Annotated in this window: 53 protein-coding genes, 4 tRNA genes and 1 pseudogene (2 of these 58 cut by a window edge); 14 read left to right on the top strand and 44 right to left on the bottom strand. The window is 71.5% G+C overall.

The genetic code is table 11. The features are described 5' to 3' along the window. The 8 genes from ACWEF6_RS00835 to ruvC all read right to left on the bottom strand — a co-directional run. On the bottom strand, positions 1-1529 hold the 5' portion of the coding sequence (locus ACWEF6_RS00835) for a RelA/SpoT family protein (protein WP_176177440.1). It extends 826 nt beyond the left edge of the window; only the first 1529 of its 2355 coding nucleotides appear in the window; its start codon is at positions 1527-1529; its stop codon lies beyond the left edge, outside the window. 233 nt (positions 1530-1762) lie between these two features. Continuing rightward, positions 1763-2281 carry an adenine phosphoribosyltransferase gene (locus ACWEF6_RS00830; RefSeq protein WP_449680949.1) on the bottom strand — a complete coding sequence of 173 codons (519 nt, stop codon included), beginning with the start codon at positions 2279-2281 and terminating at the stop codon, positions 1763-1765. A 1-nt stretch (position 2282) separates the two neighbouring features. Continuing rightward, on the bottom strand, positions 2283-3497 hold the full coding sequence (secF, locus tag ACWEF6_RS00825; protein WP_449680948.1) for a protein translocase subunit SecF: 1215 nt from the start codon (positions 3495-3497) through the stop codon (positions 2283-2285). Between the two features lies 1 nt (position 3498). Further along, the gene (gene secD / locus ACWEF6_RS00820; protein ID WP_449680947.1) at positions 3499-5301 is read right to left on the bottom strand and encodes a protein translocase subunit SecD; all 1803 of its coding nucleotides are present in this window, start codon (positions 5299-5301) and stop codon (positions 3499-3501) included. A 217-nt stretch (positions 5302-5518) separates the two neighbouring features. Then, a complete protein-coding gene (gene yajC / locus ACWEF6_RS00815) occupies positions 5519-5929 on the bottom strand; it encodes a preprotein translocase subunit YajC (RefSeq protein ID WP_449680946.1) in 411 nt (136 codons plus the stop codon). 120 nt (positions 5930-6049) lie between these two features. Further along, on the bottom strand, positions 6050-7117 hold the full coding sequence (gene ruvB / locus ACWEF6_RS00810) for a Holliday junction branch migration DNA helicase RuvB (protein ID WP_310970428.1): 1068 nt from the start codon (positions 7115-7117) through the stop codon (positions 6050-6052). Between the two features lie 8 nt (positions 7118-7125). Next, positions 7126-7722, bottom strand: coding sequence for a Holliday junction branch migration protein RuvA (ruvA, locus tag ACWEF6_RS00805; RefSeq protein ID WP_449680945.1), 597 nt, complete (start codon positions 7720-7722; stop codon positions 7126-7128). Beyond that, the gene (gene ruvC, locus ACWEF6_RS00800; protein ID WP_449681032.1) at positions 7719-8312 is read right to left on the bottom strand and encodes a crossover junction endodeoxyribonuclease RuvC; all 594 of its coding nucleotides are present in this window, start codon (positions 8310-8312) and stop codon (positions 7719-7721) included. Before ruvC ends, ruvA begins: the two co-directional genes overlap by 4 nt. Before the next feature lie 73 nt (positions 8313-8385). Between ruvC and ACWEF6_RS00795 the strand changes: the two genes are divergently transcribed. Then, positions 8386-8826, top strand: coding sequence for a cupin domain-containing protein (locus ACWEF6_RS00795; protein WP_449680944.1), 441 nt, complete (start codon positions 8386-8388; stop codon positions 8824-8826). Here the strand turns inward: ACWEF6_RS00795 and ACWEF6_RS00790 are convergent. The 5 genes from ACWEF6_RS00790 to ACWEF6_RS00770 all read right to left on the bottom strand — a co-directional run bounded on the left by ACWEF6_RS00790 (position 8823) and on the right by ACWEF6_RS00770 (position 12296). After that, positions 8823-9374, bottom strand: coding sequence for a DUF4262 domain-containing protein (locus ACWEF6_RS00790; protein WP_449680943.1), 552 nt, complete (start codon positions 9372-9374; stop codon positions 8823-8825). The two genes, ACWEF6_RS00795 and ACWEF6_RS00790, sit on opposite strands and share 4 nt — an antisense overlap. Positions 9375-9460: 86 nt before the next feature. Further along, the gene (locus ACWEF6_RS00785) at positions 9461-10216 is read right to left on the bottom strand and encodes a YebC/PmpR family DNA-binding transcriptional regulator (RefSeq protein ID WP_003077329.1); all 756 of its coding nucleotides are present in this window, start codon (positions 10214-10216) and stop codon (positions 9461-9463) included. A gap of 41 nt (positions 10217-10257) precedes the next feature. Then, a complete protein-coding gene (pdxT, locus tag ACWEF6_RS00780) occupies positions 10258-10875 on the bottom strand; it encodes a pyridoxal 5'-phosphate synthase glutaminase subunit PdxT (RefSeq protein WP_449680942.1) in 618 nt (205 codons plus the stop codon). Positions 10876-11286: 411 nt separating this feature from the next. Then, positions 11287-11607, bottom strand: a complete 321-nt coding sequence (locus tag ACWEF6_RS00775) for an AzlD domain-containing protein (RefSeq protein ID WP_449680941.1) — start codon at positions 11605-11607, stop codon at positions 11287-11289. After that, positions 11607-12296, bottom strand: a complete 690-nt coding sequence (locus ACWEF6_RS00770; protein WP_449680940.1) for an AzlC family ABC transporter permease — start codon at positions 12294-12296, stop codon at positions 11607-11609. Before ACWEF6_RS00770 ends, ACWEF6_RS00775 begins: the two co-directional genes overlap by 1 nt. A 69-nt stretch (positions 12297-12365) precedes the next feature. Between ACWEF6_RS00770 and ACWEF6_RS00765 the strand changes: the two genes are divergently transcribed. Next, entirely contained in the window at positions 12366-12929 is a 564-nt protein-coding gene (locus tag ACWEF6_RS00765) for a helix-turn-helix domain-containing protein (RefSeq protein ID WP_449681031.1), read from the top strand. Here the strand turns inward: ACWEF6_RS00765 and ACWEF6_RS00760 are convergent, their stop codons facing one another. Genes ACWEF6_RS00760 through ACWEF6_RS00745 form a run of 4 tightly spaced genes read right to left on the bottom strand, consistent with a single transcriptional unit; the run spans position 12930 to position 19790 of the window. After that, entirely contained in the window at positions 12930-14753 is a 1824-nt protein-coding gene (locus ACWEF6_RS00760; RefSeq protein ID WP_449680939.1) for a hypothetical protein, read from the bottom strand. Continuing rightward, positions 14750-15028, bottom strand: a complete 279-nt coding sequence (locus tag ACWEF6_RS00755; RefSeq protein WP_449680938.1) for a hypothetical protein — start codon at positions 15026-15028, stop codon at positions 14750-14752. Before ACWEF6_RS00755 ends, ACWEF6_RS00760 begins: the two co-directional genes overlap by 4 nt. Continuing rightward, on the bottom strand, positions 15025-17868 hold the full coding sequence (locus tag ACWEF6_RS00750) for an ATP-binding protein (protein WP_449680937.1): 2844 nt from the start codon (positions 17866-17868) through the stop codon (positions 15025-15027). The genes ACWEF6_RS00755 and ACWEF6_RS00750 overlap by 4 nt, the downstream gene beginning before the upstream one ends. An 8-nt stretch (positions 17869-17876) precedes the next feature. After that, positions 17877-19790, bottom strand: coding sequence for a hypothetical protein (locus ACWEF6_RS00745; protein ID WP_449680936.1), 1914 nt, complete (start codon positions 19788-19790; stop codon positions 17877-17879). Between the two features lie 127 nt (positions 19791-19917). Here ACWEF6_RS00745 and ACWEF6_RS00740 point away from each other — a divergent pair, with 127 nt between their 5' ends. Continuing rightward, positions 19918-20577, top strand: coding sequence for a DUF4190 domain-containing protein (locus ACWEF6_RS00740; RefSeq protein WP_449680935.1), 660 nt, complete (start codon positions 19918-19920; stop codon positions 20575-20577). Between the two features lie 110 nt (positions 20578-20687). Here ACWEF6_RS00740 and pdxS read toward each other — a convergent pair whose 3' ends face one another. The 3 genes from pdxS to ACWEF6_RS00725 form a co-directional block, all read right to left on the bottom strand. Then, on the bottom strand, positions 20688-21611 hold the full coding sequence (pdxS, locus tag ACWEF6_RS00735) for a pyridoxal 5'-phosphate synthase lyase subunit PdxS (protein ID WP_449680934.1): 924 nt from the start codon (positions 21609-21611) through the stop codon (positions 20688-20690). 90 nt (positions 21612-21701) lie between these two features. Next, positions 21702-22685 (bottom strand): DUF5937 family protein, encoded by a 984-nt coding sequence (locus ACWEF6_RS00730; protein WP_449680933.1) that lies wholly within the window; start codon positions 22683-22685, stop codon positions 21702-21704. 31 nt (positions 22686-22716) lie between these two features. Next, on the bottom strand, positions 22717-24159 hold the full coding sequence (locus tag ACWEF6_RS00725) for an FAD-binding oxidoreductase (RefSeq protein WP_449680932.1): 1443 nt from the start codon (positions 24157-24159) through the stop codon (positions 22717-22719). Positions 24160-24293: 134 nt separating this feature from the next. Between ACWEF6_RS00725 and ACWEF6_RS00720 the strand changes: the two genes are divergently transcribed. Next, positions 24294-26402 carry an elongation factor G-like protein EF-G2 gene (locus ACWEF6_RS00720; protein ID WP_310970402.1) on the top strand — a complete coding sequence of 703 codons (2109 nt, stop codon included), beginning with the start codon at positions 24294-24296 and terminating at the stop codon, positions 26400-26402. A gap of 129 nt (positions 26403-26531) precedes the next feature. Here ACWEF6_RS00720 and ACWEF6_RS00715 read toward each other — a convergent pair whose 3' ends face one another. The 14 genes from ACWEF6_RS00715 to ACWEF6_RS00650 all read right to left on the bottom strand — a co-directional run bounded on the left by ACWEF6_RS00715 (position 26532) and on the right by ACWEF6_RS00650 (position 38363). Then, entirely contained in the window at positions 26532-27041 is a 510-nt protein-coding gene (locus tag ACWEF6_RS00715; RefSeq protein WP_449680931.1) for an XdhC family protein, read from the bottom strand. Between the two features lie 13 nt (positions 27042-27054). Next, positions 27055-27321 (bottom strand): hypothetical protein, encoded by a 267-nt coding sequence (locus ACWEF6_RS00710; RefSeq protein WP_449680930.1) that lies wholly within the window; start codon positions 27319-27321, stop codon positions 27055-27057. A 32-nt stretch (positions 27322-27353) separates the two neighbouring features. Further along, positions 27354-27605: a hypothetical protein gene (locus tag ACWEF6_RS00705; protein WP_449680929.1), complete on the bottom strand. Its 252-nt coding sequence runs from the start codon at positions 27603-27605 to the stop codon at positions 27354-27356. Then, entirely contained in the window at positions 27602-27871 is a 270-nt protein-coding gene (locus ACWEF6_RS00700) for a hypothetical protein (RefSeq protein ID WP_449680928.1), read from the bottom strand. Before ACWEF6_RS00700 ends, ACWEF6_RS00705 begins: the two co-directional genes overlap by 4 nt. A 1-nt stretch (position 27872) precedes the next feature. Further along, positions 27873-28355 (bottom strand): NUDIX hydrolase, encoded by a 483-nt coding sequence (locus ACWEF6_RS00695; protein WP_449680927.1) that lies wholly within the window; start codon positions 28353-28355, stop codon positions 27873-27875. Next, a complete protein-coding gene (locus tag ACWEF6_RS00690; protein WP_449681030.1) occupies positions 28352-29500 on the bottom strand; it encodes a glycosyltransferase family 4 protein in 1149 nt (382 codons plus the stop codon). The genes ACWEF6_RS00695 and ACWEF6_RS00690 overlap by 4 nt, the downstream gene beginning before the upstream one ends. Before the next feature lie 18 nt (positions 29501-29518). Continuing rightward, the gene (locus tag ACWEF6_RS00685) at positions 29519-30436 is read right to left on the bottom strand and encodes a phosphatidylinositol mannoside acyltransferase (RefSeq protein WP_449680926.1); all 918 of its coding nucleotides are present in this window, start codon (positions 30434-30436) and stop codon (positions 29519-29521) included. Next, positions 30433-31056 carry a phosphatidylinositol phosphate synthase gene (gene pgsA, locus ACWEF6_RS00680; RefSeq protein WP_449680925.1) on the bottom strand — a complete coding sequence of 208 codons (624 nt, stop codon included), beginning with the start codon at positions 31054-31056 and terminating at the stop codon, positions 30433-30435. The genes ACWEF6_RS00685 and pgsA overlap by 4 nt, the downstream gene beginning before the upstream one ends. An 88-nt stretch (positions 31057-31144) precedes the next feature. Then, positions 31145-31666: a MarR family winged helix-turn-helix transcriptional regulator gene (locus ACWEF6_RS00675; RefSeq protein WP_449680924.1), complete on the bottom strand. Its 522-nt coding sequence runs from the start codon at positions 31664-31666 to the stop codon at positions 31145-31147. A 60-nt stretch (positions 31667-31726) separates the two neighbouring features. Continuing rightward, positions 31727-32269: an HIT family protein gene (locus ACWEF6_RS00670; RefSeq protein WP_449680923.1), complete on the bottom strand. Its 543-nt coding sequence runs from the start codon at positions 32267-32269 to the stop codon at positions 31727-31729. Continuing rightward, entirely contained in the window at positions 32266-34293 is a 2028-nt protein-coding gene (gene thrS / locus ACWEF6_RS00665) for a threonine--tRNA ligase (RefSeq protein WP_449680922.1), read from the bottom strand. The genes ACWEF6_RS00670 and thrS overlap by 4 nt, the downstream gene beginning before the upstream one ends. Before the next feature lie 133 nt (positions 34294-34426). Continuing rightward, entirely contained in the window at positions 34427-35041 is a 615-nt protein-coding gene (locus tag ACWEF6_RS00660) for a malonic semialdehyde reductase (RefSeq protein WP_449680921.1), read from the bottom strand. A 950-nt stretch (positions 35042-35991) separates the two neighbouring features. Next, positions 35992-37515 carry a sugar transferase gene (locus tag ACWEF6_RS00655; protein ID WP_449680920.1) on the bottom strand — a complete coding sequence of 508 codons (1524 nt, stop codon included), beginning with the start codon at positions 37513-37515 and terminating at the stop codon, positions 35992-35994. Positions 37516-38291: 776 nt separating this feature from the next. After that, positions 38292-38363, bottom strand: a tRNA-Val gene (locus ACWEF6_RS00650). Positions 38364-38753: 390 nt separating this feature from the next. Here ACWEF6_RS00650 and ACWEF6_RS00645 point away from each other — a divergent pair. The 4 genes from ACWEF6_RS00645 (at position 38754) to ACWEF6_RS00630 (ending at position 39535) form a co-directional block, all read left to right on the top strand. Continuing rightward, positions 38754-39179, top strand: a complete 426-nt coding sequence (locus ACWEF6_RS00645) for an SsgA family sporulation/cell division regulator (RefSeq protein WP_013227152.1) — start codon at positions 38754-38756, stop codon at positions 39177-39179. Positions 39180-39291: 112 nt separating this feature from the next. Beyond that, positions 39292-39364, top strand: a tRNA-Gly gene (locus ACWEF6_RS00640). 24 nt (positions 39365-39388) lie between these two features. Beyond that, a tRNA-Cys gene (locus tag ACWEF6_RS00635) sits at positions 39389-39459 on the top strand. Between the two features lies 1 nt (position 39460). Continuing rightward, a tRNA-Val gene (locus ACWEF6_RS00630) sits at positions 39461-39535 on the top strand. A gap of 468 nt (positions 39536-40003) precedes the next feature. Here ACWEF6_RS00630 and ACWEF6_RS00625 read toward each other — a convergent pair. Continuing rightward, positions 40004-40153, bottom strand: coding sequence for a hypothetical protein (locus ACWEF6_RS00625; RefSeq protein ID WP_449680919.1), 150 nt, complete (start codon positions 40151-40153; stop codon positions 40004-40006). A 520-nt stretch (positions 40154-40673) separates the two neighbouring features. Here ACWEF6_RS00625 and ACWEF6_RS00620 point away from each other — a divergent pair. From ACWEF6_RS00620 to ACWEF6_RS00605, 4 genes are all read left to right on the top strand, one after another. Further along, on the top strand, positions 40674-40787 hold the full coding sequence (locus ACWEF6_RS00620; RefSeq protein ID WP_449681029.1) for an Lsr2 family DNA-binding protein: 114 nt from the start codon (positions 40674-40676) through the stop codon (positions 40785-40787). A gap of 211 nt (positions 40788-40998) precedes the next feature. Further along, entirely contained in the window at positions 40999-41400 is a 402-nt protein-coding gene (locus ACWEF6_RS00615) for a MarR family winged helix-turn-helix transcriptional regulator (protein ID WP_449680918.1), read from the top strand. Positions 41401-41507: 107 nt separating this feature from the next. Then, positions 41508-42173: a nitroreductase gene (locus ACWEF6_RS00610; RefSeq protein WP_449680917.1), complete on the top strand. Its 666-nt coding sequence runs from the start codon at positions 41508-41510 to the stop codon at positions 42171-42173. Positions 42174-42212: 39 nt separating this feature from the next. Then, on the top strand, positions 42213-42863 hold the full coding sequence (locus ACWEF6_RS00605) for an FMN-dependent NADH-azoreductase (RefSeq protein WP_449680916.1): 651 nt from the start codon (positions 42213-42215) through the stop codon (positions 42861-42863). Between the two features lie 21 nt (positions 42864-42884). Here the strand turns inward: ACWEF6_RS00605 and ACWEF6_RS00600 are convergent. Beyond that, a pseudogene (locus ACWEF6_RS00600) lies at positions 42885-42971 on the bottom strand (cobalt transporter); the annotation flags it as partial. A gap of 218 nt (positions 42972-43189) precedes the next feature. On the opposite strand from ACWEF6_RS00600, the gene ACWEF6_RS00595 reads away from it, so the two are divergent. Next, positions 43190-44560, top strand: coding sequence for an NAD-dependent succinate-semialdehyde dehydrogenase (locus ACWEF6_RS00595; RefSeq protein WP_449680915.1), 1371 nt, complete (start codon positions 43190-43192; stop codon positions 44558-44560). Between the two features lie 54 nt (positions 44561-44614). Here ACWEF6_RS00595 and ACWEF6_RS00590 read toward each other — a convergent pair whose 3' ends face one another. The 7 genes from ACWEF6_RS00590 to ACWEF6_RS00560 form a co-directional block, all read right to left on the bottom strand. Beyond that, complete coding sequence (locus tag ACWEF6_RS00590) at positions 44615-44809, bottom strand: hypothetical protein (protein ID WP_449680914.1); 195 nt, start codon at positions 44807-44809, stop codon at positions 44615-44617. A 340-nt stretch (positions 44810-45149) separates the two neighbouring features. Continuing rightward, on the bottom strand, positions 45150-49031 hold the full coding sequence (locus tag ACWEF6_RS00585) for a glycoside hydrolase family 2 TIM barrel-domain containing protein (protein WP_449680913.1): 3882 nt from the start codon (positions 49029-49031) through the stop codon (positions 45150-45152). A 149-nt stretch (positions 49032-49180) separates the two neighbouring features. Continuing rightward, complete coding sequence (locus ACWEF6_RS00580) at positions 49181-50173, bottom strand: sigma-70 family RNA polymerase sigma factor (protein WP_449680912.1); 993 nt, start codon at positions 50171-50173, stop codon at positions 49181-49183. A gap of 96 nt (positions 50174-50269) precedes the next feature. Next, positions 50270-51256: a zinc-binding dehydrogenase gene (locus ACWEF6_RS00575; RefSeq protein ID WP_449680911.1), complete on the bottom strand. Its 987-nt coding sequence runs from the start codon at positions 51254-51256 to the stop codon at positions 50270-50272. A gap of 183 nt (positions 51257-51439) precedes the next feature. Further along, the gene (locus tag ACWEF6_RS00570) at positions 51440-51886 is read right to left on the bottom strand and encodes a nitroreductase family deazaflavin-dependent oxidoreductase (RefSeq protein WP_449680910.1); all 447 of its coding nucleotides are present in this window, start codon (positions 51884-51886) and stop codon (positions 51440-51442) included. 136 nt (positions 51887-52022) lie between these two features. Continuing rightward, positions 52023-53315: an SLC13 family permease gene (locus ACWEF6_RS00565; protein ID WP_449680909.1), complete on the bottom strand. Its 1293-nt coding sequence runs from the start codon at positions 53313-53315 to the stop codon at positions 52023-52025. A gap of 16 nt (positions 53316-53331) precedes the next feature. Further along, positions 53332-53778, bottom strand: a complete 447-nt coding sequence (locus ACWEF6_RS00560) for a CBS domain-containing protein (protein ID WP_449680908.1) — start codon at positions 53776-53778, stop codon at positions 53332-53334. Between the two features lie 271 nt (positions 53779-54049). Here ACWEF6_RS00560 and ACWEF6_RS00555 point away from each other — a divergent pair, with 271 nt between their 5' ends. Next, positions 54050-54346 (top strand): hypothetical protein, encoded by a 297-nt coding sequence (locus tag ACWEF6_RS00555; RefSeq protein ID WP_449680907.1) that lies wholly within the window; start codon positions 54050-54052, stop codon positions 54344-54346. Here ACWEF6_RS00555 and ACWEF6_RS00550 read toward each other — a convergent pair. Then, a protein-coding gene (locus ACWEF6_RS00550; RefSeq protein WP_449680906.1) for a helix-turn-helix transcriptional regulator crosses the window boundary here: on the bottom strand, positions 54312-56248 show its 3' portion. The gene runs 772 nt beyond the window's last position; 1937 of the gene's 2709 nt are visible here — the last part of the coding sequence; its start codon lies beyond the right edge, outside the window; its stop codon occupies positions 54312-54314. The genes ACWEF6_RS00555 and ACWEF6_RS00550 overlap by 35 nt on opposite strands.

Genomic DNA, 56248 nt, shown 5'->3' with positions numbered 1-56248 from the left:
TCCGCCTTCGACGTGAAGATCTCGACGACTTCGCCGTTTTCCAGCTTGCGTTCCAGCGCGACCAGGCGGCCGTTGACGCGGGCGCCGATGCAGCGGTGGCCGACCTCGGTGTGCACGGCGTAGGCGAAGTCGACCGGCGTCGAGTCGACCGGCAGCGTGATGACGTCGCCCTTCGGCGTGAACACGAAGATTTCGCGCGCGGCCAGCTCGTAGCGCAGGGATTCGAGGAAGTCGCCCGGGTCCGCGGCCTCGCGCTGCCAGTCGAGGAGCTGGCGCATCCACGCCATCTCGTCGACGTCCATCGCGTTGCCGGTGTGCGTGCCTTTGGTTTCCTTGTAGCGCCAGTGCGCGGCGATGCCGTACTCCGCCGTGCGGTGCATCTCGTAGGTGCGGATCTGCACCTCGAGGGGCTTGCCGTCCGGGCCGATGACCGTCGTGTGCAGCGACTGGTAGACGCCGAAGCGGGGCTGCGCGATGTAGTCCTTGAACCGGCCGGGCACCGGCTGCCACAGCGCGTGCACGACACCCATGGCCGCGTAGCAGTCACGGACGTCCTCGACCAGGATCCGGACGCCGACCAGGTCGTGGATGTCGTCCAGGTCGCGGCCGCGGACGATCATCTTCTGGTGGATCGAGTAGTAGTGCTTCGGCCGGCCCTCGACCTTCGCGGTGATGCGTGACGAGACGAGGTTGCTGGTCAGGTCCGTGATGACCGAGCGCAGGTAGATGTCGCGCGAGGGGGCGCGGTCGGCGACCAGGCGGACGATCTCGTCGTACTTCTTCGGCTGCAGGATGGCGAACGCGAGGTCCTCCAGCTCCCACTTGACCGTGGCCATGCCGAGGCGGTGAGCCAGCGGCGCGAGGACTTCGAGGGTCTCGCGGGCCTTGCGGGCCTGCTTCTCCGGCGGCAGGAAGCGCATGGTGCGCATGTTGTGCAGCCGGTCGGCGAGCTTGATGACCAGCACGCGGGGGTCCTTGGCCATCGCGATGACCATCTTGCGGATGGTCTCGGCCTCGGCGGACGAGCCGAGCTGCACCTTGTCCAGCTTCGTGACGCCGTCGACGAGCTCGGCGACCTTCTCGCCGAAGTCGGCCTTGAGGCTTTCGACGGCGTAGCCGGTGTCCTCGACCGTGTCGTGCAGGAGGGCCGCGACGAGCGTGGTGGTGTCCATGCCCAGCTCGGCGAGGATGGTGGCGACGGCGAGGGGGTGGGTGATGTACGGGTCGCCGGACTTGCGCCGCTGGTTGCGGTGGAGCTCCTCGGCGACGTCGTAGGCACGCTGGAGCAGGCCGAGGTCGGCGTTGGGGTGCAGCTCGCGGTGGATGACGGCCAGGGGTTCGAGGACCTGCTTGACCGGGGCGGCGCGCTGGGCGGTGATCCGCCGGGCGAGGCGCGCCCGGACCCGCCGGGTGGCGGACGGGTTCGGCGCCGCGCCGTTCGGCTTCGGCGGCGCGGGCTGTGCCGCCGCCTGCCCGTTCTGCTGGGCGCCCTGCTTCGCGGGCACCGCGGCGTCGAGCTCCTGGCTCACCCGCACCTCCTGCTGCTCGTGCGGCCTTCGGACCACCAGGGTAGCCGCTGCGCCTCGCAGCCCTGTCGGGTGCGCCCGTTCAGGGGGATGTGGGGCCCGTCACCAGCCGGAACTCACGTGATTCAGACCGTGACTCACGTGATCCGGGCCGTCACTGACGTGATTGAAGCCGGAACTCGCGAGTTCCGGCTTCAATCACACGAGATCCGGGTCCGATCACGCGGGTGACGAGTTCAGCAGGTCTGGAGGGCGTGGACCTTGCGGTCTCCGAGGACCTGGCGGCCGCCCAGGGCGGCCAGTTCGAGGACCACGGAGACGCTGTCGACCACCGCGCCCGCGTCCTCCAGGAGCTTGCCGGTGGCCGCGACCGTGCCGCCCGTGGCCAGGACGTCGTCGAGGATCGCGATGCGCTGGCCCGGGCGGACCACGCCGACCGGGAGCTCGACCGTCGCCGTGCCGTACTCCAGGGCGTAGTCCACGCGGCCGGCCACCGCCGGCAGCTTGCCCGGCTTGCGGATCAGCACCACGCCGAGGCCGCGGGCGTACCCGACGGCCGCGGCGAGGAGGAACCCGCGGGCTTCCACACCCGCGAGCGCCTCGACACCGGGCGCCAGCGTTTCCGCCAGCGCGTCGGTGACCGCCTTGAACGCACCCGCGTCCGCGAAGAGCGGACTCAGGTCGCGGAACAGGACGCCGGGCTCGGGGAAGTCCGGCACCTCGGCGATCAGGCCGAGGGCGTCGTCGAGCTGCACGTCAGCGCTTCCGCTTCCCGGCCGGGCGCTGCTTCTGGATCCGGGCGGGGACGCTGGCCGCGGCCGCGTACGCCTTCTCCTTGCGCAGTTCCTTGGCCAGCGCGTCGTCGTCCGAGGCGTCGAAGTCCTCGCCCGCCGCCTTGCGCTCCTGGCTGGCCCGGCGCTGGCGGACCCGCTCGGCCTGCTGCGCGTACTTCGGGTCGCGCATCTTGAAGTCGACCAGCAGCGGCGTCGCCAGCGCGACCGACGACAGGACGCCGACGAGGGTACCGGTGAGCTGCACCAGCGCCAGGTCCTGCAGCGTGCCCGAGCCGAGCAGCACGTACCCGACGATCAGCAGGCCGAGGATCGGCAGCAGTGCGATGAACGCCGTGTTGAACGAGCGCATCAGGGTCTGGTTCAGCGCGAGGTTCGCCGCTTCGCCGTACGTGCGGCGGGTCAGCCCGAGCAGGCCGCGCGTGTTCTCCCGGACCTTGTCGAACACCACCACCGTGTCGTACAGCGAGAACCCGAGGATGGTCAGCAGGCCGATCACGGTCGCCGGGGTGACCTCGAAGCCGACCAGCGAGTACACACCCGCGGTGACCAGGATGTCGTGCAGCAGCGAGATCAGCGCCGCCAGGGCCATCCGCCCGTCGAAGTAGACGGCCAGGAAGATGACCACCGCGACGAGGAACACGCCGAGCGCGATCAGCGCCTTCTGCGAGATCTCACCACCCCAGGACGCGCTCACCGCGCTGTCGCTGATCGCCTGGACGCTGGGCTGGCCGTTGCTGCCCTTCGGGCCCAGGTCGGTGAACAGGCCCTGCTTCAGCTTGGCGACGTCGGCCGCGTTCAGCGTGTCGGTGCGGATCTGGATGGTCGCCGCGTTGCCGGTGCCGACCTTCTGCGCCTCCGCGGCCGGGCGGCCGAGAGCCTTCTGGAACGACTCCTTCGCCTGCTCCTCGGTGATCACGCCGTGGATGCCGTTCGCGGGCATCTGGAGCTGCGTGCCGCCCTCGAACTCGATGCCGAGGTTGAAGCCGCGGAAGATCATCGAGGCGAGGCACACCAGCACCAGCCCCGCGAAGAAGATGTACCAGCGCTTGCGCTTGCCGACGACGTCGAACGCACCCGTGCCGACGTACAGCCGGTGGAAGACGCTTTCCTTCTGGCCGGGTTTCACCGTCGCCTTGGCGTTGCCCTCGGCGTCCGTACCCAGTTCTTCGACCCCCACGTCAGGCCTCCTTCACGTTCGCGCGGCCGACCGAGGTCGACTTCTTACGCTGCGAACCCACTTGCTGCACGGCGCCGAGGCCCAGGTGCCTCGGATTGGACAGGAAACTGTTCTTGGACGTGGACACCATGGCCACCAGCGGGTGCGTCACCAGGTACACGACCACCAGGTCGAGCACCGTCGACATGCCGAGGGTGAACGCGAAGCCCTGGACGTCGCCGACCGCGATGACGTACAGGATCGCCGCGGCCAGGAAGCTCACCGCGTCCGAGGCCAGGATGGTGCGCCGGGCGCGGACCCAGCCGCGCGGCACCGCGGACCGGAACGTCCGGCCCTCCCGGATTTCGTCCTTGAGCCGTTCGAAGTAGATGACGAACGAGTCCGCCGTGATCCCGATGGCGATGATCAGGCCGGCGATGCCCGCGAGGTCGAGCGTGTAGCCGATCCAGCGGCCGAGCAGGATCAGCACCGCGAACACCAGCGCGCCGGACAGGGCCAGCGACAGGATGGTGAGCACGCCGAGCAGCCGGTAGTAGAACAGGCAGTAGATGAAGACCACCAGCAGGCCGATGCCGCCGGCGATCAGGCCCGCCTCCAGCGAGGCCAGGCCGAGGGTCGCCGACACCGTGGTCGCGTCCGAGGACGCGAACGACAGCGGCAGCGAGCCGTACTTGAGGATGTCCGAGAGGTCTTTCGCCTCGGTCTGGGTGAACTTGCCGGTGATCTGGGTGTTGCCGTCGAGGATGGCCACCTGGATGTTCGGCGCGGACACGACCTGCGTGTCGAGCACGAACGCCGCCTGCTGGCCGGTGTTCTTCGAGGTGAAGTCCGCCCAGATCTTGGTGCCCTCGCTCTTGAAGCTGAGGTTCACCACCCACTGGCCGCGCTGCTGGTCGTAGCCCGAGGTCGAGTCGGCGATCTCGGTGCCGGGCAGGAACTCCGGCTCCAGCAGGTACTTGTAGGTGTTGTGGTCACCGCAGGCGACCAGCGGCAGCTTCGGGTCGTCGTTGCCTTCGAGGGCGTCCTTGGCGTTCGGCGCGCAGGTCAGCGACGCCATCGCCTGCGAGACGAGCTCCTGGTTCGGCTGGCCGTCGGCGCCGATCAGCTGCGGGTTCTGCCGGAGGGCCTTGGCGGCCTGGATCTCCTTGGCCGTCTCCGCGTCGACCGAGCCGTCCGAAGGCGCCGGGGCCGGAGCCGACGACGTGGGCGGCGGGGTGCTGCTGCTCGGTGCGGCCGGCGTCGTGCTCTGCTGCTGGGCGAGGGCACCCGCGGCACCGCCACCGCCGGTCGCGGTGGTGGGCGGCGCGCTCGCCGTGGTGGTCGGGGGCTTGGTGCCCGTCGCGCCCGCGGTCGGCGTCGGCGCGCCCGAGGTCGGGGTGCCCGTGGCGGGCGGCGGGGTGTTCGTCTGCGGCGGCACCACCGGCTGGGTGGCGGCGGAGACGACCTTCCGGAAGCCCAGCTTCGCGGTCTTGCCCAGGTTCTTCGCCTGGTCGCCCTGCTCGCCCGGGACCGTGATGACGACGTTGTTGCCGTCGAGGAGGACCTCGGTGCCGCTGACGCCGATCCCGTTGACGCGGCGCTCGATGATCTGGCGCGCCTGGTTCAGGGACTCCCGGGTCGGCTGGCCGCCGTCGGGGGTGCGGGCGGTGAGCGTGACCCGGGTGCCGCCCTGCAGGTCGATGCCCAGCTTCGGGGTCGGCTTGTGGTTGCCGGTGAGGAACACCAGCGCGTACAAGACGATCACGATCAGGGCGAACAGGGCGAGATAGCGTCCCGGGCGGAGATGCCCGGCTGAAGCTGCCACGGTGCTTCGGTCTCCTCGGACGGGGTGGACCCCAAAGTTGCGGTGCCCGCCCGGAGGGTTACCGGGAGGGACTGTGTGCGATTCACTCCCGGGCACGGGTATGACGGCGGACACGCACGCAGCACCGAGACACTACTCGGTGCTGCGTGAGCCCGGCGTGCGAGGCCGTACCGACTTTCGTCGGGAGTCCGGCCCGGCCCAGGGGTGCCGCGGGGGCTTACTTCTTGCCGTGCTCCAGCGGCGGCGCCACCTGGGCGGTGGTCTGCGGCTCGTCGGCCTTGACACCGGAGGTCGACTCGATGCTCTTCGGCTCCTCGGCGGGAGTCTCCTCGACCTCGTCGAGCACGTCCTCGTCGGTCTCGACGACCGGCTCGACCTTCTCGCGGACGGCCAGCCGCAGCCAGGTGGTGACGACACCGGGCGCGATCTCGATGTCGATCGTGGTGTCACCGGAGGCGTCGGCGACGGTGCCGTAGAGACCCGAGGTGGTCATCACGCGGTCACCGGGCGCCAGGCTGCTCTGCAGTTCCTGCTGCGCCGCCTGCTGCTTCTTCTGCTTGCGCGTGCTCATCACCAGCGGCACGGCGAGGACGAGCACGAGCAGCAGGGGCAGCAATAGCTGTTGCATGATTCTCCGTTCGACGAACACCCGGGCCCAGCCGAAATGTCCGGTTTTTGGGTATGTGCTCCGGTCAAGTGTGCCAGGTACCAGCGCGGACGCCAGCACCCACCCGCCGGTACGGGCCGCTCAGTCCTGCTCGAACAGCGACGGCCCGCCCTGGTCCGGGCGCCCCGGGAGGTCCGCGGGCGGCACCATGCCGAGGTGTTCCCACGCGGACGCGGTCGCGACGCGGCCACGCGGGGTGCGGGCGAGCATACCGGCGCGCACGAGGTAGGGCTCGCACACCTCTTCGACGGTGGTCGCCTCCTCCCCCACGGCCACCGCGAGCGTCGAGATGCCCACCGGCCCGCCACCGAAAGACCTGGTCAGGGCGGTGAGCACGGCCCGGTCGAGGCGGTCGAGGCCCAGCTCGTCGACGTCGTAGACGGCCAGCGCGGCGCGGGCGACGTCGCGGGTCACCTTGCCGTCGGCGCGGACCTCGGCGTAGTCGCGGACGCGCCGCAGCAGCCGGTTCGCGATCCGGGGCGTGCCCCGCGAGCGGCCAGCGATCTCGGCGCAGCCGTCGCGGTCGATCGGGATGTCGAGGATCGTCGCGGCCCGGCGCACGACCAGCTCCAGCTCGGCGTCGGTGTAGAACTCCATCTGGCCGGTGAAGCCGAACCGGTCGCGCAGCGGGCCGGTCAGCGAGCCGGACCGGGTGGTCGCCCCGACCAGCGTGAACGGCGCGATCTCCAGGGGGATGCTGGTGGCGCCGGGGCCCTTGCCGACCACGACGTCGACCCGGAAGTCCTCCATCGCCAGGTAGAGCATCTCCTCGGCGGGGCGGGCGATGCGGTGGATCTCGTCGATGAACAGGACGTCGCCGGGCGCCAGGTTGGACAGCATCGCGGCGAGGTCGCCGGCGCGTTCCAGGGCCGGGCCGGAGGTGATCCGGATGGCCGCGCCGAGCTCGGCGGCGACGATCATCGCCATCGACGTCTTGCCCAGCCCGGGCGGGCCGGACAGCAGCACGTGGTCGGGCGGCACGCCGCGGCGGCGGGCGCTCTCCAGCACCAGCTCCAGCTGTTCGCGCACGCGCGGCTGGCCGACGAACTCGTCGAGCTTGCGCGGCCGCAGGGTGCCCTCGACGTCGCGGTCGCCGGTCTGCGCCCACGCCGAGAGGGCCTCGTCCTCTTCCACAGCTTCATACTCCACGGCCGGGCCTACCGCTTCCGGCCGAGGGTGGTCAGGGCGGCGCGCAGGACGCTGGCGGTCGTGTGGCCGTCACCGTCGGCGAGGACCTTGTCGACGGCCTGCTCGGCCTGCTTGGCCGGGAAGCCGAGCCCGGCCAGTGCCTCGACGACCTCGGCGCGCAGGGCGCCGGGGGCGGTGGCGGCGGGCGCGTCGCCGGTGCCGCCGAGGGCGGTGACCTTGTCGCGCAGTTCGAGGGTGAGCCGTTCGGCGCCCTTGCGGCCGATGCCCGGGACCGAGGTGAGCACGGTGATGTTGCCTTCGACCAGCGCGGCCCGCAGCTTGTCCGGGTCCAGCACGGCGAGGGTGGCCAGCGCGAGCCGCGGCCCGATGCCGGACACCGTCTGCAGCAGCCCGAACAGCTCGCGCGCGTCGGCGTCGGCGAACCCGAACAGCGTCAGCGAGTCCTCGCGCACGACCAGCGCGGTGTGCAGGCGGGCCTCCTCGCCGCGGCGCAGGGTCGCCAGCGTCGCCGGGGTGGCCTGCACGGCGAAGCCGACCCCGCCGACCTCGACCACGACGTGGTCGAGACCGACCGACAGGACTTCTCCGCGTACCGACGAGATCATCGTGTTGCTCCAGGGTTCTTGGCTTGGTTCGCCTGCTTCGCCGCCGCGGCGAGGCGGGCTTTGTGCGTGCGGGCCATTTCGGCCGCGCGGGCTTCGGCTTCGGCGAGCCGGGCCCGCATCGGCTCGCGCCAGAGGTGGCAAATGGCCAGGGCGAGGGCGTCCGCGGCGTCCGCGGGCTTCGGCGCGACCTCGAGGTTCAGCAGCCGCATCACCATGGCGGTGACCTGGGCTTTGTCGGCCCGGCCGGACCCGCTGACCGCGGCCTTCACCTCGCTGGGCGTGTGGAAGACGACCGGCAGGCCCCGGCGCGCGGCGGCCAGGGCGACCACCCCGCCCGCTTGCGCGGTGCCCATCGCGGTCCGGACGTTGTGCTGGGCGAAGACGCGTTCGACGGCCACCGCGGCCGGCTTGTACCTGTCCATCCAGCGCTCGACCTCGTCGGAGATGCCGAGCAGGCGGTGGGCCAGATCGGCATCGGCCGGTGTCCGCACGACGTCGACGGCGACGCAGCGGACGGCCCGGCCCTTGCCGCCGTCGACCACCCCCAGGCCGCACCTGGTCAGACCGGGGTCGACCCCGAGCACCCGCACCCGCATTCCTCCTGCCGCGAACACCAGTTCGAGCTTGCAGGCTACTGGGCGCGTCTGCGGCAGGATGGGTGACATGCCGGAGCCCTCGGATTTCGTCACCCACCTGGGGCTGCAGCCCCTGCCCGTGGAAGGGGGGCAGTGGGCGCAGAGCTGGCGGGCGGAGTCCGGCTCGGCGATCTACTACCTGCTCGTCGCGCCCGAACGCTCCGCGCCGCACCGGCTGGACCGCGTGGAGATCTGGGTGCACCACGCGGGGGCGCCCGCGCGGATGCTGCTGCTGCACCCGGACGGCTCGGTCGAACGGCCGGTGCTGGGCACCGACGTCGCCGCCGGCGAACGCCCGCAGGTCGTCGTGCCCGCCGGGACGTGGCAGGCCACGGTCACGGGCGGCGAGTGGAGCCTGCTGGGCACGGTCGTGGTGCCGCCGTACACGGACGACTGCGTCGAGTTCGCGGCCGCCGCGGACCTGGCGCTGCAGTACCCGGAAGCGGCCGCCGACCTGGGGAAGTTCTAGGGGCCGTCGACCCCGGGGGTCCAGCTCTCGGGGTCACCGCTTTCGGTGAGCACCGGCTGCCACCGCGCGAAGCCCTCGGGCGCGTCCGGGTGCCAGGGGAACTTGCCCTCCGGCGTCGCGACGATCAGCTGCAGCGCCGGGAAGTCGCCGTCCGGGTAGATGAGGAACGCCGTGCCGAAGTACTCGGGGTAGTGCCCCTTGTTGACCCGCTCGAGGACGACCGGGACGCCTTCGAAGAAGTCGTCGTAGCGCTTGCCGACCTCGAAGATCTCGCCGTTGGCCGCGCGGTCGACGTAGGCGTCGAGCAGCACCTGCCCCATCTGGCCGGGCAGCCCGACCACGACCGCCTCCGGCACGTTGTGCAGCGCCCAGGCGCAAGCCGTGAAGGAGTAGCCGGCGCCTTCGTCGTCCGAGGCGACGTTGATGACGGCGTTGCCGCGTTCCTTCGCCTGCTCCTCGATCCATTCGATGAGGCGCAGTTCTTCCGCGGACAGTTCGGCGGTGATGTCGGCGGCAGCGGCGGGGGTCGTCGAGGTCACGGCGCACATTGTGCCTGACGAATCCCCGGGAACACAGGGCCCGGGCCGGAAAGTTTCCGGCCCGGGCCCGAAAGCGGTGTGCAGCAAGGGAAAACTCAGCCGACTTCGGCGAGCACCTCGTCGGAGACGTCGAAGTTGGCGTAGACGTTCTGGACATCGTCGCAGTCTTCGAGGGCGTCGATCAGCTTGAAGACCTTCTTGGCGCCGTCGGCGTCGAGCGGAACGCTCACCGAGGGCAGGAAGGTCAGGTCGGCCGACTCGTATTCGAAGCCGGCGTCCTGCAGCGCCTTGCGGACCGGCACCAGATCGGTCGCCTCGGAGACGATTTCGAAGCTCTCGCCGAGGTCGTTGACCTCTTCGGCACCGGCGTCGAGGACCGCCATGAGGACATCGTCTTCCGCGGCGGTGTCCTTGGGCATCAGCACGACGCCCTTGCGGTTGAACAGGTAGGCCACCGAGCCCGGGTCGGCGAGTGAGCCGCCGTTGCGGGTCAGCGCGGTCCGGACCTCCGACGCGGCGCGGTTGCGGTTGTCGGTGAGGCACTCGATCAGGACGGCGACCCCGTTCGGGCCGTAACCCTCGTAGGTGATGGTCTGCCAGTCGGCGCCGCCGGCCTCTTCACCGGCGCCGCGCTTGCGGGCGCGCTCGATGTTGTCCTGCGGGACCGAGTTCTTCTTCGCCTTCTGGATGGCGTCGTAGAGCGTGGGGTTGCCGTCCGGGTCGCCACCACCGGTGCCCGTGCGGGCGGCCACCTCGATGTTCTTGATCAACCGCGCGAAGAGCTTGCCGCGCTTCGCGTCGAGGTTGGCCTTCTTGTGCTTCGTGGTGGCCCACTTGGAGTGGCCGCTCATCTCTCCTCCATCTGTTCCGTACCCCGGCCGGGCACCGCGTCTCAGGCAGCCTTTCGCACGAGGTCGACGAACAGCCGGTGCACCCGCACGTCGGGCGTGAGTTCCGGGTGGAACGCGGTCGCCAGCACCGCCCCCTGCCGGACCGCGACGATCCTAGCGGTGTCCTCGCCGACGCCGGGCACACCGCTGACGGTGGCCAGCACCTCGACGCCGTCACCGGCCTTCTCGACCCAGGGAGCCCGGATGAAGACGGCGTGGACGTCCCCCTCGACCCCGGCGAAGTCCAGGTCGGCCTCGAAGGAGTCGACCTGCCTGCCGAAGGCGTTCCGCCGCACGACGACGTCGAGCCCGCCGAGCTGCTGCTGGTCGGGCCGCCCGTCGAGGGTCTGCCGCGCCAGCAGGATCATCCCGGCGCAGGACCCGAAGGCGGGCAGCCCGTCGGCGATCCGCGCCTTGAGGGGTGCCAGCAGTTCGAAGCTCTCCAGCAGCCGCGACATCGTGGTGGACTCGCCGCCGGGCAGCACCAGACCGTCCACTTCGGACAGCTCGGCGGCCCGCCGCACGGGCACGGCCCGCGCGCCCGCTTCGGCCAGCATGGCGACGTGCTCCCGCACGGCACCTTGCATGGCGAGCACACCGATGAGCGGTTCCGACGACACCCGACCTCCCGAAAGACCTTCCCACCAGCCTAGACGCACCGGCTTGGCCCCTTCGCGGCAGGTCAGCCCCGCTCCGCGGCCACCCCCGCGCCGGCAGGGCCCAAAACTGTCGGTGGCGTCCGGTAGCGTGGAAAACGGGGGGCGCCCCCGCGGGCCCGGCTCTCGCTCGACATTAGTGCGATGCCCCTCCGAGCACGTGATGCCCACCCGAGCACGCTTGACGCCCACCCGAGCACGCTTGCTGCCTTCCCCCTCACGCCAGGCCGGGCCCCGGCACGCCGGGCCCGACACATCGGGCCTGGCACCTCAGGCCCGGCACGTCAGGCCCGGCACGTCAGGCCCGGTCCGGCACCTCAGACCCAGCACCTCAGGCCCGGCCTGGCACCTCAGGCCCGGTCCGGCGCGGCGCCGTCAGGGGACGCCGGCCAGCCTCAGCAGGGCCGCCGTCGCCGCGGCGGCGACCACGACCACCACGAACGGCGCCTTCCGCCACGCCAGCACCCCCGCCACCAGCACCCCCGCCGGCCGCGCGAAGCCCGCGAAGCCGTGGCCCTCCGTCAGCGCGCTCACCGCGACCAGCGCCGCCAGCAGCACCACCGCCGCCAGCGCCATCAACCTCTCTGCCCGCGGCGACAGCTTCACCCGGCTGCGCAGCACCGGGCCGGCGAACCGGAACGCGAACGTCCCCAGCGCCAGCACGACCGTGCCGACCAGCAGTTCCACCCCGTCCATCAGCCCACCTCCTGCAGTTCCGGCTCCTTCGCCAGTGCCCCCACCACGACGCCCGCCAGCGCGAGCAGCACCGGCAGCCCGGCCGGCAGGAACGGCGTCGCGGCCAGCGCGACGACCACCCCGATCAGCACCGGCAGCCGTGCCGCGCGGTCCCGCAGCGACGGCAGGACCAGGGCCAGCAGCACCGCCGGGAAGGCCGCGTCGAGGCCGAACACGCTCGTGTCGCTGATCGCCGTCCCCGCGAACGCGCCGGCCAGCACGCCGGCGTTCCAGAACACGAAGATCCCCAGTCCGCAGGCCCAGTACGCCGCGCGGCGGCGCCGGGCCTCGTCCTGGGCCATGGCGAACGCGACCGTCTCGTCACTCATCAGGTGACTGCCGAGCAGCCGGGCCCAGCGCTCCCCGACGACGTCGCCGACGGCGAAGCCGAACGGCAGGTGCCGCGCGTTGGCCAGCAGGCCGGCCAGCACGGCCGCGAACGGGTTGCCGCCCGCGGCCACGATCCCGATGAACATGAACTGCGACGCCCCCGCGAAGACCAGCAGCGACATCAGCATCGGCAGCCACAGCGGGAAGCCGGAGCTCACCGCGATGGCGCCGTAGGAAACCCCCACGAGACAATCGGCGAGACAGACCAGGCCGATGTCACGGGCGAGGGCCCGATCGAGTGTTCGCCATATCGAACGCATGTGTTCTATAGTGAACACAGGCCCTCGCGTTCGTCAAGGCGAACATAACGACCGATGGAGCGAACAGCAATGTCGCAGGAAACGACGGGCGCGCCCCTGGAGATCATCGCGGCGTCCTTGCGCCGCGAACGGACCCGCGCGGGCTTGTCCCTGACGGAGGTCGCGCGCCGCGCCGGCCTGGCCAAGTCGACGCTGTCCCAGCTCGAGTCCGGCACCGGCAACCCCAGCGTCGAGACGCTGTGGGCGCTCGGCGTCGCCCTCGACGTCCCGTTCTCCCGGCTGGTCGAGCCCGAACGGCCCAAAGTCCGCGTCATCCGCGCGGGCAAGGGGCCGACGGTGTTCGCCGAGCACGCCGACTACGCGTGCACGCTGCTGTCGGCCTGTCCCCCGGCCGCGCGACGGGACATGTACCTCATCCGAGCGGAACCCGGCACGCCGCGGAGGTCCGATCCGCACATGACGGGCGTGATGGAGCACATCGTGCTGTGCGCGGGCCGCGCCCGGGTGGGCGTGCAGGAGGCCCCGGAGGAGCTGAACCCCGGCGACTACATTTCGTATCCGGGCGACGTCCCGCACATCTTCGAAGCCCTCGAGCCGGGGACGTACGGCGTCGAGATCTCCGAGTACATCTAGTCAGTCGTCCTCGTCGGGGGCGGCCGCACCGCCCCGCCGATCGGCGAGCCACTGCCGCGCCATGGCCGCGAGCGCCACCCCGGTCATGGCGACGGAGCCGATCATGTCCGGCGTGGAAGCCTGCGACTCGGCCGGCTCGAAGTGCGGGTGGTCCTCGGTGGTCACGGTGTGCTCGTGCGCGGGCTCCGCCTTGGCTTCGTTCTTGGCTTGCGCGGCCTCCCAGAGCTTGACGCCGGGCTCGGCGAGATCGGCACCGTCTTCGGCGAGCTTCTCGGCGACCGTCTGTTCACCCTTGAGCTTCTCGGCGAGGTCCTCCATCCGCTGTTCACGCTCGGCGGGCGTATCGGGGCCGACCTCCCAGCCGTCCTTGTCGTCGTACCGGGCGACGACCTCGCTGTCGTCGAAGTCCGTGTTCCACGGACCGGCGGCGGCGTCGCCGGCTTCGTGCTCGCGCGGGGCCTGCTCGGGCTTGTCCGGGGCGTCGCGGTCGAGGGCCAGTTCGCCGGTCTCGGGGTCGAATTCGCCGCTGAAGGGGTTGAGGGCTTCGGGTTCCCGCTGCTCGGCGGCCTCGGTTTCGGAGGGTTGATCGCCACGCTCGGCTTGTTGCTCGGCCGCTTCGTTCTGACGCTCGGCCGCTTCGTTCTGACGTTCGGCTGCTTCGTTCTGGCTCTCGGCTGCTTCGTCGAGACGCTCGTTTTGGCTCTCGGCCGCTTCGTTCTGGCGCACGGTGGCTTCGTCGCGACGCTCGTTCTGCCGTTCGGCTGCCTCGTCGCCACGCTCGGCTGGGCGCTCGCTTTGCTCGGCCTGGCTCTCAGTCTGCTGCTCGGCAGCCTGACCGCTCGCGTCGGTCTCAGTGGCGACCACGCTTTCCTGCGGCGCGGCGGCCTGCTCGCTCTGAGGCTTCGCCTCAGGGGACGACCAGTTGCCTTCCCACCCCGGCCCCCGCGGCTTCAGCTCCAACTCGAGCTCATCATCCTCAGGCGGCGGCTGGTTATCGGCCGAGTCGGGGTTCTCGGCATCGTTTCGAGCCGCGTCATCCGCGCCGGTTTCCGTGTCGTCGGCCTGGGCGTCGTCGGTCTCCGCCGCCTCAGACTCCGCCTCGGCAGCCTCAGCCTCCGCGGCCTCAGCCTCCGCGGCCTCAGTCTCCGCGGCCTCAGTCTCCGCGGCCTCGGTCTCCGCGGCCTCGGTCTCCGCGGCCTCGGTCTCCGCGGCCTCGGTCTCCGCAGCCTCAGTCTCCGCAGCCTCAGTCTCCGCGGCCTCAGTCTCGGCCGCCTCAGATTCCGCGGCCTCAGTCTCGGCCGCCTCAGATTCCGCGGCCTCAGTCTCGGCCGCCTCAGTCTCCGCGGCCTCGGTCTCCGCAGCCTCGTTCTCGGCAGCCTCGTTCTCTGCCGCCTCAACTTCTGCGGCCTCGGTCTCCGCAGCCTCCGACTCCGCCGCCTCAGACTCTCCGGTCTCCGCCGCCTCAGGCTCTCCGGCCTCCGCCGCCTCGGGCTCTGCGGCCTCGGGCTCCTCGGCCTCCGCGTCGCCGGTCTCCTCCCCTTGCGCGGAAGGAACCTCGCTGTCGTCCGGGTCGTCGGCTTCCTGGGGTCCCGTGCCGGGAGGCTCGCCGTCCTGCCCGTGATCGGCCGCCGGTGGGTTGTCGGCGTCGTCCGCCTGGTCCGGTGGGGGTGGGTCGTCCGACTCCGTCTCGTCGTCGGCTTCCTGTGGGCCGCTCCGGTCGGCCGATTCCGGCTCCTCGGCGCCCTGGCCCGGGTCGTCGGCTTCGGAACCCTCGGCCCCCTCGGAACCTTCAGGACTCTCCGGCGCTTCGCTCGTCTCGTTCATTCTTCACTCTTCTTGCCGAACTTGCGCTCGATCTTCGCGAGCGCCGCGTCCGCCTGGATCTTCCAATGCTCTCGGTTCTCGTAAAGGTCCCGCGCCACCGGGGTGATCGCGGCCGCGATCTCGCCGCCCACCGTGTTCGCGACCTCCACCGCGACGTCGGCGCGGACGTCCTCCCGGGCCTCGAGCTCTTCGTCGTCGGCCTCCTGCATGCCCTCGGCCGGCCTCACTTCGTCCGGTTCGTCGGACGCGCCGGAGACTTCGCCGGTTTCCTTCACCGCGCGCCCCCTCCCAGCTTGAGCACCGCCGCCGCCCAGCTGTTGGGCAGGTTCAAGAACCCCGCCGCGTGCAGCAGCCGCTTGCCCGGGTCCGGTTCCCGGCTGAGCTTCCGGACCGCCGTGTCGATCGGCGTCGGCCGTACCGTGCCGAGCACCGTCGGGTCGTCGTCGCGCCAGCATTCGGGGCGGTCGAGCAGCTCGGCCAGCTGCTCGGCGCGGGTGCGGCCCTCCAGCACCAGGCCGCGCGCCGCCCACGATTCCGTTGCCGGGTGCGGTGTGTCGTCCCGGCCCTCCCGGGGTTTCAACGCCCTCTTGACGTCGAACCAGCGGTAAGTGCCCGCCTGCCACCGGACTTCCGGGAACGCGCACCCCGGCTCGCCGTTCAGCGTGCGCGTGGCACTGGCCGCCAGGTGCGCGACGAACTCGCCGGGTGCGTTGTACTCCGCGATGCCCGCGTAGCGTGCGTCCACCGCGGCCTGGATGCGGTGGGCCACCGCGCATTCCAGTGTCTGCTCGTCGAACGAACGCCGCAGCGAGGCGAGCCAGCCCCGGTCCGGTTCGGGAGCCCGGCGGCCGGTGATGTGCGCGACCGTCAGCAATTCCAGCCACAGCACCAGCTTCGGGTCGGCGTCCGCCCGGTGCGCGGCTTCGCTGATCCGGCCCAGCGTGCACGGCGAGGCTGCGCACAACCGTCCACATGCGGCACTCCGGCGCGCGACCACGGGTGGCGACTTCGACACCCGTGCGGTGTCCTCGGCGCCTTCGTTCAGCGGCATCCGCAGCCGCAGGGGCCGGTCCATGCCGTCGGTGAACACCGCGGCCCGGCCCGGCGGCAACGTCACGACGTGGCGGGACTGGGCCTCGCTCAGGTTCATCGTCGCGCCGACCGCCAGCCGGTCGTCCTCGGCGGGCAGGCGGTGCAGGATCTTGCACGCGGTGTTCTTGATGACGTCCGGCACGATCTTGCCCGGGATCTGTTCGGCGACGACGATCCCTTCGCCGTACGCGCGGATCTCCGCCAGCAGCGACGTGAACAGCTCCACCGCGTGCTCGGCCGGGCTGCCCGGCTCGGCGCGCTTCAGCAGCCGGTGCGCCTCCTCCAGCACCAGGACGTGCTTCAGCCCGCGTGCGCCGTGCCGGTGGTGGACGCGCAGGTGCTCGAACAGCCGGATCAGCACCGCCCCGATGAAGAACGCCTTATCGGCGTCGGAGCCGATGTCCTCGATCTCCAGCACGACGTTGCCCCGCAGCAGGGCCGCCACGTCCAGGGGGTGCCCGCCCTCGAAGAACCGGCCCGGCGTGCCCAGCCGCAGCGAGCCGATCCGGACGTCGACGAAGCCGCGGACGTTGTCGGCGACCTCCTTGCCGTAGCCGATGCCCTTGACCACCTCGATCGCGGTCGCCTGCAGGTCGCCGAGGCTCGGGTACTTCACCGGGCCGACGCGTCCGCGCACCTGCCCGGTCACGGTGTCCCAGCCCTGGTCGGCGTAGCACCGGGTCAGCGCCTGCGCCAGGACCTGCGGAAACGGCTCGTCGGCGTCGAAGGCGGCCAGGAACAGCGCGCGGACGAGGTCCAGGTGCGTCTGCAGCGGGAAGCCTTCGACGGGCTCGAGCGGGTTGAGCCCGCCGGGGTAGGCCGCCGGGTCGCCGGGCCGGATCACCGTCACCAGGCCGTCGGCGCCCAGCCGGCCCGCCATCGCCGCGTACTCGGCCTTCGCGGGCTCGATCACCAGCCACGGCACCCCGGCGCGGTGCAGTCCTTCCAGGAGGTGCCGCACGGTCTGGGACTTGCCCGAACCGGTGGCCCCGGCGACGAACGTGTGCCGGTTGAGCGTGTCCAGCGCGACGCCGAACTCCCCGACCGGCCGGTCGGCGTCGTCGAGCACCGTGCCCAGCGGGACGTCACCGGTGTACTCGGGCGTGACATCGAACAATGGCGGCTCGGTCATCCGGATGCCCGGCAGCTCCCGCCGCGGCGGCCGCGCGACCGCCGCGACGAGCTCGCCGGTCGCCCGGAACGGCGAACTCAGGGCGCCGTTTTCGACGGGCTTGTCCCACACTTCGGCGAACCCGGCGCAGTCGGTGCCCGGCGTCAGCACGTACGGCAGTGCGTCGAGGTCGCTGGCGCTGCACAGCAACGCGGCCGCCGCGCGGGTCGCCGCCTCGTCCGGGCCACCGACCAGCACGTGCACGCTCCACAGGCCCGCCGGCTGGGCACGCGAGAGCTCACGGAAGCGGCCTTCCGCGCGCAGCAGGGCGATCCGGTCGGGCTCGGAGTTCTCCCGCTGCCGCAGCCGCGGCATCGTGGTCTCCAGCCCGAGCAGCTCGCGTTCGATCGCCTCGGCACCCACCGGTTCCGCCACGACCAGCCAGGCGAACGCGCCGGGCATGTGGGCGACGTAGTCGTCGAAGCCGCCCCGGCCGGGCGCTTCGGCACCGGACTGGGGTGTCCACAGTGGATCGGAGCCGCCCGTGCAGCGGGTCCAGGACGGCAGCGCCGCCCACCGCCGCGCGATTTCCGCGGTGTCCGCCGCCCGGCCGAGCCCACCCGGCGGGTACAGCACCGGAACGACGCCGTCCTCCTTCGCGCGCGCCACCGGAGAGTGCGGCCGGCCCCCGACCAGGACGCGCAGCGCCCGGCTGCCCTCCGGACGCTCCCACGCCACGGCGAAGGCCGCGTCCGGGCCACGGAACCGCAGGTCGGCGTGCGCTGCGGACAGCGCGGCGAACAGCTGCGCCGGCGAGCGCCCGCCGGTCTCGTCGGGCCGGTCCGACCCCGCCGCGAAGTCGTCGCCGCGCGGGATGGCCAGCAGGTCGTGGAACGCGAACCCCTCCAGCACGGCGGGCCTCAGCCGATGCGGGGGCGATCGGCGACCCGGTCGAGCAGCACGGTACCCGGATTGCAGTCGCCGGTCAGCACCCGCCGGCCCGACGACCCGTTCTCGACCATCACGTACGCCGTCGGCGCGAGCCCCTGCAGGGCGGTCGGCTCGACCTCGAACTCGTACACGCGAGCCGCGGTCACCCCGCGGTTCTGGGAGTCGGCCTCGGATTGGGAGACCGTCTCCGACCAGTTCTGCTCCCGGCTGTGGGTCGTGGTGTTCGTGGTGCTCCACGAGCTGCTCGAGCTCGAACTCGAGCCACCCGGCCCCGTCGAGCCCCCGGACGACCCGCCGTAGGTGTAGCCCCGGGACCGCTGCATGCCCACCGAGCCGCCCTCGGTCGAGGCGGTGCCGTGGGTCAGCGTCCGCCCGACCTGGAGGGTCAGCTGCGACAGCTCGAACTTGTGCCCGCGGCCGATGAACTCCGCGGCGTTGTTCGCCTCGTCGCCGTTGCCGAGCTGCATCAGCAGGGTGACGGTGCCCGCGGCGCCGAGCAGCTTCTGCATGTCGTCGCGCAGGTGCTGGACGAGGAAGATCAGCCGGACGCCCGCGCGGCGCGCCTGGCGCGCCATGGCCTCGAGCGATTCGAGCCCGATCTGGTCGGCCCCCGCGACGATCAGCGTCTCGCGGCCGGTCGACTCGCGCGTGTGCAGCTCCTGCAGCGTGCGGTGGAAGACGAGGTGCTCGACGAGCCGGCGGTGCCGGCCGGTCTTCGACCGGGTCGCGACGACGGAGTACCCCCGCACGGGCCACAACGCGCGGAAGCCCGCCGTCGTCTGCTTCTCCGACGCGCGTTCCGCCCTGGCCAGCCCGCGCAGCTCGCCTTCGAGCGCCTGGAGCTCGTTGCGGGTCTGCTCGGTGCCGCCGACGGTGTCCACATAGGAGTTGAGCTTGCGCACCTCGTCCGGCGAAAGGGTGTCGTCGGAACCCGCGTCGTAGACCCGGCGGAACACCTGCAGCCCGGCGACGACCTTGGCGAAGGTGGGCGGGCCGCTCAGCCGCTCGCCGACGGCGGTGAGCAGGTCGATGTGCAGCCCGCGCAGGTCCGCGCCGAACTGGGTGCGGTTCATCGTGTGCATGGTCTCGGCGATCACCTCGGCCAGCTCCGTGGCGTCGAGGTCGGCGATGATGCCGAGTTCGGCGAGGTCGCGGGGCAGCTCCTGGACGGCGACGGCGTAGCCCTTGCCCGCCGCCGCGACGGCGAGGTTGTCCCCCACCGCGAGGTCGGTGAAGTCGAGCAGGAAGACCGACGAGCCGGCGGCGAGCTGCGTCGACCCGACGGTCATGAGCAGGCTCGCCCAGCCGTCCTCGGTGCCGCCGAAGACGTCGATCCGGGCCGGGCGGGAGGTCAGCTGGACCGGGTACCAGCGCATCGCCGCCGCCACCCGCTGCGCCTCCCGCCGGTCGTGGTCGGCGACGCGCTGCTGCCACGAGGTGTAGGCCTGGTTGTAGCGCTCGACGGCGTCGTTGTAGCGCGTGGTGTAGTCGCGCTTCATCACGCTGAACCGGCGCCGGGTGCGGAGGAGGTTCAAGACCGCCAGCAGGACGCCGATGCCGAGCACGACCCAGCCCGTCACCTCGACGGCGACCGGGACCTGCTTGGCCACGGCGCTCACCATGCCGGCGGCCATCAGCGAGATCACGAAGGCCAGCACGACGTAGCCGAGCAGCCCGAGCCACGCCCGCTTGCTGCGCTTCTCCCGCAGCTGGTAGTCCTGCGGCGCGTACACCTGTTCCGCCACCGGCGGGGTGTTCGCCTCCGGGCTGACCGACGCGGGCACGGGCTTGACGAACTCCCAGCCCCACCGCTCGGTCGGCTGGAACAGCCGCTCCCACATCTCCGTCGTCCGCCCGGCCACGACCACGTCCCGCCCCTGCACAGCGCCTCCGGTCCTCGCCCCGCCCGTGTCGGGGGCCATTGTGCCGGATGGTCTAACCCGGTGTGACACTTTCCCCCGGTTTTGTCCATACTGACCGTCGCTCGATGTCGATCACGCAGGGGGAACCATGTCCGACCAGTACCCGCCGAACCCGCCGCAGTGGATGCCCGGGGTGCAGGCCGCGCCGAAACCGACGGGCCGGAACGGCTTCGCGACCGCGTCGCTGATCCTCGGGCTCCTCGGCCTCTGCGGCCTGTCCCTGATCCCCGCCCTGGTCCTGGGGATCGTGGCGCTGGTCCAGATCGGCCGGACCGGGCAGTCCGGGCGCGGCATGGCCATCGCCGGCATCGTGCTGAGCCTGCTGTGGGCGGGCGGGCTGACCGCGGGCGTCATCTACATCACCGACAAGGCCAAGACGACGGGGACGACACCCACGATCGTGGGACTCAAGGTCGGCGAGTGCTACAACACCCCGGACGGCTACGGCCTGGACGCGACGAAGGCCGACTGCGCGAAACCGCACGACGGCGAAGTGTTCGACACCGTGCCGCTGACCGGCTTCCTCAAGGGCGAGTACCCGGGCGAGGACTACCTCGAAAAGCAGGCGAAGACCGGCTGCGAGGCCCGCCGCACCGCCAAGTTCGGGGCGGCGTACAGCCCACCGGTCGAGGCCGACCTCGGCGTCTTCTACCCGGACTCGAAGGCCTGGCTGGCCGGGAAGTCCACCGCGGTCTGCACCCTGCAGGCGTCCTCGAGCCAGCAGTTCACGGCCCCGCTGGGTCGCTGAACGAGGTCCGGCTCACGGCGCGAGGGCGGCCGCCTGATCGGCCGGCACCCGCACCACCGGATGGCCGGGTCCACGCCGCAACATCGGCGGCGTGGACCCGGATGCTCTCGTTACCAGCCGCGCTCGGCGAGGCGGTGGGGCTCCGGGAGCTCCTCGACGTTGATGCCGACCATCGCCTCGCCCAGGCCGCGCGACACCTTGGCCAGGACGTCCGGGTCGTCGTAGAACGTCGTCGCCTTGACGATCGCCTCGGCGCGCTGGGCCGGGTTGCCGGACTTGAAGATGCCCGAGCCGACGAACACGCCCTCGGCGCCGAGCTGCATCATCATCGCCGCGTCGGCCGGGGTGGCGATGCCGCCCGCGGTGAACAGCACCACCGGCAGCTTGCCGGCCTGCGCGACCTCGCGCACCAGCTCGTACGGCGCCTGCAGCTCCTTCGCCGCCACGAACAGCTCGTCCTCCGGCAGCGACGTCAGCCGGCGGATTTCCTGCCGGATCTGGCGCATGTGGGTGGTCGCGTTGGAGACGTCGCCGGTGCCGGCCTCGCCCTTGGAGCGGATCATCGCCGCGCCCTCGGTGATGCGGCGCAGGGCCTCGCCGAGGTTGGTCGCACCGCAGACGAAGGGCACCGTGAACGCCCACTTGTCGATGTGGTTGGCGTAGTCGGCCGGGGTGAGGACCTCGGACTCGTCGACGTAGTCGACGCCGAGGGACTGCAGGACCTGCGCCTCGACGAAGTGGCCGATGCGCGCCTTGGCCATCACCGGGATCGAGACGGCTTCGATGATGCCGTCGATCAGGTCGGGGTCGCTCATCCGGGCGACGCCGCCCTGGGCGCGGATGTCGGCGGGCACGCGCTCGAGGGCCATCACCGCGACCGCGCCGGCGTCTTCGGCGATCTTGGCCTGCTCGGCGGTGACCACGTCCATGATCACGCCGCCCTTGAGCATCTCGGCCATGCCGCGCTTCACCTTGGCGGTGCCGGTGACGGACTGGACAGTGCCGGTGGAGGGGGCGGTCTGCTGCTCGGACACGACGGGGCCTTTCCACAAGGAGAACAGGGGGTGACGAGTCCGAGAGTAGGTCGGCGGTGGACCCTTCAAGCAGGCCAGTACGCGGGTATCTCAGCAGTCCACTTCGCCGGTGCCCGCGACCAGGGCTTCCGCCAGCGAAGTGCGCACGTAGAGCACGTGACGTCCCGCACGATGCCGGTTGACCAGGCCCGCAGCGTTGAGTATGCCGAGGTGCTGCGACACCGCCCCGGCGCTCAGCCCGCTCCGGCGGGCCAGCTCCGCGGTGGACGCCGGCGCGGCCAGCTCGGTCAGCAGCATCGCGCGGCCGCGGCCCACCACGGCGGCCAGCGCGCCGGGCGCGGTGGCCGTGCCGGTCTCCCACAGCGTGGCGATCCCGCGCGGCGGGTAGCGCAGCACCGGCTGCCAGCGCGCGTCGGTCTTGGAGAACACCCGCGGCCAGACGAACGCCGAGGGCACCAGCACCAGGCCGCGCCCGTCGAGCGGGACGGCCGCGTGCAGGTGCCGGTGCGCCACCGTGAGCGTGCCGTCCTGCCAGCGGACCAGCGGGGTGAGGTCGTTGAACAGTTCGGCGGCGCCGCCCTGGGCCAGCAGCCGGGACCGGTACAGCACGTCGGCCTCGAGCAGCGCGCGGATCCGCGGCCAGTCGGGGGCCAGTACGAGGTGCCAGTACTGCTCCATCAGGCTCGCGAGCCGGTCGAGGCCCGCCTCCGGCTCGCGGTGGAGGCGGGTCAGTGCGGGCGAGCGCGGCCCGGCCAGCGCGTCGAGCTCGCGCCGGACCAGGCGGGCGGGCACGTCCCGCAGGTCGGCGAGTTCGTCGGCCAGTTCGGGCAGCGGCGTCGACGGCGTGCCGGCCAGGAACCCGGGCAGGTGCCGCAGCGGGACGAGGTCGCGCAGCAGCCCGATGTCGAGGCCGGCTTCGGTCAGCGCCGCCGTGGCGCGCTTGATCCACGGCAGGTGCAGCGCGTGCTGCCCCGGGGAGTTCAGGACGCGGACGCTCGCGACGATCTCCCAGGCCGGGGAGAACGCGAACCGGGTGTGCGCCAGGTCCTCTGTGGAGAATGCCAGATCGAGCACGCGCTGCCTCCCTGCACGAAGTCCGCGCAGTCTAAGTAGCTCCGATGTGGACGGTCGAGCGGGGCCCGGAAAGCCCTTGCGGGAAGGCGAAAACCCCGTCCGGGTCGTACTTCCGGGCGACGGCACGCAGCCGCGGCAGGTTCACCCCGTAGTACGCCTGCGCCCAGTTCGGCATGTCGGGGTCGAGGTAGTTGACGTACCCGGTGGTGCCGAACTCGGGCCCCAGCCCGTCGCGCACGGCGGCCAGCGCGCGCCGGGCCTCGGCCTCGCCGCCGTCTTCGGGCGCGGCGCCGTGCAGGAACTGGAAGCTCGCCAGGGCGGACCGGTGCGGGAACGCCGTCTCGCGGGCGCCGACGCGGGCGATCGCACCGCCGGCGGAGTCGATGAGGGCGCCGACGCGCGGGAACCGGGTCAGCACCTCGACGACCGCGGCCGGGTCGTCGACGGGCCGCCGCAGCATGCGCGAGGTGCCGACGTACGCCGCCCGCGCGGCGACCGCCCCGGGCCGGGCCTCGTGGTCGTCGAACGACCGCAGCGCGCTCAGGTGGTCCTGCGTCCGCGCCTCCCGCTCGGCGGGAGCGGTGCCCACGCGGCGGACGAGGTCGTCGAGCAGCGGCTTCAGCCGGGCCTCGGTGCCGAGGAACGTCCCGCTGGTTTCGGCGGTCGCCGCGCCGATGTTCACCCCCGACCACAGCTCGTCCGGCATCCCTGGCAGCCATTCCTGCCAGCCGGCCAGCAACGCGGCCTGGGTGCCCGCCGGGAAAGTGAGCTTGTAGGTGACGACGTCGGCGCTGGGCACGGTCGAGAAGGTGAACCCGGTGACGATCCCGAAGTTGCCGCCGCCCCCGCCGCGCAGCGCCCAGAACAGGTCCGGCTCGGCCGCCCTCGACACCGTGCGCACCCGGCCGTCGGCGGTGACGATCCGCGCCGCCTCCAGGTGGTCGCACGTCAGCCCGTGCTTGCGGTCGACCAGGCCGACACCGCCGCCGAGGGCGAGCCCGGCGATGCCGACGGTTTCGCACGAGCCGGCCGGCAGGACCCGCCCGTGCGCGGCGAGCGTCGCCGCGATCGGCCCCAGCCGGGCGCCCGCCCCGATCGCCGCGCGGCCGTCCGGGCGCACGTCGATGCCGGAGAACCGGCTGAGGTCCACCACGATCCCGCCGTCCACAGTGGAATAGCCGGGGTAGCTATGCCCGCCGCTGCGGGCGGCGACCGGCAGCCCGTGCCGGGCGGCGAACCCGACCGCGGCCTGGACGTCTTCGACGCGCGCCGCGCCGACGACCGCGGCCGGCACCCGGTCGTCGTACATCGTGAAGAAGCCCTGCTTGGCCTCCGGGTAGCCCGGGTCGCCCGGCCGGAACAACGGCCCCGAAAGCCGCTTCCGGAGCCGCTCCCAGTCGTCCGGCGGGGGCCACCCCGCCAGGCCCGCCACCGGCACCGCCCCGGAAATGCGCAAGAAAGCCCGCCTGTCCATGACCACTCCCCCTCGCACCGCACTTCCCCCGGGGCATTCGGCTGGTCCCGGAGGCCTTGCCTTGCCGTGACCAGGGTAGCGGGTGTGTGATCGAGGACACATCCCGTACACCAGCCGTTCGCCGAGGAGTCGTCATGGCAGACAAACAAGCCAAGAACGCCGACACCGGGGCCGCCGTCGCTGTGGACGACCCCGCCAAGGTCCGCAACGTCGTGCTCGTCGGCCCGGCCGGTTCCGGGAAGACCACCCTCGCCGAAGCCCTGCTCGCCGCCTCCGGCACGGTGCCGCGGGCGGGCTCGGTGGTCGACGGTACGACGGTGTGCGACCACGACCCGGCGGCGGTCCGCCAGCAGCGCTCGGTCGGCCTTTCGGTCGCGCCGGTGCTGCACCAGGGCCACAAGATCAACCTGATCGACACGCCCGGGTACGCGGACTTCGTCGGGGAGCTGCGGGCGGGGTTGCGGGCGGCCGACGCGGCGCTGTTCGTCGTCTCCGCCTCCGAGGGCGTCGACGCGGCGACGGTCGCGGTGTGGGAGGAGTGCGCCGCGGTCGGGATGCCGCGCGCGGTCGTCGTCTCCCGGCTCGACCACCACCGGGCCGACGCGATGGCCGAGATCGCCGCCTGCCAGGCCGCGTTCGGCGCCGGGGTGCTGCCGCTGTACCTGCCCGCGGGCGACGGCCTGGTCGGGCTGATCACCCAGCGCTACTTCGACTACTCCGGCGGGCACCCGCCGACGGTCGGCGAGCCGGCCGCGGCCGACCTGGAACGGATGGCCGAGGCGCGCAACGAGCTGATCGAAGGGATCATCGCCGAGAGCGAGGACGAGTCCCTGATGGACCGCTACCTCGCCGGCGAGGAGATCGCGGAGGCCACCCTCATCGCCGACCTGGAGACCGCGGTCGCGCGCGGGTCCTTCCACCCCGTCATCCCGGTGTGCTCGACCAGCGGGATCGGCCTGGCCGAGGTGCTCGACGGCATCGTCCGCGCGTTCCCCTCCCCGCTGGAGCACCGGCCACCCGACGTCACCACGCCGGACGGCGGCGAGCACGCCGCGATCACCGCCGACCCCGCCGGCCCCCTCGCCGCGGAGGTCGTCCGGACGGCGGTGGACTCCTACGTCGGCCGGGTGTCCCTCGTCCGGGTGTTCTCCGGGACGCTGCGGCCCGAGCGGCCGGTGCACGTGTCCGGGCACGGCCTCGCCGAGCGCGGTCACGAGGACCACGACGCCGACGAGCGCGTCGCCCACCTGTATTCGCCGCTCGGCTCGTCCCTGCGGGAGGTGCCCTACTGCGTCGCGGGCGACCTCTGCGCGCTGACGAAGGTCGGCTCGGCGGAGACCGGCGACACCGTCTCCTCCCCCGACGACCCGCTGCTGATGGAGCCGTGGGCGATGCCGGAGCCGCTGCTGCCGGTGGCGGTGGTCGCGAAGACCCGCAGCGACGAGGACACGTTGGCCCGCAACCTGTCCCGTCTGGTCGCCGGCGACCCGACGCTGCGGCTGGACCGCAACGCCGAGACCGGGCAGCTGGTGCTGTGGTGCATGGGCGAGGCCCACGCCGACGTCGTGCTCTCGCGGCTGCGCGCGGGCGGCGCGGACGTCGACACCGAGCCGGTGAAGATCAGCCTGCGCTCGACGTTCAGCAAGCCGGCCAAGGGCCACGGGCGGCACGTCAAGCAGTCCGGCGGGCACGGCCAGTTCGCCGTCTGCGACATCGAGGTCGAGCCGCTGCCGCGCGGCGGCGGGTTCCAGTTCGTGGACAAGGTCGTCGGCGGCGCGGTGCCGCACCAGTTCATCCCGAGCGTGGAGAAGGGCGTGCGGGCCCAGCTGGCGCGCGGCCTCGCCGACGGCCACCCGGTCGTCGACGTCAAGGTGACCCTGGTGGACGGCAAGGCCCACAGCGTGGATTCGTCGGACGCGGCGTTCCAGACGGCGGGCGCCCTGGCCTTGCGGGAGGCCGCGGCGAACGGGCACATCACGATGCTGGAGCCGTTGGAGGAGGTGGCCATCCGGCTGCCGGACGAGCACCTCGGCACCGTCCTCGGCGACCTGTCCTCCCGCCGCGGCCGCGTGCTGGGCACCGAGGCGGGCGAAGGCGGCCGGACGGTGATCCGCGCGGAAGTCCCGGCCACGGAACTGGTCCGCTACCTGATCGACCTCCGCTCGATGACCTCGGGCACGGCGACGTTCACCCGCCGCCACGCCAGGTTCGAGCCCATGCCGGAAGGAATGGCGGTCCACTAGCCGGATCTCGCGTGATCGAGGCCGTGACTCGCGTGATCCGAGGCGGAACGGCTTCAATCACGCGAGTCACGGCTTCAAACACGCGAGTCACGGCTTCAAACACGCGGGTCGCGGCTCCGATCACGCGGGTCACGCGGTGAAGTCGAAGCCGCCGGGGCGGTTGTTGCGGTCGGCGATGAGGCCCGCCAAGGTCGCCAGGGCGATCTCGGGCGGGGTGCGGGAGCCAATGTTCAAGCCCACCGGGCGGTGGACGCGGGCGATGGCGGACTCCGGCACGCCCAGCCCCTGCAGGGCGGCGACGTGCGGGCCGGGGTGACGCGGGTTGCCGAGCACGCCTATCCAGCGCGGCTCGCCTTCGAGCGCGGCCTTGAGCACCTGCCCCAACTCGGGCCGGTGGTGGTCGGTGACGACCACGTCGGCGGACGCGTCGAGCGGCGGCAGCACCGTGTCCGCGTCGAAGCCCTCGGGCACGTCGGTGACGCGCGCGGGGTCGGGCTCGAACAGCGCCACGTGGTAGCCGAGTTCCTTCGCGAACTTCAGAAGGGACCGCGACACCGGCGACGCGAACACCGCCACCAGGGTCCGCAACCCCGGGTCGGCCGGAGCCGTGCCGTGGGCGACGTCGCAGGTTTCGCTCATGCCGCCCAGTGTGTCAGCCGCCGGCCTGCTCGCCCACCGTCACGCGGAACTGCCAGACGTCGAGCTTGCCCTTGACCAGCACCAGGTACCCGTCGCTCACCCGCAGCACGACCCGCTTCTGCGGCGACGAAGGCCGCGGCGGCCGGTGCTGCTTCGCCAGCAGGTGCGCCTCGCCGAACGCGGTGTCGCGGTCGGCGTACCCCGCCGCGTCGGCGACGCCCCAGCCGCGCCCGTCGCCCGCCCCGCCCTGCTCTTCGATGACCACCCACCACGTACTCATGCCCCTCCGACGCGGCCGGTCCGCCGGAGGTTTCAGAGTTCTTCGAGCACGCTCAGCCGGAAGTGGAACGTCGACGTCCGGCCTTCGACGATCACCACGTACCCGCCCGGGCCCCGCAGCACCTTCCGCGACTTCGGCGACCACGGGTAGGCGGGCTGGTACTCGTGCGCCAGCCGCAGGGCCTCGGCCTCGGCGGTCTCCTGGTCGGGCTGCGAAAACGTCTCCGACAGCGCCCAGTGCCGCTCCGAGGTGCGCTGCTCCTCGACCACCACCCACCAGGTCATTCCGGTTCCGCCACCGTCTCGCCGAGCGTCACGCGGAAGTGGAACGTCTGGGTCCGGCCGGTCGCGATCACCAGGTAACCGTCGCCGACCCGCAGCACCTTCCGTTCCTTCACCCCCGACGGGTGCACCGGCTCGTGCGAAAACGCCAGCCGCCGGGCCACCTCGTCGGCGTGCTCGCGATCCCCGCCCGCCGGCTTCGTCTTCGTGACGTTCCAGGTGCGCCCGTCCCCGCCGCCGCGCTGTTCCTCGACGACCACCCACCACATGTCAGACCTCCGGCTCCGCGAATTCGAAGTACTCCGGCAACGGCGCGGTCCCCGCGAGGCGGAAGTACCGCACCTTCCGCCGCCGCCGCAGCCGCAGCGTGTCGCGGACGGCGTCGTTGTGGACGCGGCGGGCGATCACCACCCGGTGCTCGGCGTCGGTCAGCTCCTCGGCCAGCTCGGCCGGCAGACCCGCCCGGTCGATGCGGCCCAGTTCCAGCGTCAGCTCGTTCTCCGCGGCTTCGCGCTCGGCCCGCGGCGCTGCCTCGGCGTGTTCCGCCGACGTCCGCAGGCCCGGGGAGCCCAGCACCGAAGCGACCGCGCGCGCCACCACGGCCCGCCGTGCCAGCGCCGCGTCCAGCGCAGCCCAGCCGGCGTCCGTGCGGACGTGCAGCCGGTCGAGCCGGTTCGCCGTCGCCACCAGGAAGAGCCCGCCCAGCAGCACGATCAGGGCGAGGAGCGGGAGCAGCCAGCCGAGCTCGCTCACCGGGCGAGCTCCCGCTCCGCCGTGGCCGCGACCCGCCGCGGGTCGGCGGCGACGGCCGTCTCGTAGACGCGCAGCACCTGCGTGGCCACCACCGACCAGTCGTACATCGTGACGCGCTCCCCCGCCGCCGCGGCCAGCGACGCGCGGCGCGCCGGGTCGCCGAGCAGCTCGCGCAGCCCGTCCGCGAGCGCGGCCGGGTCACCGGTCTCGACCAGCAGCCCGGCGCGGCCGTCGTCGAGCACCCGCCGGAACGAGTCGAGCCCGCTGGCCAGCACCGGGGTCCCGGCCGCCATCGCCTCGGTGAGGATCATCCCGAAGCTCTCGCCGCCGGTGTTGGGCGCGCAGTAGACGTCGACACTGCGCAGCGCCTGGGCCTTCGTGGCGTCGTCGACCTGGCCGAGCAGCTCCAGGTGCGGAGCCAGCTCCGGACCGGCGTCACGGCGCAGCTGGTCATCGTCGCCGCGGCCGACCACGACCAGCCGCAGGTCCTCGAACTCCGGCAGGATCCGCCGCAGCGCTTCCAGCAGCACGCCCATGCCCTTGCGCGGCTCGCCGAACCGGCCGACGAAGCCGACCGTGCCGCCGGCCCGCGGATAGCCGGGCAACGGCGATGCCGAGGAGAAGAACTCGACGTCGACGCCGTTCGGGATCTCCACGGCGTCGCCGCCCGCGTGCTCGACCTGGACGCGGCGGGCCAGCGCGGACACCGCGATCCGCGCGGTGATCTTCTCCAGCAGCGGCCGCAGTACCGGCTGGAAGGCCGAGAGCGTGCGCGAGCGGGTGGTCGCGGTGTGGAAGGTCGCCACGATCGGGCCGTCGGCGATCAGCAGCGCCAGCAGGGACAGGCTCGGCGCGGCCGGTTCGTGCAGGTGCAGGACGTCGAAGTCGCCTTCGCGGATCCAGCGCCGCACCCGCGCGTACGACACCGGGCCGAACTGCAGCCGCGCGACCGAGCCGTTGTACGGGATGCCGAGCGCCTTGCCCGCCGGGTGCACGAACTCGGGCAGCTCCGCGTCCTCGTCCGCGGGCGCCAGCACGGACACCTGGTGCCCGCGCGCGAGCAGCGCCTTCGTCAGGTCGATGACGTGCCCCTGGACCCCGCCCGGCACGTCGAAGGAGTAGGGGCACACGATCCCGACCCGCATCGGCCGCGTGGCCACCGCTCAGCTCGCTTCTTCGAGGCTTGCCTGCTCGGCGGCCTCGAGGTCGGCGGGCCAGAACTTCTGCACCATGTGCCAGTCGGCCGGGTGCGCGGCGATGTCGCCGGCGAAGATGTCCGCCAGGGCCTGGGTCGCCGCCGGGACCTCGGCGCGGGCGGTGACGCGGATGCGCGGGTGCAGCCGGATCTGCCAGCCGTCCTCGGTGAACCAGCAGCCGGCCGGGATCAGCGCGGCCCCGGTCGTCGCGGCCAGCCGCGCCGGGCCCCCGGGGAAGCGGGCCTTCTCGCCGAAGAACTTCACCGGGATGCCGCTGGTGGTCAGGTCGCGGTCGCCGACCAGGCAGACGGCCTTGTTCTCGCGCAGGCGCTTCAGCAGCACGCGCATCGCCGAACTGTCACCCGTGAGGGGGACGATTTCGAAGCCGAGCGACTCCCGGTATTCGACGAACCGGCGGTAGAGCGATTCGGGCTTCAGCCGTTCGGCCACGGTGGTGAACCCGCCGAGGTAGTCGGCCAGCCAGACGCCGGCGACGTCCCAGTTGCCGCTGTGCGGCAGCGCCATCACCGCGCCGTTGCCCTCGGCCAGCGCCGCATCCAGGTTCTCCACGCCGGTGATCGACGCCGCGACCCTGGTGCTGACCTCCTTGTGGTCCATCGACGGCAGCCGGAACGTCTCGTGCCAGTACCGCGCGTACGAGCGCATCGCCCGCCGGGTGAGCTCGTCGAGCTCGACCTGGTCGGCCTGCGGCACCACGCGGGCGAGGTTCGCGCGCAGCTGCCGCACGCCCCCGCCGTCGCGGCGGACGGCGAGGTCCGCGCCGAGCGAGAACACTGTGCCGCCGAACCCGGCGGGCAGCCAGCCGGCGAGCTTCCACCCGGCCGCGTAGCCGAAGGCGCTCAACCGCTCGCTGAACCTGCTCATGCGGGCTGCTCCCCGGCGGCCGCGCGGGCCGCCTTCGCCACCGCGGCCGTCCGCTGCAGCAGCGTGATCACCGACAGCACCGCGAGCAGCCAGAGCGTCACGTCCACGGTGTACGGGATGCCGAAGCCGTGCAAACCGGTGCCGACCAGGGCGATGATCAGCCGCTCCGCGCGCTCGACGAGCCCGCCGTCGACCGGCAGGCCGGAGGCGTCCGCGCGGGCCTTGACGTAGGAGATGACCTGGGCGAGCACCAGGCACAGCAGCGCCGCGGCGGCGGCCGGCCGATTGTCGTCGACGACGAAACACCACCAGGCGATGGCGGCGAACAGCGCGCCGTCGACCAGCCTGTCGCAGGTCGCGTCGAGCACCGCGCCGAACGGGGTGCCGTAGCCGCGGGCGCGGGCCATGGCGCCGTCGAGCAGGTCGAGCATGGCGAAGCCCCACACCGTGAAGGTGCCCCACAGCAGGTGGTCGGCCGGGAAGAAGGCCAGCGCGCAGACGACCGCGCCGGCGGTGCCGAGCACGGTCATCACGTTGGGGGTCAGCCCGGCGCGGACCAGCGCCTGGCCGATCGGATCGGTGACGCGGGAGACGGAGGCACGCGCGAAGATATTGAGCATCGGTTCGTCGAGGCACCTGGCTACGAGGGTCGGGTGGGCGAATGCAGCCTATCCACCCGCCTCGGCGAACCCGACGCGCCGCCCCGGGTCAGCCCGATTTCGTCAGCTCGCCCTCGTGCTCCCGCGCCGCTTCGGCGGCCGCAGCGGCGGCGCACTTCGGCGAGAGCTGTCGGCGGATCGCGGCACTGATCTCGCCGAGCGCCGTCACCTGCTCCGGCGTCAGCGGGTCGAACAGGCTTTCCCGGACGGCCTCGACGTGGCCCGGCGCGGCCGCTTCGAGCGCGGCGAAGCCGGTGTCGGTGAGCACCGCCCAGGCGCCGCGCTTGTCGGTCGGGCAGGCCTCGCGCCGCACCCACCCGTTCGCCTCCAGCCGCGCGACGGCGTGCGAAAGGCGGCTGCGGGACGCCTGCCGGGCGTCGGCGAGCTCGCTCATCCGCAGCCGGCGGCCTTCGGCCTCCGAGAGCGCGACGAGGACTTCGTAATAGGTGTGCGGCATGCCCGAGTCGTGCTGCAGCTGCCCTTCGAGGTGCGCGCTGAGCATGCGGGTGGCCGCGTTGAACTCACGCCAGACGCGCTGTTCGTCGTCGCTGAGCCATCGGGTTCCGGACATGACCCCATCATACTCTCGGTTGAACACTCAATCAGGAGTTTTCCCCGGTCGGACCACCTGTCACCAGGCGTCGGCCAGCAGGTCCCGCGTCTCCCCCAGCAGCTGCGGGAGCACCTTCGTCTGGCCGATGACCGGCATGAAGTTCGCGTCCCCGCCCCACCGCGGCACCAGGTGCTGGTGCAGGTGCGCGGCGATCCCCGCGCCCGCGATGTGGCCCTGGTTCAGCCCGATGTTGAACCCGTGCGCGCCGGACACGCCGCGGATCACCTTCATCGCGTGCTGGGTGAACTCGGCGACCTCGCGCGTCTCCTCGGCCGTCAGTTCGGTGTAGTCCGCGACGTGCCGGTACGGCACCACCATCAGGTGCCCCGGGTTGTACGGGTACAGGTTCAGCACCGCGAACACGAGCTCGCCGCGCGCGACGATCAGGCCGGTTTTGTCGTCCAGCGCCGGGATCCGGCAGAACGGGCAGCCGGTGTCGCCGTCGTCGTCCGGCTTGTCCTGGCCCTTGATGTAGGCCATCCGGTGCGGGGTCCAGAGACGTTGGAAGGCGTCCTGGACCCCGATGCCCTGCTGCTCGACGAGCTCGGGACCCTCACTCACCGAACGACCGTCTCCAGCGCGTCGGCCGACGGCGACGCGTTTTCCCGGCGCGCGACCCACTCCGCGATGGCCTCGACCGCCTTTTCCACCGGCACGCCGTTGATCTGGCCGCCGTCGCGGAAGCGGAACGACACCGCGCCCGCCTCGACGTCCTTGGCGCCGGCCAGCAGCATGAACGGCACCTTCTGCGTGGTGTGCGTGCGGATCTTCTTCTGCATCCGGTCGTCGCTCGCGTCGACCTCGGCGCGGATCCCCTTGGCGCGCAACGCCTTCTCGACGTCCTGCAGGTACTCGACCTGGTCGGCGGTGATCGGGATGCCGACCACCTGCACCGGCGAAAGCCACGCCGGGAACGCGCCCGCGTAGTGCTCGGTCAGCACGCCGAAGAAGCGCTCGATCGAGCCGAACAGCGCACGGTGGATCATCACCGGGCGCTGGCGCGAGCCGTCCGGGGCGGTGTACTCGAGCTCGAACCGCTTGTTCTGGTTGAAGTCCAGCTGGATGGTCGACATCTGCCAGGTGCGGCCGATGGCGTCCTTGGCCTGCACCGAGATCTTCGGGCCGTAGAAGGCTGCGCCACCCGGGTCCGGGACCAGCTCGAGACCGGAGTCGATGGCGGCCTGCCGCAGCGTCTCGGTGGCCTCCTCCCACTCCCAGTCCTCACCGATGAACTTGTCGGAGTCACCGCGGGTGGACAGTTCGAGGTAGAAGTCGGAGAGGCCGTAGTCGGCGAGCAGGTCGAGGACGAACTTGAGCAGCGACTTGAGCTCGCCCGGCATCTGCTCCTTGGTGCAGTAGATGTGCGAGTCGTCCATCGTCAGCCCGCGGACGCGGGTGAGGCCGTGCACCACGCCGGACTTCTCGTAGCGGTAGACGGTGCCGAACTCGAACAGCCGCAGCGGCAGCTCGCGGTAGGACCGCCCGCGCGAGCGGAAGATCAGGTTGTGCATCGGGCAGTTCATCGCCTTGAGGTAGTAGTTCTCCTCGTCGAACTGCACCGGCGGGAACATCGTGTCCGCGTAGTAGGGCAGGTGGCCGGAGGTGTGGAACAGCTCGCCCTTGCTGATGTGCGGGGTGTTCACGAACTCGTAGCCGGCCTCCTCGTGGCGGCGGCGCGAGTAGTTCTCCAGCTCGCGGCGGATGATGCCGCCCTTGGGGTGGAACACCGGCAGGCCGGAGCCGATCTCCTCGGGGAAGGAGAACAGGTCCAGCTCGGCGCCGAGCTTGCGGTGGTCGCGGCGCTCGGCCTCGGCGATGCGCTCGAGGTAGGCGTCCTGCGCCTCGGCCGATTCCCACGCCGTGCCGTAGATCCGCTGCAGCTGCGGGTTCTTTTCGCTACCCCGCCAGTACGCGGCGGCGACGCGGGTGAGCGTGAACGCCGGGATGAACTTCGTCGTCGGCACGTGCGGGCCGCGGCAGAGGTCACTCCAGACACGTTCCTTGGTGCGCGGGTCGAGGTTGTCGTAAATGGTGAGTTCGCCCTCGCCGACCTCCATCACCTCGGCGGTGTCCACTTCGGACTTGAGGTCGACGAGTTCGAGCTTGAACGGCTCGTCGGCGAGCTCTTTCTTGGCCTCGTCGACGGAGTCGAAAACGCGCCGGGAGAACTGCTGGGCGCCCTTCACGATCTGCTTCATGCGCTTTTCGAGCGCCTGCAGGTCCTCCGGGGTGAACGGCTTGTCGACGGCGAAGTCGTAGTAGAAGCCGTCCTTGACCGGCGGGCCGATGCCCAGCTTGGCGTCCGGGAACTGCTGCTGCACGGCCTGGGCGAGCACGTGCGCGGCCGAATGGCGGATGACGCTGCGGCCGTCCTCGGTGTTCGCGGCGACCGGCTCGACCTCGGCGTCGGCTTCCGGCGCCCAGGCGAGGTCGCGCAGCTTCCCGTCGGCGTCGCGCACGACGACGATCGTGTCCGCACCCTTGGTCGGCAGACCGGCTTCGCGGACCGCCGCGCCCGCCGTAGTGCCCGCCGGTACCACCACGCGGGAGGCGGCCACGGGGGAAACGGGGGGCGACTGGGACACGATCGGCTCCTCAAGCTGGAGTGACAGAGATGACGCCGTCGATGCTAGTCGGCGGCGCTCGCGCGCCTCACGCGCGTGGCGCGAACGCGGAACCGGCCGCCTCCCCGCGGGGAAGCGGCCGGTCCGGGCGGACTCAGAGGGTCTCGACGACCTGGTCGAAGTCGAGCCGCGGCAGGCGGTCGAACCAGGGGTTCTCGCCCGGCTTGCCGACGTTGACGACGACCAGCGAGCGCCACTTCTTGCCGGCGAAGAACTCGTCGTCGACACCCTGGGCGTCGAAGCCGGTCATCGGGCCGGCGGCCAGCCCGGCGGCGCGGACGCCGATGATGAAGTAGCCGACCTGCAGCAGCGAGTTCAGCTTGGAGAACTCGACGCGGCCCTGCTCGTCGGCGAAGTTGTCCTTCACCTGCGGGGCGTGCGGGAAGACCTGCGGGATGTTCTCGTGGAAGTCGACGTCCGCGGCGAGCACCACGGTCAGCGGCGCGGCTTCGGTCTTGTCCCGGTTGCCCGGGGCCATGTGCGGCAGCAGGCGGGCCTTCGCCTCGGCGGTCCGGAGCACCAGCGCCCGCAGCGGCTGGGTGTTCATCGACGTCGGGGCCCACTTGACGAGGTCGTAGATCGCGCGGACCTGCTCCTCGCTCACCGGCTCGGAGCTGAAACTGTTGGCCGTGCGGGCCTCGCGGAAGAGCAGGTTCTGGACGTCCGCGGGGACAGCGAGGGCTTCGGTCTGCTCGGCAAAGGTGGTCATGGGGCGGTGCTTCCTTCCGTTGGGTCGGTACCCCGTGCAACCAGGTTGAGCGTTGAACTATTTCGCGTTCAACCAGTTGCGTGGATCACAGCGGGGACGGCCGACGGTGAGGGCGGGTCAGCCGATCGGGGCACGGTGGCCTCGTCGGGCGCCGGTAATCCGGGCGAACGGGGCAATCCGACGTGGCCCGGCCGGGGAGACTCCGCCGTGGCGGACGGAGGTACGGGGGCGGCCTGACCGCTCGGCGGGTGTCGGGAGTCTTGCGGAGGGGCACGGCCGGTGAGGAGTCGGGCGGCGGGGCACGGCCGGCGAGGTCTGTCTGGCGCGGGGTGTGGCCGGCGCGGAGCCCCCCTCGGTGGGGCGCGGCCGGCGAGAAGTCCCCTCGCCGCGAAGCGCGGGCCAGCCAGAAGTCCCCGTGATGATGTGGGGCGGGCGGCGAGAAGTCTCCCTCGCTGTGGGAGCACAGTAGGCGAGAGGTCCCCTCGGTGGGGGCGCGGCCAGCGAGGAGCCCCCTCGTCCTGGGGGCATGGCTGACGAGGAGCCCCTCGCCGCAGGGGCGCAGCTGGCGAGAAGTCCCCCTCGCCTCGAGGCGCGGGCCAGTCAGAAGTCCCCCGTGGTGGCGTGGCGCGGGCGGCGAGAAGTCCCCGATGGGCGAGGCGCGGCCGATGGCGCAATGCGAGCCCGAGGAGGCACGAATCCCCACCACTCGCCTGCTCACCCGCGAGTTCCCCGAGCCGAAATCCCGCTCCCCAACCCTGCCGGGCGGCTGCGGCGGCGCAACGGACAGCCCTCCGGCCCCCGGTCTCCAGTCTACCGGCGCGCACCGACAGTTCCGGGGCCTCCACCGCGTCGCCGCGCCCTCTCATCCACAGGACCCCGGGAACGGGCACGGCCGCCGACTCCCCCCAGCGGGAGTCGGCGGCCGTGGTGCGCGGCGCGGCGAGAACGGGTCAGTAGGCGCCCTGGCCGCCCATCACCGCGCGGAACGTCTTCCAGAGGATCACCAGGTCCAGCGCGAGGGACCAGTCCTCGACGTAACGCAGGTCCAGCCGGATGCTCTCCGCCCACGTGAGGTCGCTGCGCCCGCTCACCTGCCAGAGCCCGGTCAGGCCCGGCTTCACGAGCAGACGGCGGCGGGCGTCGGGCGCGTACTGCTCGGTTTCCTCCGGCAGCGGCGGCCGGGGGCCGACGAGGGACATCTTTCCGGACACCACGTTGAACAACTGCGGCACCTCGTCGAGCGAATACCGGCGCAGGAAACCACCCACGCGGGTGATACGCGGGTCGCGTTTCATCTTGAAAAGCGGGCCCGCCCCTTCGTTTTCCGCCGCCAATGTCTGCTTGATCGCGTCCGCATTGGTCACCATCGTCCGGAACTTGAGCATGGTGAACGTCGCGCCGTCGCGGCCGACGCGGCGCTGGCGGTAGATCACCGGGCCGCGATCGTTCAGCTTGATCGCGATCGCGATCGCCAGCAGCAGCGGGGACAGCAGGGTGAGCAGCAGCGCCGAGCCGCAGCGGTCCACGATCTCCTTCACCACGCGCCGCCCGCCGGTGAACATCGGCGCGGTGACCCGCAGCAGGGGCATGCCGAGCACGCCGGTGACGTTGAGCCGGGGCCCGGCGACCTCCATCAGCACGGGCGCCACGACCATCTCCGCGCCGGTGCCCTCCATGTCCCAGGCCAGCCGCTGCAGCCGCTTCGGCGTCCAGTACTGGTCGGCGGTGATCGCCACCACCCGGTAGCCGCCGCGCCGCACGTGCCGGGACAGCTCTTCCAGCCGTCCGACCACCGGGACGCCGTCGATTTCGCCGCTGTCGCGGTCTTCGCCGTGGCCGCTGAACGTGCAAGCGGCCTCGACGCGCCAGCCGACGTGCACCTCCGAGCGGGTGCGGGCGATCAGGTCGGCGACGGTTTCCGGGCTGCCGGCCGCCATCACCGGCAGCAGGCAGAGTCCCTTGGCGCGCTTGCGGTGCAGCACCTGGCGCAGCAGGTAGCGCTGCGGAAAAGCGACCAGCGCGATGGCCGGGACGACGATGAACACCCAGACCTGGACCTCGAGCGCACCGAACAGCAGGCCGCCGAGCGCGACCAGGACGGCGGCGGTGATGAAGCCGCGGCCGAGGGTGCGGTACTCCTCCGCGCCTTCGCCGAGCACGCGCGAGCTCCAGGCCCGGCTGGCGGGCAGCGAGACGAACACCGCGAGGATCGTGCCGAAGGCGTGCATGTCGTGCGGGGCAACGCGATCGATGACGAACGCGCTGATCGCGATCACCAGCAGCGTGACGAACACGTCGCTGCCGATGACCCAGGCTCTGTACCGCGCTTCCCAGGCCGCGGGCCACGCCTTGGCGGACGGGCCGCCGTCGCCGGGGTGGTCGTCGTCCCGCTTGGCGGGACGCGGGATGGCCTGGAGGTCGATGTGCGGCGGTGGCTGGCTCACCGTGTACGAAGGCCGCACCGACTCTTCCATCTGACCTCCCGGGAACTGGATCGAGTTGAGCCGCAGGCACGCAGCGTCACCAGAGATGATTTCGGAGAGTCAACCCCATCTCAGTGGTCGCGCAGAGCCCGCGGAGGCTTCACACGGCAAGTTATCGGCGACTCTCTCGGCAGTGTTACAAGGATTTCCAGCCACATGCTGCATGACATCCCCGCCAAGAAATGGCCGGAAGATAACAAGATGAGGACGATGCGCAATAGCGCGTATCCCCATGAAAACTACATTCCGTGACGGAAAGGGTGATGCCCGCACCCGGCTGGACCAAGCTCGGCCGAACGGCCCAGCGCGGCCTTCGGGACTCTACTGTGGACACTGGGGATCGCGAAGGTCCACAGTGGACCGGTGCGAGGCGGCGGGCGCCGGCGCGAAGACCGGGCGGCCACCCTCGGTGACATTCGTCGTCGCGGCGTCACGCGCGCCGGTTCTGTCACACGTCGTCGCCGGGCGGCCACGCGATCGCGGCCGGCCTGACGTGCCGAGGATCACATCCGACCTCCCACAGGGTGGCGTTCGACAGAAAGCCGCCGCGGCGGCAGGGTTCGAAGGCAGGTCCGACAGGCCCCTGCGGCGGGGCGCGAACCGCTCTCGCAAGCTGATACGGACGATCCGAACGGATCGTTCACTCCGCTTCGGCGGCCGGCCGGCCCCTGCGGGAAAACGCGACCCGACCTCGGGGCCGGCTCGCCGGAGACAGCAAAAGAGCCCTACCCGCCTCTTCGGCGGACAGGGCTCTCTCGACTCTCGCGTGGGCGATACTGGGATCGAACCAGTGACCTCTTCGGTGTGAACGAAGCGCTCTCCCGCTGAGCTAATCGCCCGCTCGCGGTGTTCGGCTCAACATTAGCGTACGACTTTCAGGCGCCTGCAAACGGGTGGTCCTGACCGACCACACTCCGCTTACCGACGAGTACGGAACGCACAACCCCGAGCTAGCCAGGGTTGTCCGGCCGGGGGGCCGCCTGACGCCACGTTCGACATCCGTGCGACGGTGCTATCGCCCGGCGACTAAACCGCGCAGTATGGAGGCGTGGGCCCCGCGGGGTGCGCCGGTCAGTTGCGCGCCGCGGGTGGTCACGGGTGGAGAAGGGGGCCGAAGAGCCCGTACGGGTGATCTGCGGCGCACCCGCGACGGAATCGGCCTCCTGATGCGTCCAAGCAGTGACGCCCTCGGCCGGGCCGGGCCGGGAAGGGAGACGAAGGGTAGGACGATGCGCAACGATCACGTGACGCTCCGCTCGACGGCGGTCTTCGACCTGCTGGCGCCGCGGACTCCCGCGGTTCCGGTGAAGGTGGAGCTGCGCTACGACACACGCGACCCGTACGCGGTCGTCGCCGCCTTCCGCACCGGCCGCGCCGGCTGGGTCGAGTGGGTGTACGCACGCGACCTCCTCGCGGACGGCCTCCTGGCCGACGCGGGTGACGGGGACGTCCGCATCCGCCCGTCGGTCGAGGACCCCGAGGCGGTCCTGATCGAGCTGAACTCGCCGTCCGGGCACGCCATGTTCGAGGCGTCCGCCCAGGAGCTGGCCGACTTCCTCGACCGGACGTACGACGTGGTGCTGCCGGGCAACGAGCACCTGTGGGTTGACGTCGACGACGCCCTCACCCACCTCATCCCCCACGATCTGGCCTGATGACAGCCCCGCAACGGCGGAGTGACACCCCGGTGTCGAACCCGTTTCCGGGGTCCGATATGGTTTTCCCACACCACGGCGACGGGGGAACGGCCTCCCGGAGCTGCGGAATGCGGATGTAGCGCAGCTGGTAGCGCATCACCTTGCCAAGGTGAGGGTCGCGGGTTCGAATCCCGTCATCCGCTCGGTAGGCTCTCGGGCCTAGTCACGGTGGAGTGGCCGAGAGGCGAGGCAACGGCCTGCAAAGCCGTGTACACGGGTTCGAATCCCGTCTCCACCTCGCGCGATTAGCTCAGCGGGAGAGCGCTTCCCTGACACGGAAGAGGTCACTGGTTCAATCCCAGTATCGCGCACCACATGTTTTCGCAGGTCAGAAGCCCTGTCCCTCTCCTGAGGGGCGGGGCTTCCAGCTGTCGGTCGGCGACGATCCGGCGACGGCCCCGGACCCGGCCCGATCGCCCGCTGGGACCGCAGGTGCGGGAACCGGACAGCCAGTTTCGCCCGCTCGCCCAGATACAGGGACGCAAGCGACCGCAGCCAGCGTTCCTCCAGGGCGGCCAGGATCTGATTGACCATCGCCGGGGTCACGTGGTCGTAGACCCGGGCGATGCCCTTCATCTTCTGCCCCAGCCGCGCGCGGCGGGCGACTTCCGGAATCCCGTCCTCCCCCGGCGGCAACGCCACGAACCTCGTGCCGGCAGGCGCCTTGGTCCGCCCCTTCTTCGGCCAGGAGTTCCCCCGCCGCGTCGGCGGTCGCTGACGGCCATCCGAGTGATGATCATCATCCCTCCGGCCTCCTTTGTAGACCTTCCGCGCCACCTCCTTCAGCGGCGTAGCTCCGAGAGCCGCCGCTCGATCTCGACGTAGCCGTTGAAGATCGCGATCAACGGCCATGTCTTCCATTGCGGAAGCAACCGGGTGTCGAGGAAGGAGCGGTACTTCGCGACCGTGTTCAGCTCCAGCCGCGCAGCCACGGCAGCGAGCCACTCCTCGGCGAAGTCGTCGAACCGTGCCTCGCCATCACGCGGATCCAGTCACAGGTTCCGCCGGATCAGCGCCTCCTGCTCCGTTCCCCACTCCTCGGCCGCCTTCTGGTGGGGAACTGACCTGCTCCCCCACGTCCCATCGGGACGCTTGTACCGGGCACGCCACTCACCCGTGCCGGGCTCTTCCTGGCCGTGGGCCACCGTCCCAGTGGTCGCATCACGTACTCCATTCTTTTTGTCGAACAATCGAGTCGGTCAGGAAATTGTTCGCCGCAGCGCGCACCCGTCCACGCCGACGACACGACCGACAGTCAATAGGCTCTCGAAAGAAACTCGAAGAGCCTCGTCCATGAGCAAACCCAACAACACCCTGCAATTTGCGACGCTAATAGAAACGGCAGCTGCGCCGACCAGACCATCCCGTTCGGACTCGAGGGCGTAGCGTACGAGATCGACCTGTCCGCAAGCAGGAACCCGAGCCAAGCACGAACTCACGGCGACTCACGACATCCGCACGTGGGCACGAGCGAACGGGTACGAAATAGCCGATCAGGGCCGCATCGCGAAGACAGTCATCGAGGCATACCACTCATCTCGCCAGCACGTTCGTCCTTCCGGCTGAGGGCCTGCCGGCGCGGCACCCTGCGGGGGCATGCCCGTGCCCGACCGACCTCAGGACGGGCCGGATTCACTCCGCACAGGGAGCCGAACATGGTATCGGTCGATACCGTATCGCGTGATTCGTTGCTGCTAACGTTTCCCTCATGACCGCTGACACTCCCCGTCGGGCGACCGACCGCCCCGGGGATGGCTCACCCTTTGCGCTCGGACTCTTGCTGCGGCGGGCGCATTGGCGCGCCGCCGCGGTGATGACGGAGGCGCTGCGGCCGCTCGGTATCGAGCTGCGGCACTTCGCCGTGCTGATCGTGCTCGCCGATCGTGGCCCCACCTTGCAGCGGGACCTCGGCACGGAGACCGGGTCCGACAAGGCGGGGATCATGCGCGTCGTCGACGACCTGGAACGCAAGGGCCTCGCCGTGCGCAAGGCCGTTCCCGGCGACCGGCGGGCACGGGCCGTGGAGATCACGTCCGCAGGCCTGGAACTGTTCGACGCCGCCCACGTCGCCGCGGAACCGCTGGCCGAACGTCTGGTCGCCGATCTGGAACCCGGCGAGCCCGAACGACTGGCCGAGCTGCTGACCCGGTTCGCCCATCCCGAGAACCGCCAGGACTGACGCCGGCCGAAGAAAGTCGCTTCCGTCACCATGCCGAAAGTTAGTATCGACCAAGAAAGTATCGACTGATACTGTCTCACTAGTAACCAACTAGGTGGAGGCAGACGATGGACGTCTACGACGCGGTCGAGAGCAGGCGGGCAGTGCGCGGATTCACCGACCGGCCCGTGCCCGAGGGGACGCTGCGGCGGGTCCTGTCCGCCGCCGCTCAAGCTCCGTCCGGTTCGAACCTGCAGCCCTGGCGGAGCTATGTGCTGACGGGCGCGCCGCTGGCCGAGCTCAAGAAGCGGACCGGCGAGCGCCTCGCCGCCGGTGATCCCTGGGATGAGCCGGAGTACGAGCAGTACCCGGCCACGTTGAAATCCCCGTACCGCGAACGCCGAGCCGCCTTTGGCGAGCAGCGCTACGGCTCGCTCGGCATCCCGCGGGAGGACGTGGAAGCACGTCAGCGAGCCGCTTCCGCGAACTGGGCCTGCTTCGGCGCCCCGGCCGCGCTGTTCTGCTACCTCGACCGTGACCTGTGCCGGCCCCAGTGGTCCGACGCCGGCATGTACCTGCAGACCGTCATGCTGCTGCTGCGCGCCGAAGGGCTGCACAGCTGCCCGCAGATGGCGTGGGCGAAGTTCCACGAGACCGTCGCAGAAATCTTGGCGCCGCCGAAGGAACTCCTCCTCTTCTGCGGCCTGTCGATCGGGTTCGAGGACGCCGCGGCCGACTCTTGCCGCACACCCCGGGCTCCGCTGGACGAGACCGTCACGTTCGTCGGCGTCTGACCACCTTTCCCTTTCCGTTCACCAGATCAGGAGTTCGTCATGGCCACCTTGCTGCACCTGGACACGTCCGTCTGGCCGGAGTCCGTCTCCGCCTCCCGGCCGGTCACCGCCGCCTTCCGGAAGGCGTGGGACGAGCAGCACCCGGACGGCACCGTCGTCTACCGCGACCTCGCCGCCGAGCCGATTCCCCACCTCGGCACCGCCGGCGCCGAAGCCGGATTCACCGAACCGGCCACCCACACCCCGGAACAGGCCACCGCCTTCGCCCGGCGCGTCGAACTGGCCGAGGAACTGGAGCGCGCCGACGTCGTCCTCATCGCCGCCCCGATGTACAACCTCACGATCCCCTCGACGCTGAAAGCGTGGCTGGACCACGTGGTCATCGCGGAACGGACCGCCGGCGCCGGCTCGTCGGTCGCCGGCACCCCGGTCCACGTCGTCGCCAGCCGCGGCGGCTCCTACGAACCCGGCACACCCCGCGAGGGCACCGACTACGTCCGGAACTACCTGACGGCCGTCCTCGGCGGCACCATGGGTATGAGGGTCGACTTCATCGTCCCCGAACTCACCAGGGCCCACCTCCACCCGGCCATGGCCGCACTCGTCCCGAAAGCCGAAGCATCCCGCGCGAAGGCCCTCGAAGACGCGGTGACGAAGGGAAAGGCCGCCGCGCGGCACGCCGCAGCCTAGGCAGGTAGTCGACGCAGTCCGCCGGCGCTCCTTGACCGCCACCGCGGCGATGACCAGTGCGACCGACGGGTCGGCCCACGACCAGCCGAACCAGGCGTTGAGCAGTAACCGCCGCACGGCGGCCATGCCCGGTATCGACGACCGAACCGGGCCGGACGCACTCCGCGCCGACGGCGACTTTCGGCGCGCGCAACGCGGTCGCTGCGACGGCCCCACTGGAAGCCCGACGCGTCTGGACGGCGAGACCACCCGAACACCTCAGGTTTCCCCTCGGCGCCTCCGGGAACCCGGACCGCGAACCGCACCCCGATCCGAGGAGGCCACCCGTGGCCATCGCGTCCGTCAACCCGGCCACCGGGGAAACCCTGCGCACCTTCGACGAACTCACCGACGAGCAGGTCGAGCAGAAGATTGCGCGCGCCGCGGCCGCCTTCCGTGAGCACCGCCGCACCTCCTTCGCCGAGCGTGCCGAGCGGCTGCGGCGGGCCGCGGACATCCTCGAAGCCGAAACCGACGAGCTGGCCCGGCTGGCCACCCTCGAGATGGGCAAGACGCTCGCCTCCGCCAAGGCCGAAGTCGCCAAGTGTGCGAAGGGCTGCCGCTGGTTCGCCGAGCACACCGAAGCCCTGCTCGCCGACGAGCCCCACGACGTCGGGGACGCCGACGCCAACGTCTTCACCCGCTACGAACCTCTCGGGCCGGTGCTCGCGGTCATGCCGTGGAACTTCCCGTACTGGCAAGTGTTCCGCTTCGCCTGCCCCGCGCTGATGGCCGGCAACGTCGGCCTGCTCAAGCACGCGTCCAACGTCCCCCAGGTGGCGCTGGCCATCGAGGACGTCCTGCGCCGCGCCGGCTTCGCCGAAGGCGTCTTCCAGACGCTGCTGGTCGGGTCCGGCAAGATCGAAGCGATCATCGACGACGACCGCGTCCGGGCCGTGACCCTGACCGGCAGCGAGCCCGCGGGCCGGCAGGTCGGCGCCCGCGCCGGGCAGAACGTCAAGCCCAGCGTGCTCGAACTCGGCGGCAGCGACGCCTTCATCGTCATGCCCTCGGCCGATCTCGACGCCGCCGTCGACGGCGCGGTCACCTCGCGGATGCTCAACAACGCCCAGTCGTGCATCAACGCCAAGCGCTTCATCGTGCACGAACAGGTCGCCGAGGAGTTCACCCGCCGTCTGGTGTCCGCAATGGAGGGACTGCGTATCGGCGATCCGATGGCCGAGGACACCGACCTCGGCCCGCTGTCCTCCCCGGATGCCGTCGAGACGCTGGCCAAGCAGGTGTCGGACACCGTCGCGGCGGGCGCGCGCCTGCTGACCGGCGGCCACCCGATCGACCGGCCCGGCAACTTCTTCGAGCCCACCGTGCTCGCCGGCATCCCCGACGGCTCCCCCGGGCACCGCGAGGAGTTCTTCGGCCCGGTCGCGCTGCTGTGGACCGCCCGCGACGTCGACGACGCCATCCGCATCGCCAACGACTCGACCTTCGGCCTCGGCGGCAGCGCCTGGACCCGCGACGAGACCGAGCAGCGGCGGTTCGTGAACGAAGTCGAAACCGGGATGATGTACCTCAACAAGTTCACCGAGTCGACGCCGGAGGTCCCGTTCGGCGGCGTCAAGAACTCCGGGTACGGCCGCGAACTGGCCGGGTTCGGCCCGCGCTCCTTCGTCAACGCCAAGACCGTGTGGATCGCCTGAGGGCCGCCCGAGGCCGGGTTCTCGCCCCGCCCCGATTCGCACTTCGGCGGCGGGCTAGAGCCGGCCCCCGGGACCCGGCGGCTCGCGCACGGCAAGCTCGCTTTCGAGGATCTCCTCCAGCTTCGCCGCCGCGCGCACCCACCGCCGGCACAGCACACCGATCACCACACCGACCACAACAGCCACGCTGAGCACGATCGACACCACCGACGAATCCGCGACCCCGATGACAGCCGCCGTGGCCAGCAAGATGATCGCGGACCGCCACCGCAGCTGCGGGCGGGCATGCCTGGGCCGATGGGTCGGCATTCCGAGCAAGGGCGGATGTGCACTCATCCCGACGACCCTCCATCTTGTCGAAAGACCACCGCTCCGGATGCCCGGCGTCACTAGTGGTGACGTAGTGTCGTCACATCATTCCTTCGATCGAGCACCTTGGCGAGCCTTCGCGCGCACCTCACCCGACAACCACACCTCCGGGTAACTTCGGCCACCCACACGGACGTATTCGCACGCCCACGGGTGTCACCCCAGTAGACGGGCGTGATCGTTCCGTGTCGGGAGCACCTCCGGTCTCACCCGCGGCCGCTCACTCCGATGCCGTCGGCCGCCGGGACAGCTCCATGGCCTGGTCCCGGCGCGGGAGCGGGCGCAGCCGGTAGGTGTAGTGGTAATCCCGGTTGGCGAACAGCTTGTACTCGTCGTGCGTCTGCGCGCCCCAGCTGTCGTCGCCGCCGACGCCCATCTGGTGGTGGTTCAGCCGCAGCACCACTTCCGGGCGCGGCGTGAGCTGGTAGTCGTGGAGTGCGCCGCTCGAGAGGTCCTCCGGGGTGAAGTGGGACGCGTTGACCTCCAGCACCGGCTCACCGCTCGCCAGCAGCCCGACACCCCGCCGGTTGGTCAGCGCGATCCAGCGGACGTCGGTCTTGTTGCCGTTCTCCTGGGGACGGATGTAGCCGGTCCACTGCTTCGCCACCGTCGAGGAGTACACGCCCACGTCGGACCCCGTCTTGCGGTCCCAGTGGTTCTCCTCGGGCCCGCGGCCGTAGTAGTCCAGCGTGTCGAACTCGCCGGGCACGAACAGGATCGAGCCGACTTCGGGAAGGTAGGGCAGGTTCGGTGAGCCGGGGTGCACGTCGTGCGCCACGAGGATCTCGCCGTGGCCGAACACCGTGTACGTCGTGGTGTAGGTCGAAGCCACCGAGGTCGGCAGGGTGCCGGTGACCGTGACGACCACCGCCCGGCCCGGCCGGACCGAGACGTCCGTGACGTGCCGGTCGGTGCCCGCGTAGCGCCAGGTGGCGACGCGGCTCGGGTGGCCGTTGCCGACGTCGTTGTCGGTCGGCGCGCGCCAGAAGTTCGGCACCGGCCCGGAGGTGACGAGCCGGACGCCGTGGGCTTCGTAGGCCGTGATGAGCCCGGTGTCCTTGGCGATCGACACGCTGAACCCGGCACCGGTGATCTCGACGCTCCGGTCGTTCTCGCGCACGGTGGCCGCGGGCACCTGCGCGAGCGGCACCAGCGGGACGGCGGGGCTGCCGAAATCGACCGGCAGCTGCTGCTTCGCCACTTCGAACCCGCGTTCGGCCCAGATCGTGGGTGCCTTGGTGGTGAAGGAAAACCGGAGGAAGTACTCGCCGGCCGGCCGGCCGGGCCGGCGCAGCGGCAAGGTGATCGGCCGGCTCGACCGCGGCGGGACGTCGAGCTGGGCGGGCGTGAGCCGGCCGCGCTGGACGACCTTGCCGTCGTTCACCAGTTCCCAGGCCCCGTCGTAGGCGGTGACGTTGGTGAAGAGGTTCTCGTTGGTGATCGTCACCCGCCCGGTGGGCAGGTCGGCGCCCGCGGAGACGTTGATCGCCTGGTAGACGTGCTTGACCTCGACGGCTTTCCCGCTGATCCGGCGGTCGGCGGTGACGATGCCGTTGGCGCAGAAGTTGCCGTCGTTGGGGTTGTCACCCCAGTCGCCACCGTAGGAGAGGTAAGTCCGCTCGGCCGGCTGCTTCTCCGCGTAGCCCGCGGTGGCCGCGTCGAACCAGAACCGGACGGCCGGGTCCTGCGGGGACCGGTCGGCGGCGAGTTCGGCCGCGGTCAGCGCCCGCGCGTAGACCCGCGCGCCCCGGATCCGGCCGCTGAACACCCGCTCGGGGTTCTCGTAGTCGGTGCCGAGCGCGAGCTGGGCGGCGGTGCTGTCCGGGACGCGATCGGTGCCGGTCCGGGCCACGGCTTTGCCGTCCACGTAGAGCGTCAGCGTCTTCGCGTCGTGGTCGAGGACGCCGGCGACGTGGTGCTCCTGGCCGACCCAGTCCGCGGGAAGCGGTGCGGTGGCCGAAATCCAGGAGCCGGCGTACACGAAGAACTCGAGGTTGTTCTCGCTCTGCTTGAGCGAATACTGGTGATCGCCCTTGGCGACGATCGGCTGGTGACCGCCCACCGCACCGGCCGTGACCCACGCTTCGAGCGTCAGCGAACCGGTCAGGTCCAGGCTCCGCGCGGGCGGGAAGACCGCGGCTCCCGCCAGGCCCTGCCCGGCGTCGAACGTCGCGGCGGGCGCCAATTCCGCGGTCAGCGCGCCGGGGCCGGACTCGGTGAGCAGCTTGCGCTTCGGCGTCGGCCAGTACAGCCCCTGGTCCACGAAGTCCCAGATGAACCCGCCTTGCAGTACCGGGTGCGCGCGGATGACGTCCCAGAACTCCTTGAAGTTCCCGGTCGAGTTCCCCATCGAGTGCGCGTACTCGATCATGACGTACGGCCGGGTGTCGGCCGTGTCGAGCGCCCGCTGCTCGAGCGCGACCGGAGTCGGGTACATCTGCGAGCGGATGTCGCTGGTGCCCGGCCGGTCGTCCCCTTCGTACTGGATCACCCGGGTCGTGTCGTAGGAGTGGATCCAGTCGTACATCGCGGCGAAGTTGCTGCCCGAACCGGCTTCGTTGCCGAGCGACCAGATCACCACGCTCGGGTGGTTCTTGTCGCGGTGCACCATCGCCTGGGCCCGGGCCAGCACCGCGCCGGTCCACTCCGGCTTCGAAGCGGGGTACTGGTCGCGGACGCCGTGCGTCTCCAGGTTCGCCTCGTCGACGAGGTACAGGCCGTACTCGTCGGCCAGTTCGTACCAGGCCGGGTCGTTGGGGTAGTGGGACGTGCGGACGGCGTTGATGTTCAGCCGCTTGATCAGCCGGATGTCCTCGACGAGATCGGCGCGGGTGAGCGCGCCGCCCCGGGCCGGGTGCTCCTCGTGCCGGTTGGTGCCGCGCAGGCTGACCGGCTGACCGTTGATCCGCATCAGCCCGCCGGTGAGCGCGAACTCGCGGAAACCCACGCGGGCCGAGAGCGTCTCGATCGGCTTCCCGCCCGGATCACGCAGGACGAGCACCGCGGTGTAGAGGTTCGGCTGCTCCGCCGACCAGAGCTTCGGTGCGCGGACACCCTGGGCCGCCCGCACGGTCACGTCCTGCCCGGCCGGCGCCGAGCCGAGCCCGACCTGCTGCCGCAGCGGCTGTCCCCACACCGGTCGCCGGTTTTCGTCGTACAGCTGGGTTTCCACGGTGTAGGTGCGGTTGTCCGCGCCCCCGTAGTTGCGCACGCTCGCCGTGACGGCGAGGTCGGCGTTCGTGTAGCCGTCACGCAGCTCCGGGTCGAGCCGGAAGTCGCGCAGGTGCACCGTCGGCGTGGAGAACAGGTACACGGAACGGAAGATGCCGGACAGCCGGATCATGTCCTGGTCTTCCAGCCAGTCGCCGTCCGGGAAGCGGTAGACCTCCACGGCGAGCTGGTTGGTCCCCGGCTTCAGGTGGTCGGTGATGTCGAACTCGCCGGGTGTGCGGGAGTCCTCGCGGTAGCCGAGCAGCGTGCCGTTGACCCACACGTAGAACGCCGACTTCACGCCGGCGAAGTGCAGGAACGTCCGCCGGCCCGACCACCCGGCCGGGACCTGGAAGGTCCGCCGGTACTGGCCGACCGGGTTGAACTTCGTCGGCGCGAACGGCGGCTGGGCGTTCTCGTTCTGCCCGTTGGCGCCCCACCAGGGATAGGTGATGTTGACGTAGATCGGGAAGTCGTAGCCGTGCAGCTGCCAGTTCGACGGGACCGGGATGGTCGCCCAGGAGCTGTCGTCGACGTTCTCGCGGAAGAACTCCGGGTCCCGCGCGTCCGGCCGGTCGGCGTGCCGGAACTTCCAGTCGCCGTCCAGGCTCTGGCGGAACGGCGAGCGGGTGCGGTCGCCGGCCAGCGCCTGCCCCAGGTCGGCGTACGGCATGAGCGTGGCGTGCGGCGGTTCGCTGCCGATGTCGAAGATGCCGATGTTGTTGTTCCACTCGGGGAACCCGTTGGGCGGCGCGGCCGGTCTCCGCGTGGCGGCCACGGCCGGGCAAGCCAGCGACGAAAGCGTCGCCGGTAACGCCAGCGTGCTCAGCAACGCGGCCCCACCGCTCAGGAAAGTGCGCCGGCTGAGCGCGCGACGGTACTCGTGCGACATCGTGAACCACCCCGTTCTTCGACGCGCAGAACGTTACCTTCCCACCCCGCGAAGTCAACGTTCTTTCGCATAGTCAAACGGACAGATTGTTGAGTTCTGTTCGACAATGGTTGTTCACCGGAATGGCGGAGTGACCGCGGGCCGGCGGATCAGTCCGTGAGCAGGTCCGGAAAACCGAACAGGGCGACCAGCGCGGGGTCGTGGAACTCGACCACGTGGGAGATCCCGGTGACCGTCGGGGTCAGCACCACGATGCCGTGGGCCCGGAGCGCGCCGCCGGCGTCCCGGTGGTGGACGGCGGCGGCGGGCTGGCCGTTGGCGGTCGTGGGGCTCATCCGCCAGTCCCCCGGCTTTCCCAGGACGTACGTGCCGAGCAGGTGCAGGCACTTCGCCCGGCCCGCGTACCAGTCGCGGAACGGGGTGGCCTCCAGGGTGGCGTCCGTGCGCAGCACCTGCTCGAGCAGGCCGACGTCGGAGCGCTCGAAGGCGGCGAGGTAGCCGTCGAGCAACGCACGTGCCCGTCGGTCGGCCGGTTCGAGCAGGTCCTCGGCCGGTGGTTCGAGGTCGTCCAGGCGGGCCCGGGCTCGCTGGAGACCGCTCTTCACCGCCGCCGTCGTGGTGCCGAGGATCCGGGCCGTTTCCGGCGCGGTGAAGGCCAGCACGTCCCGCAGGATCAGGATCGCCCGCTGGCGCGCCGGCAGGTGCTGCAGGCTGACGATCAGCGCGAGCCGCACGGACTCGCGCGTCACCACGGCCGCCGCCGGATCCACGACCCGGTGGTCCGGCATCGGCTCCAGCCAGGCCACCTCGCCCGGCGCCGCCGGGACGGGCGGGCGTCCGGGCCCGTCGTGGGGACCGGTCAGGCCGGACGGGAGCACCCGGTTCCGCCGCGGCTCCAGCGCGGTCAGGCAGACGTTGGTGGCGATGGCGTAGAGCCAGGACCGGATCGACGCGCGGCCCTCGAAGCCGGCGTAGGACCGCCACGCCCGGAGGTAGGTCTCCTGGACCAGGTCCTCGGCGTCGTGCGCCGAGCCGGCCATGCGGTAGCAGTGCGCCAGCAGTTCCCGGCGGTAGCCCGCGGTTTCGGCATCGAACCGCTCCTGCTCCCGCCCGGGCACGGCCGCGGGTCGCCTGCTTGCCATGCGTTGCTCCTCGTTCCGGCCGACACTCCCCCGCATACGACCGGCGGAGCGCGGAAAAGGAATCGAAGCACAGGTCAGCAGGCTTCCCGGCGTCGGTCATGGCAGCAGGGCCAGCTTGCCGATGGTCCCCCGAGCGGCCAGTGCCGCGAGGGCCTTGGGTGCGTCGGCCACGTCGTAGGTGACCGGGTGCGCGGGCTTGACGACCCCGGTGGCGACGAGCGCGGACAACTCGCCCATGACCTCGCCGAAGATCCGGGGCGCGGCCTCGATCAGGGTGCCGATGTTGAGGCCGATGACCTGCACCGGGTACCGGTACACCAGTTCCCGGTTGGTGAGCGGGGCTTCGCCGCCCGCCAGTCCGTAGACGACGACACGGCCGGTGACCGGCTTGGCCGCGGCCAGGCTCGCCGCGAAGGTGGCGCCGCCGGCCGATTCGAGCACCAGGTCGGCACCGCCGGTCAGGCGCCGCACTTCGGCGGCGAGGTCGTCGTCGCGGGAGTCCAGGACGTGGTCGGCCCCCAGGGCCCGCACGGTCTCGTGCTTGCCCGGCGAGGCGGTGCCGATGACGGTCGCGCCGTAGTGCTTGGCCAGGGTGACCGCGGCCTGGCCGGTCGCGCCCGCCGCGGCGTGGACCAGCACGGTCTCGCCGGCCGCCACCCGGCCCAGCGGTTTGAGCGCGGCGAGCGCGGTGGGCCAGTTCACCGCCAGCCCCAGCGCCTGCTCGGCGCTCCAGCCCGCCGGCACCGGCATCGCGGCCGCCGCGGGCAGGACCAGGTACTCGGCGAAGGCCCCGTCGCCGACGCCGATCACGCGCGTCCCCGGCGGCGGGCCCGCCACCCCGTCGCCGACCGCGACGACCTCGCCGGCCGCTTCGAACCCGGCCGGGTACGGCGGCCGGGGGCCGTCCCCGAACGTGCCGCAGGCCTTCGAAAGGTCGGCGAAGTTGACCCCGGCGGCGATGACCCGGATCAGGACTTCACCGCGGCCGGGGCCGGGCACCGGTGCGTCGGTGATCAGGCGCATGTCGTGCGGGCCGTTCAGCGAGGTCTGGTGCCAGGCGCGCATGGTGGCGGGAACGTTCACGTCGATCGGCTCTCTTTCCCGGCCGGTTCCGCCACGGCGGCGGACCGTCGGCCGGACATGGAGACCGCATCGAGCGGGCGAAGGAATCGGCGGCCTGGTCCGCGCCGGCCAGGATCGCGGCCTTCCTCCCGCTCTCGGCCGCACTGCGGTACGCCCGCGAACGGCCCGACCGCCGGGAGGGACCTACCGCGGCCGGAGCCCGACCAAAGGAAGCTGCCGGGCCAGCTTCCGCCGGGCGAGTTCCGAGCCGTCGTAACGCCACCCCAGCAGCTTCCCCAGCGCGAACCGCACCAACGGCGCGGCCACGCGGTTGCGGTGTTCGTACCCGGCGATGACCGCGACGGCCTCGTCTTCGCCGAGGACGCGGTGCGCGGCCGGGAACCGGCGGCTACCGACGATCACCTCGACCGGCGGCCGTGCCTGGATGTTGCGGAACCAGTCCGCTCCCGCGCCGAGCCCGGCGACCACGATGTACTCCTCGCCCGCGCTGCCGACGACTTCGAGCACGGTCCGGTACCTCCGGCCCGACTTCCGGCCGAGGTGGGTCAGGCACAGGAACCGACGGCCGAGCAACCGGCCCAGCCCGTGGTCGTAGAGCCGGACCGGAGCGCGGAAGACAAGCCGCAGCACCGGGTTCACCGCGCGGCCCCGGCCGAGACGCGGCGAAGGTCGGTGACCACAGCCGTCAGCTCTCCCCTCGCCCGGATGCCCGACGCTCGCAGCGGCCTCCGGCACTCCCTTCCAGACTACTGCCTTGCGATCCGGCTCAGCCGAGCACGAAGTAGCGCAGCCAGAGGTAGGGCGCGGCGATGAGCACGGTGAGCAGGGTGACCTGGGCGCCCTTGCGGGTGAACTCCCAGAAGGAGATCGGGCTGCCCGACCGCGCGGCGATGCCGAGCATCACCACGTTGGCGCTGGCGCCGATGGCGGTCATGTTGCCGCCGAAGTCGGCGCCGAGGGCCAGTGACCACCACAGTGCTTCGGAGTGCGTCGGGTCGGGGATGTCCTGGGTCAGGGCCAGCACCAGCGGGCTCATCGTGGCCACGTACGGGATGTTGTCGATCACGCCGGACAGGAGCGTCGAGACCACGAGGATCAGCATCACGGCGAACAGCGCGTTGCCGCCCGTCGCGTCCGCGGCCAGCTCCGCCAGGTCGGCGATCACTCCGGTTTTCACCAGCGCGCCGATCATGACGAACAGCCCGGCGAAGAACAGCAGGGTCTCCCACTCGACACCGGCCAGGTAGTCCTCCGGCTCGACGCGGGAGATGACCACCAGCACACCGGCGCCGAGCAGGGCCACGACCGACGGCTCGACGTGGATCAGCGAGTGCCCGACGAACGCCGCGAACACGCCGAGCAGCACGAGGCCGCACTTGAGCAGCAGGCCGCCGTCCCGGATCGCTTCGCGCTCGTTGAGCCGCATGATCCCGGCCACCCGGGCCGGGTCGACGGCGAACGAGCCGCGGAACACCCAGCGCAGCGCCAGCGCGAACGCCAGCAGCTCGATCGCCACGATCGGGGTCATGTTGACCAGGAAGTCGTTGAACGACAGGCCGGCCCGGCTGCCGATGATGATGTTCGGCGGGTCACCGATCAGGGTCGCCGCGCCGCCGATGTTCGAAGCCAGCACCTCGGCGATGAGGAACGGCGTGGGCTTGAGGTCGAGCCGGTCGCAGACCAGCAGCGTGACCGGGGCGATCAGCAGCACGGTCGTGACGTTGTCCAGGAACGCCGACGCGACCGCCGTGATCAGCACCAGCAGGACCATGATCCGCAACGGGGAGCCCTTGGCGCGCTTGGCCGCCCAGATGGCGACGTACTCGAACACCCCGGTGCGGCGCAGCACGCTGACGATGACCATCATCCCGAACAGGAGGAAGACGACGTCCCAGTCGATGCCGGTGTCGTGGGAGTAGAACGCGTCGGCTGAATCGGTCACGCCGAACGCCAGCACGACCCCGGCGCCGGCCAGGGCGACGGCGGTCTTCGGCAGCTTCTCGGTGGCGATGAAGACGTAGGCGACGACGAACACCGCGACGGCCAGGACGGTGCTCATCGCACCGCCGCCACGATCAGCCGCGCGCCAGCGCCAGCTCCAGCAGCCGGGACGCGGAGATCACGCCGAGCAGCTGCTTGTCCTCCATCACCGCGACCAGCGGGCAGCGGAGGCGGGCCATGATCGCCGCGACCTCCACGATCGTGTCGTCGGCCTGCACCCGCGGCAGCTCCGACGGCTTCTCCGGCAGCAGCGCCCGCACCGGCTTGCCACTCAGCTTGTCCGCGACCCGGTCGGCCATCGATTCGTCCAGCACGCCGGCCAGCGACGGATCGTCCTGGACGTAGCTCGGCACGAGGAACCGGACCACCTGGGACGCGGGCAGGATCGACTGCGGACAGCCGGCGGCGTCGGTGACCACGATGCCCGGCAAGCGGTGTTCCGCCAGCAGCCGGACCGCCGTCAACCCGTCGGAGTCCAGGTCGACGACCGGGAACTCCTCGGCCATCTCCACAGCGTGCATCAGCCCAGCGTACGACCCCGTCGCCCGGTTCGCGGCGCACTGTCCGGTCCTCCTGTCGGTTTCTTGACGGCCGGTCGGCAGGGGCGATCAGGGCACCGGCGAGCAGGAACAGCGGTACCGTCCGCGCGGCGACACCGGAAAGGGAGGCCCTGATCAGCAGGACGACGCCGAACGCGAGTACGAGTGCCATGGAAAATCCGTCCTCGAGCCGGGTCCTCCGCCCACTCCGGGCGCAGGGCCGACCAGACTTCCCGGCACACCACGCGCAAAGATGCCGCAAAGAACCAGCCGGCGCAAACCGGCGGCGCGCGGCGAGTGGCAGGCAAGGCAACGCGACCAGTCCGGCCCGGACCACGCATTCCGCGGCGACCAGCCGCTCGCCGCGGGAGCGCAGGACGGTCGACCGGCCCGGCGATCGGCGGCTTCGGCGATCGCCGGCGCCGGTGCCGCGGCGGTGGCGGCCACCTCGATGCCGACGAACCCACCGCCGATCACGACGATGCCGGTGAGCTGCCGGGCCGACCCCCGGCAGCTCACCGAGCGTCGCGCAGCTGGCGCCGTGAGCTGATGCCGAGCTTGCCGAAGACGTTGCGCAGGTGCCATTCCACGGTGCGCGGGCTGAGGAAGAGCCTCGTGCCGATTTCGGGGTTGGAGAGGCCTTCGCGGACCAGGCGCGCGATCTGGAGCTCCTGGGCGGTCAGCTCCTCGGTGGTCCCCGTCGTGCGTTTGCGCGCGGTCTCACCGGTGGCCAGCAGCTCGCGGCGCGCGCGGTCCGCGAAGGCGTCGAGGCCCATCGCGGACGTCATGGTGTGGGCCGTGCGCAGGTGCTCCCGGGCGTCGGCACGCCGTCCCTCGCGCCGGAGCCATTCGCCGTACAGCAGGTGGCCGCGGGCCAGTTCGACGCGCAGCGGCGTCCCGGTGAGCAGCGCGATCGACGCGGCGTAGCACTCGTCCGGGGTTTCCCCGGCCAACGCCCGCAGCCGGGCTTCGAGCGCCCGGACCCAGGTCGTCGGCGTGGCGCGGGCTCGTTCGGACATCCGGTCCAGCGCGGCGGCGACGAGGCCGTCGTCCCCGGTCCGGGACGCGGCTTCCGCCAACTCGGCCGTCGCCAGGGCCTGGTGGCCGACGGTGTCGTCCTCGAACACCCGCCGCGCCGCGTCGCGGGCGCGGTCGTGGCGGCCGAGGCCGTTGCCGAGCACGGCGTTCGCGTAGCCGGCGAACCGCACGACCCGGCCCTGGCCCCGCTCGGCCGCCTCCTCCGCCGCCACCGCGATCTCCGCGGTGTCCCGCCCGCGCAGAGCGGCGAGCAGGATCGCGCTGTACCCGACCGGACGGCCCCCGGTGACCTCGGCGAGCAGGCGGTCCTCGTCGACGAGCGCCTGCGCCGCGCTCAGGTCGCCGGCCACCAGGTCGTGGTTGGCCAGGAAGTTGAGGGCGAACTGCAGTTGCACGAGCGCGCCGGTCTCGCGCGCCAGCCGGACCTGGCGCTCGGCGAGAGCGCGCCCGGCCGCGTAGTCCAGCATTTCGGTCGCCAGGGTGCCACCGGCCCGGTTGCCCAGCAGCCACAGCACGCGTCCGGTGTTCCCGCCGCCGGTGTCCAAGGCCCGGACGGCGTCGACCGCCGTGGTCATCAGCGGGGCCGCGGCCGCGTAGCCGTCGGTGAGGCGGGTGGCAAGCGCGTCGAGCACGAGGTCGACGGCGGTCGGCGGGCGCTGGGCGGCGGGCGCCGTACGCGCCTGCTTCGCGGCTTCGACCCCGGATCCCGCCCAGACCGCGGCACCGAGTGCCTCCAGGTAGGTCTCGCGCGCCTGGTCACCGTCGAGGCGCCCGGCCGCGCGCAGGAGCAGCTCCGCCGCGGCACCGCCGCGCCGCTGGTCGAACGCGATCTCGCCGCGCAGCCGTTCGACTTCGGCGTCGCGCTCCGGATCCGGTGGTCCGGCGGCGGCCGCGTTCAGCAGGCCCAGCGCCGCGTCCAGGGCGCCGGCACCGCGTTTGGCCCGGGCCGCGGCGAGCTCGCGCCGGGCCCGCCGCGCCGGATCAGGCGTGAGCGTGGCCGCCTGTTCCAGCAACGCCGCGGCGGCGACGAGGCCGCCTCGGGCCTGGGCGCGGCCGGCGGAGTGCACCAGTTCGGCCGCGACGTCTTCGTCGGCGGTGACGGTGGCCTGCGCGCGGTGCCAGGCACGCCGGTCCGGGTCGACGCGGACGTCGGTCACCTCGGCCAGGGCCCGGTGCACCTCCCGCCGTTCGCGGGGCTCGGCGGACCGGTAGACCGCCGAGCGCACCAGCGGGTGCCGGAAGCGGATCCGCGGCCCGAACTCGATCAGCCCGGTCGCTTCGGCGGCCGCGGCGGGGTCGGCACCCAATCCGAGCTCGCCGGCCGCACGCCAGAGCAGGGTCGCGTCCCCCAGCGGCTCCGCCGCCGCGACCAGCAACAGCTTCCGGGTGTCGGACGGCAGCGGGGCGAGCTGCT

Source organism: Amycolatopsis sp. NPDC004772 (genome assembly GCF_053601215.1).
The sequence above is the reverse complement of the archived record's forward strand: the minus strand, read 5'-3'. Positions and strand labels throughout refer to the sequence as shown.

What these genes read in the sequence shown, in the direction of transcription:
- yajC (WP_449680946.1), bottom strand. Translation starts at nt 5,929, where the DNA reads ATGCAACAGCTATTGCTGCCCCTGCTGCTCGTGCTCGTCCTCGCCGTG.
- ACWEF6_RS00720 (WP_310970402.1), top strand. Translation starts at nt 24,294, where the DNA reads ATGGCAGACAAACAAGCCAAGAACGCCGACACCGGGGCCGCCGTCGCT.
- ACWEF6_RS00795 (WP_449680944.1), top strand. Translation starts at nt 8,386, where the DNA reads ATGCCGGAGCCCTCGGATTTCGTCACCCACCTGGGGCTGCAGCCCCTG.
- ACWEF6_RS00610 (WP_449680917.1), top strand. Translation starts at nt 41,508, where the DNA reads ATGGACGTCTACGACGCGGTCGAGAGCAGGCGGGCAGTGCGCGGATTC.
- ACWEF6_RS00700 (WP_449680928.1), bottom strand. Translation starts at nt 27,871, where the DNA reads ATGTGGTGGGTGGTCGTCGAGGAACAGCGCGGCGGCGGGGACGGGCGC.
- ACWEF6_RS00705 (WP_449680929.1), bottom strand. Translation starts at nt 27,605, where the DNA reads ATGACCTGGTGGGTGGTGGTCGAGGAGCAGCGCACCTCGGAGCGGCAC.
- ACWEF6_RS00655 (WP_449680920.1), bottom strand. Translation starts at nt 37,515, where the DNA reads ATGGAAGAGTCGGTGCGGCCTTCGTACACGGTGAGCCAGCCACCGCCG.
- ACWEF6_RS00715 (WP_449680931.1), bottom strand. Translation starts at nt 27,041, where the DNA reads ATGAGCGAAACCTGCGACGTCGCCCACGGCACGGCTCCGGCCGACCCG.
- ruvA (WP_449680945.1), bottom strand. Translation starts at nt 7,722, where the DNA reads ATGATCTCGTCGGTACGCGGAGAAGTCCTGTCGGTCGGTCTCGACCAC.
- ACWEF6_RS00740 (WP_449680935.1), top strand. Translation starts at nt 19,918, where the DNA reads ATGTCCGACCAGTACCCGCCGAACCCGCCGCAGTGGATGCCCGGGGTG.
- ACWEF6_RS00560 (WP_449680908.1), bottom strand. Translation starts at nt 53,778, where the DNA reads ATGCACGCTGTGGAGATGGCCGAGGAGTTCCCGGTCGTCGACCTGGAC.
- ACWEF6_RS00775 (WP_449680941.1), bottom strand. Translation starts at nt 11,607, where the DNA reads ATGGACGGGGTGGAACTGCTGGTCGGCACGGTCGTGCTGGCGCTGGGG.
- ACWEF6_RS00765 (WP_449681031.1), top strand. Translation starts at nt 12,366, where the DNA reads ATGTCGCAGGAAACGACGGGCGCGCCCCTGGAGATCATCGCGGCGTCC.
- ACWEF6_RS00555 (WP_449680907.1), top strand. Translation starts at nt 54,050, where the DNA reads ATGCCGCAAAGAACCAGCCGGCGCAAACCGGCGGCGCGCGGCGAGTGG.
- ACWEF6_RS00645 (WP_013227152.1), top strand. Translation starts at nt 38,754, where the DNA reads ATGCGCAACGATCACGTGACGCTCCGCTCGACGGCGGTCTTCGACCTG.
- ACWEF6_RS00585 (WP_449680913.1), bottom strand. Translation starts at nt 49,031, where the DNA reads ATGTCGCACGAGTACCGTCGCGCGCTCAGCCGGCGCACTTTCCTGAGC.
- ACWEF6_RS00660 (WP_449680921.1), bottom strand. Translation starts at nt 35,041, where the DNA reads ATGACCACCTTTGCCGAGCAGACCGAAGCCCTCGCTGTCCCCGCGGAC.
- ACWEF6_RS00605 (WP_449680916.1), top strand. Translation starts at nt 42,213, where the DNA reads ATGGCCACCTTGCTGCACCTGGACACGTCCGTCTGGCCGGAGTCCGTC.
- ACWEF6_RS00710 (WP_449680930.1), bottom strand. Translation starts at nt 27,321, where the DNA reads ATGAGTACGTGGTGGGTGGTCATCGAAGAGCAGGGCGGGGCGGGCGAC.
- pgsA (WP_449680925.1), bottom strand. Translation starts at nt 31,056, where the DNA reads ATGCTCAATATCTTCGCGCGTGCCTCCGTCTCCCGCGTCACCGATCCG.
- ACWEF6_RS00725 (WP_449680932.1), bottom strand. Translation starts at nt 24,159, where the DNA reads ATGGACAGGCGGGCTTTCTTGCGCATTTCCGGGGCGGTGCCGGTGGCG.
- ACWEF6_RS00580 (WP_449680912.1), bottom strand. Translation starts at nt 50,173, where the DNA reads ATGGCAAGCAGGCGACCCGCGGCCGTGCCCGGGCGGGAGCAGGAGCGG.
- ACWEF6_RS00675 (WP_449680924.1), bottom strand. Translation starts at nt 31,666, where the DNA reads ATGTCCGGAACCCGATGGCTCAGCGACGACGAACAGCGCGTCTGGCGT.
- ACWEF6_RS00770 (WP_449680940.1), bottom strand. Translation starts at nt 12,296, where the DNA reads ATGCGTTCGATATGGCGAACACTCGATCGGGCCCTCGCCCGTGACATC.
- ACWEF6_RS00790 (WP_449680943.1), bottom strand. Translation starts at nt 9,374, where the DNA reads ATGTGCGCCGTGACCTCGACGACCCCCGCCGCTGCCGCCGACATCACC.
- ACWEF6_RS00760 (WP_449680939.1), bottom strand. Translation starts at nt 14,753, where the DNA reads ATGAACGAGACGAGCGAAGCGCCGGAGAGTCCTGAAGGTTCCGAGGGG.
- ACWEF6_RS00785 (WP_003077329.1), bottom strand. Translation starts at nt 10,216, where the DNA reads ATGAGCGGCCACTCCAAGTGGGCCACCACGAAGCACAAGAAGGCCAAC.
- ACWEF6_RS00565 (WP_449680909.1), bottom strand. Translation starts at nt 53,315, where the DNA reads ATGAGCACCGTCCTGGCCGTCGCGGTGTTCGTCGTCGCCTACGTCTTC.
- ACWEF6_RS00685 (WP_449680926.1), bottom strand. Translation starts at nt 30,436, where the DNA reads ATGAGCAGGTTCAGCGAGCGGTTGAGCGCCTTCGGCTACGCGGCCGGG.
- ACWEF6_RS00690 (WP_449681030.1), bottom strand. Translation starts at nt 29,500, where the DNA reads ATGCGGGTCGGGATCGTGTGCCCCTACTCCTTCGACGTGCCGGGCGGG.